This window comes from Streptomyces sp. NPDC088706, from assembly GCF_044752765.1.
Classification (GTDB): Bacteria; Actinomycetota; Actinomycetes; order Streptomycetales; family Streptomycetaceae; genus Streptomyces.
Genome location: NZ_JBIVLW010000007.1, coordinates 1 through 55,598 on the forward strand (window position 1 = coordinate 1; position 55,598 = coordinate 55,598).

The 55,598-nt window shown below is 72.2% G+C and carries 48 protein-coding genes and 3 pseudogenes; 26 read left to right on the top strand and 25 right to left on the bottom strand.

Going from position 1 to position 55,598, the window contains the following annotated elements; genetic code table 11:
- Both ACIQAK_RS18210 and ACIQAK_RS18215 read right to left on the bottom strand, forming a co-directional pair.
- A pseudogene (locus ACIQAK_RS18210) lies at positions 1-194 on the bottom strand (cardiolipin synthase B); the annotation flags it as partial.
- A 126-nt stretch (positions 195-320) separates the two neighbouring features.
- Positions 321-1,655 (bottom strand): APC family permease, encoded by a 1,335-nt coding sequence (locus tag ACIQAK_RS18215; RefSeq protein WP_366389254.1) that lies wholly within the window; start codon positions 1,653-1,655, stop codon positions 321-323.
- Positions 1,656-2,074: 419 nt separating this feature from the next.
- Here ACIQAK_RS18215 and ACIQAK_RS18220 point away from each other — a divergent pair, with 419 nt between their 5' ends.
- From ACIQAK_RS18220 to ACIQAK_RS18235, 4 genes are read left to right on the top strand one after another with little or no spacing between them, the layout of a single operon-like run.
- Positions 2,075-3,052 carry a glycosyltransferase family 1 protein gene (locus tag ACIQAK_RS18220; RefSeq protein WP_366389253.1) on the top strand — a complete coding sequence of 326 codons (978 nt, stop codon included), beginning with the start codon at positions 2,075-2,077 and terminating at the stop codon, positions 3,050-3,052.
- The gene (locus tag ACIQAK_RS18225; protein ID WP_366389252.1) at positions 3,049-4,143 is read left to right on the top strand and encodes a glycosyltransferase family 4 protein; all 1,095 of its coding nucleotides are present in this window, start codon (positions 3,049-3,051) and stop codon (positions 4,141-4,143) included. Before ACIQAK_RS18220 ends, ACIQAK_RS18225 begins: the two co-directional genes overlap by 4 nt.
- A complete protein-coding gene (locus ACIQAK_RS18230; protein ID WP_366389251.1) occupies positions 4,140-5,159 on the top strand; it encodes a glycosyltransferase in 1,020 nt (339 codons plus the stop codon). The genes ACIQAK_RS18225 and ACIQAK_RS18230 overlap by 4 nt, the downstream gene beginning before the upstream one ends.
- A complete protein-coding gene (locus ACIQAK_RS18235) occupies positions 5,159-6,001 on the top strand; it encodes a galactosyltransferase-related protein (RefSeq protein WP_366389250.1) in 843 nt (280 codons plus the stop codon). The genes ACIQAK_RS18230 and ACIQAK_RS18235 overlap by 1 nt, the downstream gene beginning before the upstream one ends.
- On the opposite strand, the gene ACIQAK_RS18240 is transcribed toward ACIQAK_RS18235, so the two are convergent.
- From ACIQAK_RS18240 to ACIQAK_RS18250, 3 genes are all read right to left on the bottom strand, one after another.
- Positions 5,998-6,465 (bottom strand): MSMEG_6728 family protein, encoded by a 468-nt coding sequence (locus ACIQAK_RS18240; protein WP_366389249.1) that lies wholly within the window; start codon positions 6,463-6,465, stop codon positions 5,998-6,000. The genes ACIQAK_RS18235 and ACIQAK_RS18240 overlap by 4 nt on opposite strands.
- A 196-nt stretch (positions 6,466-6,661) precedes the next feature.
- Positions 6,662-7,474, bottom strand: coding sequence for a dimethylargininase (gene ddaH, locus ACIQAK_RS18245; protein WP_366389248.1), 813 nt, complete (start codon positions 7,472-7,474; stop codon positions 6,662-6,664).
- 18 nt (positions 7,475-7,492) lie between these two features.
- Positions 7,493-8,437: a methionyl-tRNA formyltransferase gene (locus tag ACIQAK_RS18250; protein ID WP_366389247.1), complete on the bottom strand. Its 945-nt coding sequence runs from the start codon at positions 8,435-8,437 to the stop codon at positions 7,493-7,495.
- A 214-nt stretch (positions 8,438-8,651) separates the two neighbouring features.
- On the opposite strand from ACIQAK_RS18250, the gene ACIQAK_RS18255 reads away from it, so the two are divergent.
- Positions 8,652-10,232 carry an amidohydrolase gene (locus ACIQAK_RS18255; RefSeq protein ID WP_366389246.1) on the top strand — a complete coding sequence of 527 codons (1,581 nt, stop codon included), beginning with the start codon at positions 8,652-8,654 and terminating at the stop codon, positions 10,230-10,232.
- A gap of 236 nt (positions 10,233-10,468) precedes the next feature.
- Positions 10,469-11,722, top strand: coding sequence for an MraY family glycosyltransferase (locus tag ACIQAK_RS18260; protein WP_366389245.1), 1,254 nt, complete (start codon positions 10,469-10,471; stop codon positions 11,720-11,722).
- A gap of 39 nt (positions 11,723-11,761) precedes the next feature.
- Here the strand turns inward: ACIQAK_RS18260 and ACIQAK_RS18265 are convergent, their stop codons facing one another.
- On the bottom strand, positions 11,762-12,649 hold the full coding sequence (locus ACIQAK_RS18265; RefSeq protein WP_366389244.1) for a glycosyltransferase family 2 protein: 888 nt from the start codon (positions 12,647-12,649) through the stop codon (positions 11,762-11,764).
- 70 nt (positions 12,650-12,719) lie between these two features.
- On the opposite strand from ACIQAK_RS18265, the gene ACIQAK_RS18270 reads away from it, so the two are divergent.
- From ACIQAK_RS18270 to ACIQAK_RS18280, 3 genes are all read left to right on the top strand, one after another.
- Positions 12,720-14,936 (top strand): hypothetical protein, encoded by a 2,217-nt coding sequence (locus ACIQAK_RS18270; RefSeq protein ID WP_366389243.1) that lies wholly within the window; start codon positions 12,720-12,722, stop codon positions 14,934-14,936.
- 141 nt (positions 14,937-15,077) lie between these two features.
- Positions 15,078-16,037 carry a metallophosphoesterase gene (locus tag ACIQAK_RS18275; RefSeq protein WP_366389242.1) on the top strand — a complete coding sequence of 320 codons (960 nt, stop codon included), beginning with the start codon at positions 15,078-15,080 and terminating at the stop codon, positions 16,035-16,037.
- Positions 16,034-16,735 (top strand): 4'-phosphopantetheinyl transferase superfamily protein, encoded by a 702-nt coding sequence (locus tag ACIQAK_RS18280; protein WP_366389241.1) that lies wholly within the window; start codon positions 16,034-16,036, stop codon positions 16,733-16,735. The genes ACIQAK_RS18275 and ACIQAK_RS18280 overlap by 4 nt, the downstream gene beginning before the upstream one ends.
- Before the next feature lie 138 nt (positions 16,736-16,873).
- Here the strand turns inward: ACIQAK_RS18280 and ACIQAK_RS18285 are convergent, their stop codons facing one another.
- The gene (locus ACIQAK_RS18285) at positions 16,874-17,461 is read right to left on the bottom strand and encodes a histidine phosphatase family protein (RefSeq protein WP_366389240.1); all 588 of its coding nucleotides are present in this window, start codon (positions 17,459-17,461) and stop codon (positions 16,874-16,876) included.
- A gap of 265 nt (positions 17,462-17,726) precedes the next feature.
- On the opposite strand from ACIQAK_RS18285, the gene ACIQAK_RS18290 reads away from it, so the two are divergent.
- The 4 genes from ACIQAK_RS18290 (at position 17,727) to ACIQAK_RS18305 (ending at position 20,445) form a co-directional block, all read left to right on the top strand.
- Positions 17,727-17,942 carry a CbtB-domain containing protein gene (locus ACIQAK_RS18290; protein WP_030565757.1) on the top strand — a complete coding sequence of 72 codons (216 nt, stop codon included), beginning with the start codon at positions 17,727-17,729 and terminating at the stop codon, positions 17,940-17,942.
- Positions 17,943-17,996: 54 nt separating this feature from the next.
- The gene (locus tag ACIQAK_RS18295) at positions 17,997-18,752 is read left to right on the top strand and encodes a CbtA family protein (protein WP_366389239.1); all 756 of its coding nucleotides are present in this window, start codon (positions 17,997-17,999) and stop codon (positions 18,750-18,752) included.
- A 182-nt stretch (positions 18,753-18,934) separates the two neighbouring features.
- The gene (locus ACIQAK_RS18300) at positions 18,935-19,702 is read left to right on the top strand and encodes an SDR family oxidoreductase (protein ID WP_366389238.1); all 768 of its coding nucleotides are present in this window, start codon (positions 18,935-18,937) and stop codon (positions 19,700-19,702) included.
- Between the two features lie 32 nt (positions 19,703-19,734).
- Complete coding sequence (locus ACIQAK_RS18305; protein WP_366389237.1) at positions 19,735-20,445, top strand: TetR/AcrR family transcriptional regulator; 711 nt, start codon at positions 19,735-19,737, stop codon at positions 20,443-20,445.
- Between the two features lie 817 nt (positions 20,446-21,262).
- On the opposite strand, the gene ACIQAK_RS18310 is transcribed toward ACIQAK_RS18305, so the two are convergent.
- Positions 21,263-21,622, bottom strand: coding sequence for a tetratricopeptide repeat protein (locus tag ACIQAK_RS18310; protein WP_366389236.1), 360 nt, complete (start codon positions 21,620-21,622; stop codon positions 21,263-21,265).
- 165 nt (positions 21,623-21,787) lie between these two features.
- On the opposite strand from ACIQAK_RS18310, the gene ACIQAK_RS18315 reads away from it, so the two are divergent.
- Both ACIQAK_RS18315 and ACIQAK_RS18320 read left to right on the top strand, forming a co-directional pair.
- On the top strand, positions 21,788-22,753 hold the full coding sequence (locus ACIQAK_RS18315) for a pirin family protein (RefSeq protein ID WP_366389235.1): 966 nt from the start codon (positions 21,788-21,790) through the stop codon (positions 22,751-22,753).
- A 346-nt stretch (positions 22,754-23,099) separates the two neighbouring features.
- Complete coding sequence (locus ACIQAK_RS18320) at positions 23,100-23,600, top strand: metallophosphoesterase (protein ID WP_366389360.1); 501 nt, start codon at positions 23,100-23,102, stop codon at positions 23,598-23,600.
- Positions 23,601-23,710: 110 nt separating this feature from the next.
- Here the strand turns inward: ACIQAK_RS18320 and ACIQAK_RS18325 are convergent, their stop codons facing one another.
- A complete protein-coding gene (locus ACIQAK_RS18325; protein ID WP_366389234.1) occupies positions 23,711-24,235 on the bottom strand; it encodes a PadR family transcriptional regulator in 525 nt (174 codons plus the stop codon).
- Between the two features lie 164 nt (positions 24,236-24,399).
- Between ACIQAK_RS18325 and ACIQAK_RS18330 the strand changes: the two are divergent.
- Both ACIQAK_RS18330 and ACIQAK_RS18335 read left to right on the top strand, forming a co-directional pair.
- A pseudogene (locus ACIQAK_RS18330) lies at positions 24,400-24,759 on the top strand (MATE family efflux transporter); the annotation flags it as partial.
- A gap of 271 nt (positions 24,760-25,030) precedes the next feature.
- Positions 25,031-25,705 (top strand): MATE family efflux transporter, encoded by a 675-nt coding sequence (locus tag ACIQAK_RS18335; RefSeq protein WP_401848392.1) that lies wholly within the window; start codon positions 25,031-25,033, stop codon positions 25,703-25,705.
- Between the two features lie 147 nt (positions 25,706-25,852).
- On the opposite strand, the gene ACIQAK_RS18340 is transcribed toward ACIQAK_RS18335, so the two are convergent.
- Positions 25,853-27,793 (bottom strand): ABC transporter ATP-binding protein, encoded by a 1,941-nt coding sequence (locus ACIQAK_RS18340; RefSeq protein ID WP_366389233.1) that lies wholly within the window; start codon positions 27,791-27,793, stop codon positions 25,853-25,855.
- A gap of 407 nt (positions 27,794-28,200) precedes the next feature.
- Here ACIQAK_RS18340 and ACIQAK_RS18345 point away from each other — a divergent pair, with 407 nt between their 5' ends.
- The 3 genes from ACIQAK_RS18345 to ACIQAK_RS18355 all read left to right on the top strand — a co-directional run bounded on the left by ACIQAK_RS18345 (position 28,201) and on the right by ACIQAK_RS18355 (position 29,767).
- Positions 28,201-28,419 carry a hypothetical protein gene (locus tag ACIQAK_RS18345; RefSeq protein WP_366389232.1) on the top strand — a complete coding sequence of 73 codons (219 nt, stop codon included), beginning with the start codon at positions 28,201-28,203 and terminating at the stop codon, positions 28,417-28,419.
- Positions 28,420-29,174: 755 nt separating this feature from the next.
- Positions 29,175-29,420, top strand: coding sequence for a hypothetical protein (locus ACIQAK_RS18350; RefSeq protein ID WP_366389231.1), 246 nt, complete (start codon positions 29,175-29,177; stop codon positions 29,418-29,420).
- A 155-nt stretch (positions 29,421-29,575) separates the two neighbouring features.
- Complete coding sequence (locus tag ACIQAK_RS18355; RefSeq protein ID WP_366389230.1) at positions 29,576-29,767, top strand: DUF4236 domain-containing protein; 192 nt, start codon at positions 29,576-29,578, stop codon at positions 29,765-29,767.
- Between the two features lie 106 nt (positions 29,768-29,873).
- Here the strand turns inward: ACIQAK_RS18355 and ACIQAK_RS18360 are convergent, their stop codons facing one another.
- The 4 genes from ACIQAK_RS18360 to ACIQAK_RS18375 form a co-directional block, all read right to left on the bottom strand.
- Positions 29,874-30,644, bottom strand: coding sequence for a glycosyltransferase (locus tag ACIQAK_RS18360; RefSeq protein ID WP_366389229.1), 771 nt, complete (start codon positions 30,642-30,644; stop codon positions 29,874-29,876).
- Complete coding sequence (locus ACIQAK_RS18365; protein ID WP_366389359.1) at positions 30,641-31,228, bottom strand: SAM-dependent methyltransferase; 588 nt, start codon at positions 31,226-31,228, stop codon at positions 30,641-30,643. Before ACIQAK_RS18365 ends, ACIQAK_RS18360 begins: the two co-directional genes overlap by 4 nt.
- 65 nt (positions 31,229-31,293) lie before the next feature.
- Positions 31,294-32,058 (bottom strand): PIG-L family deacetylase, encoded by a 765-nt coding sequence (locus ACIQAK_RS18370; RefSeq protein WP_366389228.1) that lies wholly within the window; start codon positions 32,056-32,058, stop codon positions 31,294-31,296.
- A complete protein-coding gene (locus ACIQAK_RS18375) occupies positions 32,055-33,056 on the bottom strand; it encodes an acyl-CoA dehydrogenase family protein (protein WP_366389227.1) in 1,002 nt (333 codons plus the stop codon). The genes ACIQAK_RS18370 and ACIQAK_RS18375 overlap by 4 nt, the downstream gene beginning before the upstream one ends.
- A gap of 322 nt (positions 33,057-33,378) precedes the next feature.
- Between ACIQAK_RS18375 and ACIQAK_RS18380 the strand changes: the two genes are divergently transcribed.
- Positions 33,379-34,110, top strand: a complete 732-nt coding sequence (locus ACIQAK_RS18380; protein ID WP_366389358.1) for a carbonic anhydrase — start codon at positions 33,379-33,381, stop codon at positions 34,108-34,110.
- Positions 34,111-34,203: 93 nt separating this feature from the next.
- Here ACIQAK_RS18380 and ACIQAK_RS18385 read toward each other — a convergent pair whose 3' ends face one another.
- The gene (locus ACIQAK_RS18385; RefSeq protein WP_366389226.1) at positions 34,204-35,379 is read right to left on the bottom strand and encodes a Rossmann fold nucleotide-binding protein; all 1,176 of its coding nucleotides are present in this window, start codon (positions 35,377-35,379) and stop codon (positions 34,204-34,206) included.
- A 263-nt stretch (positions 35,380-35,642) separates the two neighbouring features.
- Here ACIQAK_RS18385 and ACIQAK_RS18390 point away from each other — a divergent pair, with 263 nt between their 5' ends.
- A complete protein-coding gene (locus ACIQAK_RS18390; protein ID WP_366389225.1) occupies positions 35,643-38,480 on the top strand; it encodes a PQQ-dependent sugar dehydrogenase in 2,838 nt (945 codons plus the stop codon).
- Positions 38,477-40,231 (top strand): ThuA domain-containing protein, encoded by a 1,755-nt coding sequence (locus ACIQAK_RS18395; protein WP_366389224.1) that lies wholly within the window; start codon positions 38,477-38,479, stop codon positions 40,229-40,231. Before ACIQAK_RS18390 ends, ACIQAK_RS18395 begins: the two co-directional genes overlap by 4 nt.
- Positions 40,232-40,380: 149 nt before the next feature.
- Here the strand turns inward: ACIQAK_RS18395 and ACIQAK_RS18400 are convergent, their stop codons facing one another.
- The 4 genes from ACIQAK_RS18400 to ACIQAK_RS18415 form a co-directional block, all read right to left on the bottom strand.
- A complete protein-coding gene (locus tag ACIQAK_RS18400) occupies positions 40,381-42,075 on the bottom strand; it encodes an alpha-amylase family protein (RefSeq protein WP_366389223.1) in 1,695 nt (564 codons plus the stop codon).
- On the bottom strand, positions 42,072-43,067 hold the full coding sequence (locus ACIQAK_RS18405; protein ID WP_366389222.1) for a TIGR03885 family FMN-dependent LLM class oxidoreductase: 996 nt from the start codon (positions 43,065-43,067) through the stop codon (positions 42,072-42,074). The genes ACIQAK_RS18400 and ACIQAK_RS18405 overlap by 4 nt, the downstream gene beginning before the upstream one ends.
- Before the next feature lie 42 nt (positions 43,068-43,109).
- Entirely contained in the window at positions 43,110-44,810 is a 1,701-nt protein-coding gene (locus ACIQAK_RS18410; RefSeq protein WP_366389221.1) for an alpha-glucosidase, read from the bottom strand.
- A gap of 137 nt (positions 44,811-44,947) precedes the next feature.
- Positions 44,948-45,676 carry a hypothetical protein gene (locus ACIQAK_RS18415; protein ID WP_366389220.1) on the bottom strand — a complete coding sequence of 243 codons (729 nt, stop codon included), beginning with the start codon at positions 45,674-45,676 and terminating at the stop codon, positions 44,948-44,950.
- 266 nt (positions 45,677-45,942) lie between these two features.
- Here ACIQAK_RS18415 and ACIQAK_RS18420 point away from each other — a divergent pair.
- Positions 45,943-46,287, top strand: a pseudogene (locus tag ACIQAK_RS18420) (nuclear transport factor 2 family protein); the annotation flags it as partial.
- On the top strand, positions 46,284-47,477 hold the full coding sequence (locus tag ACIQAK_RS18425) for an MFS transporter (RefSeq protein WP_366389219.1): 1,194 nt from the start codon (positions 46,284-46,286) through the stop codon (positions 47,475-47,477). The pseudogene ACIQAK_RS18420 and the gene ACIQAK_RS18425, both read left to right, overlap by 4 nt.
- Positions 47,478-47,597: 120 nt before the next feature.
- Here the strand turns inward: ACIQAK_RS18425 and ACIQAK_RS18430 are convergent, their stop codons facing one another.
- Genes ACIQAK_RS18430 through ACIQAK_RS18440 form a run of 3 tightly spaced genes read right to left on the bottom strand, consistent with a single transcriptional unit; the run spans position 47,598 to position 51,633 of the window.
- Positions 47,598-49,745, bottom strand: a complete 2,148-nt coding sequence (locus ACIQAK_RS18430) for an iron ABC transporter permease (RefSeq protein WP_366389218.1) — start codon at positions 49,743-49,745, stop codon at positions 47,598-47,600.
- 2 nt (positions 49,746-49,747) lie between these two features.
- The gene (locus ACIQAK_RS18435; RefSeq protein WP_366389357.1) at positions 49,748-50,722 is read right to left on the bottom strand and encodes an iron-siderophore ABC transporter substrate-binding protein; all 975 of its coding nucleotides are present in this window, start codon (positions 50,720-50,722) and stop codon (positions 49,748-49,750) included.
- The gene (locus ACIQAK_RS18440; RefSeq protein ID WP_366389217.1) at positions 50,722-51,633 is read right to left on the bottom strand and encodes an ABC transporter ATP-binding protein; all 912 of its coding nucleotides are present in this window, start codon (positions 51,631-51,633) and stop codon (positions 50,722-50,724) included. The genes ACIQAK_RS18435 and ACIQAK_RS18440 overlap by 1 nt, the downstream gene beginning before the upstream one ends.
- Positions 51,634-52,024: 391 nt before the next feature.
- Between ACIQAK_RS18440 and ACIQAK_RS18445 the strand changes: the two genes are divergently transcribed.
- A complete protein-coding gene (locus tag ACIQAK_RS18445) occupies positions 52,025-52,468 on the top strand; it encodes a subtilase-type protease inhibitor (RefSeq protein ID WP_366389216.1) in 444 nt (147 codons plus the stop codon).
- On the opposite strand, the gene ACIQAK_RS18450 is transcribed toward ACIQAK_RS18445, so the two are convergent.
- The 3 genes from ACIQAK_RS18450 to ACIQAK_RS18460 form a co-directional block, all read right to left on the bottom strand.
- Positions 52,456-54,093 (bottom strand): MFS transporter, encoded by a 1,638-nt coding sequence (locus ACIQAK_RS18450; RefSeq protein WP_366389215.1) that lies wholly within the window; start codon positions 54,091-54,093, stop codon positions 52,456-52,458. The two genes, ACIQAK_RS18445 and ACIQAK_RS18450, sit on opposite strands and share 13 nt — an antisense overlap.
- Before the next feature lie 78 nt (positions 54,094-54,171).
- Entirely contained in the window at positions 54,172-54,414 is a 243-nt protein-coding gene (gene rpsR / locus ACIQAK_RS18455) for a 30S ribosomal protein S18 (RefSeq protein WP_366389214.1), read from the bottom strand.
- A 47-nt stretch (positions 54,415-54,461) separates the two neighbouring features.
- Positions 54,462-55,595 carry a GTP-binding protein gene (locus tag ACIQAK_RS18460; RefSeq protein WP_366389213.1) on the bottom strand — a complete coding sequence of 378 codons (1,134 nt, stop codon included), beginning with the start codon at positions 55,593-55,595 and terminating at the stop codon, positions 54,462-54,464.
- Positions 55,596-55,598: the final 3 nt, after the last annotated feature.

Sequence of the window (55,598 nt, forward strand, 5' to 3'; positions counted from 1 at the left end):
AAGATCTCATCCCCGTTGCGCAGCGGGAGCAGCGAGTTGCCCTCGGTCGCCGCGATCCCGATCAGCCGCTCCAGCCTGCGTCTGAGCCGCTGGGACCGCCTGTCGCCGAGCCGCGCGTCCAGCTCGACACCGTCTTCCGGCACGGGGTTCTCGTCCGGTACCGCGTTGTCAGGGGCCAAGGTTGCTTCGGACATGCATCACCTGCAGGGTAGACGGGACGAACGCCCGGTGTTGCTCCACACCGGACTGGACGGCTAGTACCCCCGGGTTCCTCCGGCGAACGCCACAGAATCGGTCACGGCGGCGTGCCCGGCGTACGGTCACCCGCGCTCCGCGTCTTCCGGCCGACGGCCACGACGTGACCGTGCTGCCGCGACGGCGCCCAGCACCGCGCCGACAGCCAGGACGAGAAGCCCCCTCAGCCATACCTCACCCTCGATCTGGGTGGCGAGCACGACACAGGAGACGGCTCCCAGCACCGGAACGGGAGTCGGTGCCCGGAAATGCTCCTGGGGGACCGCATCGCGGCGCAGTACGAGCAGCGAGGTGTTGACGAGGAAGAAGACCACCAGGAGCAGCAGGACCAGCGTGGAGGCGAGCGTGGAGACATCGCCGGTCAGCGCGAGCAGGAGCGAGAGCGCCGTGGTGGTGGCGATGGCGGCCCAGGGGGTGCGCCGCCCGGGCAGGACCTTCGTCAGGAAGCCGGGCAGCAGGCCGTCCCGCGCCATGCCGTAGGCCAGGCGCGAGGACATGATGCCCGTCAGCAGGGCTCCGTTCGCCACAGCCACCAGGGCGATGGCACTGAAGAGTTCCGGGGGGACCCCTCCGGCGGCCCGGACGACTTCGAGGAGCGGCCCGCTCGATTCCGCCAGCTTCCCCGTCGGCACGGCTGCCGCAGCGACCAGTCCGATCAGGATGTACACCACGCCCGCGGTGACCAGGGCACCGAAGAGCGCTCGGGGGTACGAGCGCCGGGGGTCACGTGTCTCCTCGGCCACGTTGACGGACGTCTCGAACCCGACGAACGAGTAGTAGGCGAGCACCGCCCCGCTGAGCAGGGCCGCTACGGGCCCCTCATCCGTGGTGCCGAGGTCCGTGAGCCGTCGCATGTCTCCGTCACCGCGCAGCACGATCCAGGCACCGAGCCCGATCACCAGGAGCAGCCCGCTGACCTCGATCACCGTGGCGACGACGTTGACCCGGGTCGACTCGCTGATGCCTCGCGCGTTCAGCAGCGCCAACGCGGCGAGGAAGACGATGGTCACCAGCACCACGGGGAGGGTGACGAACTCGGACAGGTAGTCGCCGCCGAACCCACGGGTCAGAGCGGCCACCGATACGACGCCGGCCGCGAGCATGCAGAATCCGCCGAGGAACCCGAGAAACGGCCCGTAGGCCAGGGTAGCGTAGTGGGAAGCGCCACCCGCGCGCGGATACTTGGTGACCAGCTCCGCGTAGGAGGCCGCTGTCAGCAGGGCCAGGCACAGCGCCGCGAGCAGGGGAGCCCACACGGCGCCGCCTGATTCGGCGGCGATCTCACCCACCAGGACGTACACGCCCGCCCCGAGGACGTCTCCCAGGATGAAGAAGTAGAGCAGCGGAGTGGTCAGGGTCTTCTTGAGCGGGCTGGGAGCGTCCGCTGCCGGGGGCTTCATGGGGGGATGTTTCACGGGTCCCGTATACCCGGCCAGGTGCCTGGCAGACAGCTCATCCCTCGGATGCGTTCACTCCACCGGCCGGTTTCCGCCGGCCGCCCACCACTGAGTGGGGGAGCGCGGGTCGCCGCGGGTGCGGGGCTCACCGTACTGTGCGCTGTACGGCATCCTGCGGGGGACTCCACGGGCCAGAGCGGCTCAGGGCGTGGCCGAACAAGGAGATGACTGTGCCTGAGCAAGTGGCCCACCGCCATCCGGCGGAATCACCGCCCCCGACGCCCGACACCCGCGGCGACGCGCAGGCGCGAGCGCGCCGCGGGCCCGCGGCGGCGTCAGGGGCCACGGACACCATCCGGGTCGCCTCGGTTCCCGCGGGCCACGTCTACGTGCACCACCTGTCTCCGCCCGGAGGCGACCGCGTGACACGTCTCACCGACCCCCGCCCCTGCGGCGCCCCCAGTGGTTCCCAGCAGTGGTGGCCGCCGGTCATGCTCGAGCCGGACTGGGTCGAGGAGAACGCCGCCTCCTTCGACGTCTTCCACCTGCACTTCGGCTTCGACGCGCAGACCCCCCAGGCGCTGGGTGAGCTCGTCGCGGCGCTGCGCCGGAACGGAAAACCGCTCGTCTACACGGTCCACGACCTGGCCAACCCCCACCACCACGACGAGAGTGAGCACCGGGCACAACTGGACGTGCTCGTCCCCGCAGCGGACCGGCTCATCACCCTCACTCCGGGCGCCGCGCGGGAGATCTCCGCGCGATGGGGCCGTTCCCCGCTGGTCCTGCCGCACCCGCACGTGGTCGGACCCGCCGAGCTGGCCCGGCCACGGCCCGGACGCGAGGCGTTCACCGTCGGCGTGCACGCCAAGAGCATCCGCCCCAACATGGATCCGCTGCCCGTGATCCGGGTGCTCGCCGACGTGCTGCCGGAACTGCCCGAAGCGGTGCTGCGCGTCGACTGCCACCCGGACGTCGACGACCCGGCAAGTCACTGGTACGCGCCCGGAGTGCTCGACGAACTACGGGAGATGAGCCGAGCGGGGCGACTGGAGCTGAGCGTGCACGACTACTTCGACGACGACGCGTTGTGGGACTACCTGATCGACCTGGACGTCTCCGTGCTGCCCTACCGTTTCGGCACTCACTCCGGCTGGCTGGAGGCGTGCCACGACCTCGGAACCACCGTCCTCGCCCCGTCCTGCGGGTTCTACGCAGAGCAACGCCCGTGTCTCCTCTACGGACACGACCGGCAGGGCCTGGACGCGGCGTCCCTGCGGAAGGCGGTGCGTACCGCCTACGAGCAGCGTCCCGCCTGGCGCGCCGTCCCGGCGGAGCGCCAGGACGAAAGGCGCCGGATCGCCGAGGCACACGAAGCGGTCTACGCGGACCTGCTGTGACCACCGCTCCGCCGCCCGCGTCCGGGGCCGCACCGCTGCGCATCGCCCTGATCGCTTCCGCCCGGTACCCGATCGCCGACCCGTTCGCCGGCGGTCTGGAGGCGCACACCTGGACGCTGTCCACGGCCTTGCGGACCCGCGGTCACGAGGTCACCGTCTTCGCCGGGCCCGGGTCCGACCCGGCGCTGGGTGTGATCGAGATGCCCCTGCGTGCACCCCGGATCAGCGAGAGCGCTCGCCGGGATCCGAGCATGGTGGCCGCGTCGTGGCTGGAGGAGCATCACGCCTACCTCCAGCTGATGCTCGATCTCTCCCGCGGGCCTGAGCGGTACGACGTCGTGCACAACAACAGCCTGCACTACCTGCCGGTGGCGATGGCCGCCGCGCTCTCCGTCCCCGTCGTCACCACCCTGCACACCCCGCCCACGCCGTGGATCGAGTCGGCCATCCAGGTCGCACCGCACTGCCCGGTGCACTTCAGCGCGGTCAGTGACCACACCGCCGCGGCGTGGCGGCACGTGGTGCCCGCCGCCACCGTGGTGCGCAACGGCATCGACACCCGGCGCTGGAACCCCGGCCCCGGCGGGGAGGAACTGGTCTGGTCGGGGCGGATCGTGCCGGAGAAGGGCGCGCACCTGGCGATCGAGGCCGCGCAGCTGTCCGGCCGGGGGCTGCGGCTCGCGGGCCCGGTGGGGGACAGCGAGTACTTCGAGGCGTGCATCCGTCCCCGGTTGAACCGCACCACCACCTACGTGGGCCATCTCCAGCAGCCGGAGCTGTGCGAACTGGTCGGCTCTTCGGCGGCCGCCGTGGTCACCCCTTGCTGGGACGAACCGTACGGGCTGGTGATCGCGGAGGCGCTGGCCTGCGGGACACCGGTCTGCGGGTTCGCCCGGGGTGCGCTGCCGGAGATCGTCACGCGCGACTGCGGCCGCCTCGTACGCCCCGGTGACTGCGCGGCGCTCGCCAAGGCGGTCGAGCCCACGATCGCCCTGTCCAGGGCCGACGCCCGGCGGCACGCCGAAACCTTCTGCTCCATGGGCGTCATGACGCGCAGTTACGAGCGCCTCTACCGGTCGGTGTCGGCGTGATCGGCTACTACGTGCACCATCAGGGCAGTGGCCATCTGCACCGCGCCCGGTCCATCGCAGCACGCTGTCCCCTCACGGTGACCGGCCTCTCCTCCCTCCCCGCCCCCGACGACTGGCCCGGCCCGTGGGTCCGCCTGCCGAGGGACGACGACGGCGACCCGGGGGCGTTCGGTGATGTGACGGCGGGCGGGCGGCTGCACTGGGCGCCAACCCGGCACGCCGGACTGCGGGGGCGGATGGCACGGATCGCCCGGTGGATCGAGGAGACGTCGCCCCGGCTCGTGGTGTCCGACGTCTCCGTCGAAGTCGCCCTGCTGGCCAGAGTCCTGGGCACCCCGACCGCCGTCGTGGCCATGCGCGGCGACCGCACGGACCCACCGCACCGGATGGCCTACGACCTGGCCGAACTGCTCCTCGCCCCGTGGCCGGTGACTCTGGCGGAGCCCGGCTGGCCCCGGCACTGGCGGGCAAAGACGGTCCACACCGGCGCGTTCTCCCGTTTCGACGGCCGCCCGCCCGCGCCCGCCGAGGAGCGGCCGCACGGGGCGCCTCCTCGGCGGGTACTCCTGCTCATGGGTACGGGCGGGACCGACATCTCCGCCGCCGAGGTGGCTGCCGCGTCGGCGGCCAGCCCCGGTTGGCGATGGGTGACGCTGGGTGGCCCGGACGGCCGGTGGTCGGCGGACCCCTGGCCCTCCTTGTGCGCGGCGGACGTCGTGGTCACCCACGCGGGGCAGAACGCCCTCGCCGAGTGCGCCGCCGCGCGACGCCCCGCCGTGGTCGTGCCGCAGGAGCGCCCCTTCGGTGAACAGGCGGCGACCGGACGCGCCCTCACACGCGGCCGCCTGGCGGTCGTCACCCCTCGATGGCCGAAGGCGAAGGACTGGACCGCCCTCCTCGAACAGGCCCACGCGAACGGCGGGGAACGCTGGTCGCGGTGGGCTCCCGGGGACGGCGCCGCCCGGGCCGCCCGCGCCCTGGCCGACGCCGCACGCGACGACGGACGGGCCCCGTGATGCGTACCGCCGTGATCACTCTCGCCGCCGGCCGGCACAGGCACCTCGCACTGCAACAGGCCGGACTCGCGGCCGGCTCGCGTCCACCGGACCAGTACGTGGTGGTCGCCATGGGCGATCCGGGCCTGGGCGCGGTCCTGGCCGATCGCCGGCCCGCCGCGACGGTCATCGACTGTCCGGTGCCCGAGGGGAACCTGCCCCTGGCCCGCGCCCGGAACCTCGGAGCCGGTCACGCCCTGGAGCAGGGCGCCGAACTGCTGGTCTTCCTGGACGTCGACTGCGTCCCGGACGAACGGCTCCTGGAACGCTACCGGCAGGTGGCCCTCGACCCGGCACACGAGCGCTCCCTGCTCTGCGGCACCGTCTCCTACCTGCCGCCACCGGACCCGGCCGGATACCGACTGGCCGAGCTCTCCACGCTGGCCGAGCCCCACCCCGCCCGACCGGCGCCGGCGGCCGGGGAGATCCGCCGGGGCACGGACCACGCGCTGTTCTGGTCCCTGTCCTTCGCCGTGACCGCCAAAACCTGGCACACCGTCGGTGGATTCTGCGAGGACTACGAGGGGTACGGCGGCGAGGACACCGACTACGGCCAGCGGGCCCGCGCCGCCGGCGTCGGGCTGACCTGGGTGGGCGGTGCGCCGGCCTTCCACCAGTACCACCCGGTCGCCAGCCCGCCGGTGGCCCACCTCCACGACATCCTGCGCAACGCCGAGACCTTCCACCGCCGCTGGGGCTGGTGGCCGATGCGCGACTGGCTCAACGCGTTCGCCGACCGCGGACTCGTCCACTGGAACCGTTCCGCCGACCGATGGGAACCGGGTCGGGGCCCTGACGGCTAGCGGGTGCGGTCCGAGGCCGGCCAGACGTAGGGCAGGCCGTCGGGGTCGTCGGGGAACAGCGGGGCGTAGACGTCCGGCGCCTTGCTCCGCAGCGCCGACCGGTGGCTGCGGTGGAAGGCGGGATCGCCCAGCCACGGCGGCAGCTCACGGACCGCCGCGAGCTGTTCCTGCGTGCGCACCCCCGGAGCCGCCCGGTGGGAGGCGAACTCGGTCATGAGGGAGGCGGCGCACGTGTCCGGGCGCCCGGCCGCCGTCCATACCCGGCAGATCTCGAGTCCGTAGCGCACCAGCGCCTCCTCGTAGCCGGTCCACATGCGCACGGCCGGGTGGTGCCGCCACCCGTAGCCGGGGACGGTCAGTCCGCGCAGCACCTGGAGCGCCTCGACCCGCTGTTTGCCCAGGCGCCGGGGGTCGAGTGACGCGGCCGACGCGGCGAAGTCGGGATAGGGCAGGAACGTCTGCATGATCATCCCACCGCTGGGGGTGATGGAGGCGCAAGCGTGAGCCTCTCCGTGTGAGCTCCTAATCTCGCACGGGAAAGCGCACCCCGCAGGATCGGAGCGCGGGGGCTCTCCGGCGGCTGCCTGTGCTCACCCCCTCGATCACCACGGTGCCCCCCTCCGGGTCGACGACCCGGGGGGGGGAACCAGCGAGCGGAGGTCAGCGCGCGGGCCGGAGCTCCAGCGTGCAGCACTTCACGCTGCCGCCCGCCTTGAGGAGTTCGGACAGGTCCACGCCGACCGGGCGGAAGCCGCGGTCGCGGAGCTGCTCGGCGAGGGCGGTGGCGTTCTGCGGCAGGACCACGTTCAGCCCGTCCGATGTGGCGTTGAGCCCGAACACCGCCGCGTCCTGCGGCGACGCGAGCACGGCGTCCGGGAAGAGGCGTTGCAGGACCGCGAGGCTGCCGGGGGAGAAGGCCCCCGGGTAGTAGGCGATCGTCTTCTCGTCGAGCACGGTGAGGGCGGTGTCCAGGTGGTAGTAGTCGGGGTCCACCAGGGTCAGCCCGATCACCGGCCGGCCGAAGAACTCCTGGGCCTCGTCGTGGGAACGGGGGTCGCTGCGGAACCCCGTACCGGCGAGCAGGAGATCGCCCACGAGCAGGTAGTCGCCCTCCCCTTCGTTGACGACGCTCGCGGTGCGCAGGTCCGGGAAGCCGTTGTCGCGCAGCCAGTCGTGGTACGCCGGACCCTCGGCGATGCGCTCGGCGTCACGGAAACGCGCCACGAGGGCGCGCCCGTCGACGACCGTGGCGCCGTTGGCGGCGAAGACCATGTCGGGGAGGCCGCGGATGGGTTCGATGGTGTCGACGGTGTGCCTGAGGCTCAGGTAGACCTCGCGCAGTCGCTCCCACTGGGCGATGGCCAGCGGAGTGTCGACGGGCTTCTTCGGGTCCATCCACGGGTTGATGGAGTAGACCACGTCGAAGTAGGTGGGCCGGCACATGAGGTAGTGCCGGGCACGTGCGGTACGCATGGGCAGGAGTCCCGATCGTCAGGGGCGGCCGGTGAGATAGCCGCCCATCGAGGTGAAGTACTCGGTTGCGGGAAGTTCGCGGCCGTCCCCGGTCCGTACGCGGGTGATGGCCAGACCGTGGTTGCGGCCGGTTCGGGCGTCGGCTCCGGCGACGATCACGACGCCGTCGCCCTCGCGGTAGAAGATCCGGCCCGGGGTGCCGCCGTAGCGGCCCTCGGACACGACAGCGGAGACCACTTCGAGCCGCTGCCCCTTGTGGAAGGTGAAGGCGCTCGGATAGGGGGCGGACTGGGCGCGGATCAGACGCTCCAGGGCCTCGGCGGGCCAGGTCCAGTCGATACGGATGTCCTCCTCGGCCCGCTTGTGGAAGAAGCTGGCCTTCGACCGGTCCTGCCGGGTGAACTCGGTCCGCCCCGAGGCGATCAGGTCCAGCGCCTCGGTGGTGACCGGGGCGATGAGGTCGACCGTCCGGTGGAAGAGGTCGGTTGCCGTGTCGGCCGGCCCGACCGCGACCGACCGCTGGACGACGATGTCGCCCGCGTCCAGTTCCTCGTCCATCAGGTGGGCGGTGACGCCGACTTCCGGCTCGCCGTTGATCAGCGCCCAGATCAGCGGCGAGAAGCCCGCGTAGGCGGGCAGCAGGGAGTCGTGGATGTTCAGCGTGCCGTGGACCGGGAGGTTGTAGATCTCCGGCGGCATCCACGTCCGCCAGTTGTTGGCGACGATGATGTCCGGGGCCACCTCCTTGAGGCGCTCCACCAGTTCGTCGTCCGGCCGGTTGCGGATGATCACGGGGATCCCGTGCTTCTCCGCCAGGTCGGCCACCGAGTCGCTCCAGATCTTCTCGTAGGCGTGCTCGCTCCTCGGGTGCGTCACGACCGTCACCACGTCGTGCTCGGAGTCCAGCAGCGCTTGCAGGGTGCGGTGCCCCCAGGTCTGGTAACCGAACATGACGACCCGCATGGAGGTGCCTCCTTGGAAGAGTGATGGACCGGCGCTTTAGTAAAGCAAGCCTTACCTAAGAGCACAACGGCCCATGATGCACAGGCGGGTTGACGGGCCGACTCGGCCGGAAACGCACCATGCCGTCGACAGGGAAGGGCGTGCGGGTTAGCTTGTCCCGGCCCGCTCCGCGGCCGTGCGCCGTGGGTCCGACCGCGACGGGGAGGGACCTCCCATGCTCTGTACGAGGCTGACGAACGCCCGCTTCCTCACGATGGACCCGCAGCACCCCGTCGCCCGTGACCTGGGCATCTGGCGGGGCCGGATCGTCGGCCTGGACGAGGCGGTGACCTCCCTTCCGGCCCGCGAGGTGGTCGATCTCCAGGGTGCCACCGTCCTGCCCGGTTTCATCGACAGCCATGTCCACCTGGCCTGGGCCGGGTTGAAGGCCCGTACGCCCAGCGTCGCCCCGTGCCGACGGGCCGAGGACATCCTGGCCGTGGTGGACGAAGCCGCCCGGCGCCCCGCGCCCTCCGGTGCCTGGCTGGATGTCGCGGGGTACGACCAGCGGGCGCTGGGCCGCCATCTGACCGCCGCCGAACTGGACCGGGTCAGCCACGGCCGCAAGGTCCTCCTCATGCACGACTCCGGACACGCGTGTGTCGTCAACACCGCCGTGCTGGACCTGCTGCCGGCCGAGGTGCGGCACGAGGAGGGTTTCCTGGCCGAGAGCGCCATGACCGCCGCCCGCCGGATGCGACTGCCGTACTCCCAGGAGGAGCTCGCCGACGCGGTTCGGCACGCCGCCCGCGGCTGTCTCGCCGAGGGGATCACGGCGTGCGCCGAGGCGGGCGTCGGCGGCGGGCTGCTGGGCCACAGCCCCGTGGAGCTCGGCGCCTACCAACTCCTCCGCGACCAGGGCCGACTGCCCCTGCGCGTCCAGCTCATGGCGTCCGGCGACACCCTGCGTACGCGCGCGGCCCACCCCGACGACGGCTTCACCCAGGCCCTGGACCTCGGACTGCGCACCGGGTTCGGCGACGACTGGCTCTCCCTGGGCGCCCTGAAGATCTACACCGACGGCGGCATGATGGCGCGCACGGCCGCGCTCACCTCCCCGTACGAGGGAACGGACGACACCGGCCGGCTCCAGGACGACCCCGACCGGCTCACCCGCCTCATCGTCGACGGCCACCTCGCCGGCTGGCAGCTCGCCGTCCACGCGATCGGGGACCGCGCCGCCGACCTCGCGCTGGACGCCCTGGAACGGGCCCAGAAGCTGAAGCCCCGGCCGGACGCGCGCCACCGCATCGAGCACGCCGGGCTGATCCGCCCCGACCAGCTGCCGCGCTTCGCCGAGCTCGGGGTGAGCGCGGTCGTCCAGCCCAACTTCCTGCGCTACTTCGGCGACGACTACGCGACGGTGATGGGGGAGCGGCGGGCCGGCTGGATGTACCGGGGCCGGGGTTTCCTGGACCAAGGGGTCACCCTCGTCGGCAGTTCCGACCGGCCCGTCACGGACGGTTCCCCGCTGCGGGCGATTCAGTTCATGGTCGAACGGGCCTCCGTCTCCGGCCGGATCATCGGCGGGGACGAGGCGATCGACGTCGAGGAGGCCCTGCGTGCCTACACGGTCGCCGGTGCCCACGCCTGCCGCTGGGACGACGTGGCGGGCACCCTCGCCCCGGGCAGGCGTGCCGACTTGGTGGTCCTCGGCGACGACCCGCACCGGGTGGAGACCGCGCGGATCGGTGACATCGAGATCGTGACGACGTTCGTGGACGGCCGGGACACGCGGGAATCCTCACCGGCCTGAGGGTCCGGCGGAGGCTTCGCGCGCGCCTCCCGCGAAGAGATCAGGGAATCACCACCTTTTTCGTGTTATTCAGGACGAATGGGGACATCGGCCCCGTAGGTTGGGGAGAACCGCCACTCGACTGGCGTCCTACGTCACCCCGACACCGCAACCGGACGAGCGCCGGACCTCCGCTGTTCCACCGGTCGCCCGGCGCCCCGTGCGCCGCTGTTCACGAACGAGGAAAGGCAGGGCAGGTGAACGTGCTTGGGATCATCGCCTCCGGTGTGGCCGCGCTGTTCATCACGGTCGTACTCGCCAAGGGCGTCCGCCGCACGGCGCTCCGTTCGGGAGCCGGCCGCGAGCCCGGCGCGCGCCGGTCACGTACCGGGGTGGTGCGCAGACTGGGCGGCGCGCCGGTCGTGGTCGGCGTCGGTACGGCTGCCGCCGCCGGCTGGGGGCTCGGAGCGGCGGGCGGCTCCGGACGGGCCGTCACCGCAGTGCTGACCGGGGCCGCGATCGTCGCCGCCCTGGGGCTCGTCCACGATGTGCGGCCGCTCGGGGTTCCCCTGCGGATGGCGGTGCAGACGGCCGCCGCCACACTCGCCGTCTGTCTCGCCGGGCTGCCACCCGTGGCGGGCGTCCTGGCCGTGATCTGGATCGTCCTGGTCACCAATGCCGTCGCCCTCCTCGGCACCTGCGACGGGGTGCTGGCGACCGTCGGCGCCGTCACCGCCGCCGGGCTGCTCGCCTGCGCCGCCCTCGACGGCCGGTGGGGGCTCGCCCTGCTGCCCGCCGTACTGCTCGCGGGGCTCCTCGGCTTCCTGCTCCACAACTGGCACCCCGCGCGCATCCGTCCCGGGGCGTGCGGTTCCCTGTTCACCGGATTCGTCCTGGCGGCCTCCGGCGCGCTCATCCACGCGGCGGCACCGCCGGAACGCGCCGCGTGGGCCGCACTGCCCGTCCTGGCGACCGTGGCCCTCGCCGACACCGCCCTCGTCCTGGCGTCCCGGCTCCGCGCCTCGCGCCCGCTGCTCCGGGGCGCCGACGACCACATCACCCACCGCCTGCGCCGGGTCCGCGTGACCGTGCCCGGAACGGCCGTCGTCCTCGGCCTGTGGGCGGGCGTCCCGGTGGCGGTCGGCGCGCTGGTGTACGCGGGGGTTCTGCACCCCGTTCTCGCCCTCGTACCGCCGGTGGCCAGCGCGCCGGCCGTCCTGGCCCTGCTGAGGATCCCGGCGTACCTGCCCCCGCCGGGACCCGCCCCCCGCCGCCCGGCCAACGGCCCCGCTGTCCCGCCCGCGTCCCGAGGCGCCGCGTCCCGAGGCGCCGCGTCCCGAGGCGCCGCGTCCCGAAGCGCCGCGTCACGAAGCGCCGCGTCCCGAAGCGGCACGTCGGCAAGCACCGCACCGGCCGGCGCCGAGCCGGCCAGGACCGCCGCCGGCCGTCCCACCGTGCCTCCGCCGCCCACCGGCCGCCCCGCCGTCAAGGTCACGGCCGACCGGCGCTGACGCGAAGGCTCCGAGGACCCCCGGCCGGTAGCGGTGGCCTCACCCCCGCCACCGGCCGAGCGTGGCCCGGGCGGCCGTCCGCGCGTACGGAGAGACCATCAGGAACGGCGCCCACGGCCAGGTGTGGCGCAGGCAGTACACCCACCACTGGCGCGGCGGCAGCTCCCGTACGGAGGTGACCCGGCGCAGCGCCTCCCGCACGCCGATCCCCGGCTCCCGGGAGCTGGGGACGTCCGGCCCCTCCACGCACACCCCCACGGGCGACGGGGCGACGAAGGAGGGGACCCCGGCCCGCCGGGCGCGGAAGCCGTGGTCGTAGTCGCCCATCCGGTGGCGGAAGACCTTGTCGAGGTCCCCGACCAGGTCGTGCGCGGCCCGGGAGAGCAGCACCACCCGGCCGTCGTACGTGTCGCACGGCTCGGGGTGCTGCCCGCCGGGCTCCACCAGCGCGAGCGAGCGCCCGCGCCGCCCCGAGTACACCGTGGCCCCGTCCGCGCCACGGACCGCCCCTACGACGACCGCCCCGGCCCCCACCGCGTCCGCGGCGCGCAGGAGGACGGCGAGGGCGTCCGGGAACAGCTCGACCCCGTCGTCGAGCCAGAGCTGGTGCGTCCACCGGTGGCTCGGGCCGCCCGGCCTGCCGCGGTGCGAGCCGCCGCCGCCTCCGCCGCTGCGGCTGTTGCGGCTGGCGATGCGCATCGCCTGGTTGCGGGGGACGTCCGCGCCCACCGACATGACCTCCACGGCCGGATGGCGGAGGCGGACGGCCTCCGGAGTACCGTCGGTGCTGCCCGCGTCGACCAGGTGCACGCCCAGCGTGGCGTGGGCCGGAAGCCCCTGCTGGTACCCCAGGGCGTTCAGCGCCGACAGGGTTCTCGCGCGCCGGTTGTGACTCGTCATCAGCACGGCCAGGTGGACGGAGTGCACGGCGGAGCTCCTCAATGCTCGAATCTCATCATTCACGCATAAAAGCCGATAATCCGCATAGGCTGAGTGAGTGAGCGCCGCACCGATGCAGAACCCGTTCCCGCCCGAGCCCGGCCCACTCGCTCCGGGCCGGACCCGCCGGGCGGTGCGGCTGGTGGCGTTCCTCCTGGCCACGCTGGGCGTGGCGACGGTGGCACTGACCTCGACGGTCCGCGCCACCGTCCTGTCGCCGGACTACTACCGGTCCGTGCTGGACGAGGAGGCGGCCTACGACCGCCTCTACAGCGAGGTGCTCGTCGATCCGGCGATCGCCCCCCTCACCCGCGACCTCCTCGCCCACCTGCCCGTGCCCGAAGCGCTGGTGACCTCCAACATCAAGGTCGTCCTGCCGCCGGCGACCGTCCGCTCACTGACCGACCAGCAGATCCACGCGCTCACCGACTACCTGCGCGGCGACACCGATGAACTGCGGCTGACCGTGGACATCGACCCGGTGCTGGCGAACCTGGCCGAGCTCGCGCGCATCTACTTCGGTGACCTGGTCGCCAGTCTCCAGGACCGGGACGAACCGGACTTCGCACGGTTCACCGACGACCTCACCACCGCGCTCGAAGCCCTCAGGGAAGGCCGTGCGCCCTCCTTGCCCGCCCTGCCGCTCACCGACGACCAGGCGGCCCGCGCCACCGACGCCCTGCTCACCTTGGTGCCCGAGCGGGAACGGACGGCCCTGCGCCCCGATGTGGAGGCGGCCCTGGGGAGGGGCGACGTATCGACGGCGCTGGCGACGACCGCGGCCGCCGCCCTCGCCGACGGGTCACGTACGGCCGCCGCGGACCTGCGCGCCACGCTCCAGGGAGGTACGTGGGACCTCACCGCGACCCTGACCGCCGCGGGCAACGACCTCGAAGCCCTGGAGCAGGCCCGCGAGCGGGTGCGGCGCCTGACGCAGCTCCAGATCCTCGCCACCGCCCTGGCGCCGGCCTCCCTCGCGGTGCTCTGGGCCACCGGCCCCGGGGCTTTCGCCCGACGGGTGATGGTGCTGGGGCAGGCGGTCGCCTGCGGCGGAATGCTCGCGGCGGTGGCCGTGCTGCCGGTCCGGCCGGCCACCGGGGGCCGGTTCCTCACCACCCGGTCCTCCGGGCCGCCGAGCGTCACCGCCCTCGTCGAGGACCTCCAGCGCAACGCCGTGGACCAGGCGGTGGCCACCGGACTGACCGCCGCCCTCAGCGCCCTCGTGGGCGGGGCGCTCCTCACCGCGACCGGCTGGGCGTTCCTGGTGCGGCCGCGCACGCTGCCGGCCCCCACCGCCGTACGGGGGGTGGCCGCGGGCGTGACCTGCGCCGCGCTGGCGGGCGCCCTGCTCGTGCCGTCGGCCCTCGGCCCGTCCGCGCCCCGCCGCTGCCAGGGCAGCGGCGAACTCTGCGAACTGCGGTACGACGAGGTCGCGCACCTCACGGCCCACAACGCCATGTCCACCACCGCCGACCGGTTCATCGGGCCTCTCCAGGACCCCGACATCACCACCCAGCTCGACACCGGTGTCCGGGCGCTCCAACTGGACACGTACCGCTGGGAGAACCCGAGGGACGTCGCCGCCCGGCTGGACGACCCCGAGTTCACCCCTGAGCAGCGCCGGCTGATCTCCGCCGCGATCGACCGGGCCAACCCGCCGCGCGAGGGCCTCTGGCTCTGCCACAGCGTCTGCCGGGCTGGGGCGGTCGAACTGGTCCCGGCCCTGGCGGACATCGGCGCCTGGCTGCGCGCCCACCCCGACGAGATCGTGACGCTCATCGTCCAGGACGACATCGGCGCCCAGGAGACCGAGGAGGCATTCCGCCGGGCGGGGCTCGACGACCTGCTCCACACCCCGTCCGAGGACCCCGACGAGCCGTGGCCCACGCTGGAGGAGATGATCGACAGCGGCCGGCGGCTGGTGGTGTTCGCCGAGAAGGCGGGCGGCCCGGCACCCTGGTACCGAAACTTCTACCGGTACGCGATGGAGACGCCGTTCGCCTTCCGCAGCCCCGAGGTGATGAGCTGCGAACCGAACCGGGGCGGCACCGGCAAACGCCTCTTCCTGCTCAACCACTTCGTCACCGACGGGGGCGGCAGCCGGCTGGACGCGGGCCGGATCAACGCCCGTGACTGGCTGTTGGAGCGGGCCCGGACCTGCGAGGCCGAGCGCGGCAGCCCGGTGAACTTCGTCGCCGTCGACTACACGACCGTCGGCGACGCGCTCGGGGCGGTGGAGGAACTGAACACCCGCCGCGCACGGGACCGCCGGTGACCCGCCTCACCCTCCATGGCGCCGGCTCCCGGCCGAAGCCCGGGGCGGGTGTCACAGGCTCATGAGAGGCTACGTCTCCAGCGGCTCCGCACCCTGCGAGCGGCACCGCACGACGGCCGACAGAACGGGGAACCAGCGCACATGACCGCTCCGAGCGATCCCGCACCGCCCAGTACCCCAGCGGCCGTTCCGTCCGGCGGCGCCCGCGCCCCGCGCGGGACCGGACGCCTGCTGGCCGTGAGCGACCTTCACGCGGCGGTCAGCGACAACCGGCCCATCGTGGAGTCCCTCCAGCCCACCTCCGACGCGGACTGGCTCATCGTCGCGGGCGACGTGGCCGAACGCCCCGACGACATACGCTGGGCGCTGGCCCTCCTCGCGGAACGTTTCGCCAAGGTGATCTGGACGCCCGGCAACCACGAGCTGTGGACCCTGGACCAGGATCCGGTCCGCCTGCGCGGCCAGGCCCGGTACGACCACCTCGTCGAGCTCTGCCGCGAGCTCGACGTGATCACCCCGGAGGACCCCTTCCCGCTGTGGCCGGGCCCCGACGGGCCGGTGGCGATCGCGCCGCTGTTCCTCCTGTACGACTACACCTTCCGCGCCCCGGGGACGCACACGAAGGAGGAGTCGCTGGCCGTCGCCCACGAGTCCGGCATCGTCTGCAACGACGAGTACCTGCTCCACCCCGACCCGTACCCGTCCCGTGACGACTGGTGCCGGGCCCGGGTCGCGGAGACCGGGCGCAGACTCGCCGAGCACGACCCGGAGATCCCGCTCGTCCTCGCCGGGCACTGGCCGCTGGTGCGGGAACCCACGGCGGTCATGTGGTACCCGGAGTTCGCCCAGTGGTGCGGCACCGAACTGACCGCCGCCTGGCACCGCCGCTTCAACGTCACCGCCGTCGTCTACGGGCACCTCCACATCCCCCGGACCACCTGGTACGACGGCGTGCGCTTCGAGGAGGTCTCGATCGGCTATCCGAGGGAGTGGCGCCAGAGGGGCCACCCCCGCGGCCTGCTGCGCCAGATCCTCCCGTACGAGCCGGAGCCCGCGCCCCCGGCCCGTACCGGCACCGCCACCTCCGGAGGCTCCCTGTGATCGAGCGGCTGCTGCCCGCGGACGTGTCCTGCGCGGCGACCCGCCAGGAGAGCGTGCCGGACGGAACCCTGTTCCCCGAGGAGGAGGAGCTGGTCGCCAGGAGCGTGCCCAAACGCAGGAACGACTTCGCCACGGCACGGGCCTGCGCACGGCGGGCCATGCGCCAACTGGGTCTGGAACCCGTCGCCGTACTCCACGGCAAGCGCGGAATGCCCCTGTGGCCCGAAGGGGTCGTCGGCAGCCTCACGCACTGCGACGGGTACCGGGCGGCGGCTCTGGCGCGCTCGGCGGACGTGCTGTCTCTGGGCGTCGACGCCGAGCCGCACGCCCCGCTGCCCGACGGCGTGGGCGAGCTGGTGGTACGCCCCTCGGAACGCGCACGGTTCACCGGGCCGTCGGCCGGGGAGGAGGGCGTGATCCACTGGGACCGGCTGCTCTTCAGCGCCAAGGAGTGCGTCTTCAAGACCTGGTACCCGCTCACCCTGACCGAGCTCGACTTCGACGAGGCGGACCTGACCTTCCACCGGGAGGACGACCGGGCGATGAGCGGCACCTTCACCGCACGGCTGCTGCGCACCGACCCGGCCCTGCCGCCGGTGCTGGAGGGGCGCTGGCGGGTGGAGGACGGCATCGTCGCCTCGGCGCTGCTGCTGCGGCCGGACTGGCGGGAGACGGGCGGCGCGGTCGGCCGACAGTGAGTGGCCGCCGCGTGGCCGGGGACGGGGAGGAGCTCCGGCCGGTGGTGTTCAGGAGCTCCGGCGGTGGTGTTACGAAGTTCTGGCCGGTGGTGTTCAGGAGCTCCGGCGGTGGTGTTACGGAGCTCCGGCCGGTGGTGTTCAGGAGCTCTGAGGGGCGGTCAGCGGTCGCCCCAGCCGGACGTTCCACCGGTCCGACCGTCCGCTGAGCTCCGTCAGGGCCAGGGGCGCGACATCCAGTCGCCAGAACGCCACCGGCGGCAGCGCCAGAGCGTGCACGACCGCCGCCCGTACGACGGCGGGCTCGGCGACGCCGAGGACGCTCCCGCTCCCGCCCCCGCCGCCGGCCCCGGCCAGCCAGCCGCCCACCCGCTCCAGCAGGTTCCGCAGCGACTCACCTCCGTGCGGAGCCGCCGCGGGGTCGTCGATCCAGGCGGCCACCGCGGCGGGTTCGGCGGCACCCATCTCGTCCAGGCGGCGGCCGCTCCAGCGCCCGAGGTCCCAGCCGGCGAGCGCCGGTTCGAGGTCCGCGGTGAGGCCGAGCGCGGCGGCGGTCCCGCGACACCGCTCGGACGGGCCGCTGAGGACCAGCCCGGCCTCCGGCACGGCCGGGGCCGCTGCCCGCGCGTCCCGCTCCCCGGCCCGGTCCAGCGGGGTGTCGCCGTCGAAGCGGGCCCCCCGGAGCGCCGCGTTCATCGCCGGTGAGACCAACATCACCCGTACTGTCATGTTCCTGGCCCAAGTCCTTCCGTGGCGACCCCAACCCGCTTTGTCTGCGGGCGATTCGGGGCCTGAAGCTCTGCAGATTGCACCATGGCGGCGCCTGCGTACAGGCGGTATGGTCACGTCGACCATGACGACGGTGTGATGGAAGCCCGGTGAGAATCCGGCACGGTCGCGCCACTGTGTACCCGTACCTGTGCGGGAAGTCAGACCCAGCACCTTCGTCGGATGCACCACGACAGGGACGCGTGTTCCCACAGGAGGTTCCGCCATGGCGCAGTCCGCCGCCCCCGCAACCGGGGCACCTGCGATCACCCCGATCTCGGCGAAGGCCCTTGCCCCCTGGGCGGTCTTCGTCGGCATCCTGGCGCTCGTGCTGCTGTACTTCGTCGGCGCCGAACAGGGCGCCACCGCACTCATCTCGGGCGAAGGCGTCCACGAATGGGTCCACGACGGCCGTCACCTGCTCGGCTTCCCCTGCCACTGAGCCATCCGCGGAGTTCGGGCAAGCAAGGGAACAAAGGGAAACAGGGAACGTCTCGTGAACTCCATATCTGTCAGAGGTCTGCTCGTGCGCGGCATGCTCGCGGGCCTGGTTGCCGGCGCGCTGGCCTTCGCCGTCGCGTACTTCCTCGGCGAGTCCCAGGTGGATGCCGCCATCGCCATCGAGGAGGCGCACAGCCATGACCACGGCGGCGGCGAGGAACTCGTCAGCCGCCCCATGCAGGCCACCGGCGGGCTCGCCACCGCACTCCTGGTCTTCGGCGTCGCCGCGGGCGGGATCGCCGCCCTCGTGTTCTGTTACGCGCTCGGCCGCATCGGCGACTTCGGCCCCCGGGCCACGGCCGCACTGATCGCGGGCGCGGCGCTGCTCACCGTCTACGTCGTGCCGTTCCTGAAGTACCCGGCGAACCCGCCGGCCGTCGGCAACCCCGACACGATCGGCCAGCGCACCGCCCTGTTCTTCCTCATGGTCGCCCTCAGCGTGCTGCTCGCCGTGGCCGCCGTGATCGTCGGCAAGCGGCTCGCACCGGGCCTGGGCAACTGGAACGCGACCATCGCGGCGGTCGCCGGTTTCCTTCTGGTGATCGGGCTCGCCTATGCCTTCCTGCCCTCGTTCGACGAGGTCGGCAAGGACTTCCCGGCCAGCCTGCTGTGGAAGTTCCGACTTTCGACGCTCGCCGTCCAGACCGCGTTCTGGAGCGGTTTCGGCCTGATCTTCGGCTACCTCACCGAGCGGCTGCTGGTCTCCGTGAACGGCGCCGAGGCGCCCCGCGTGGCGACACCGGTGGGCTGACCGACCACGCTCCAGACAGAACCCGCCGGGGTGTATCCGGCGGGTTCTGCCGTTTCCGGGGGCAGTAGCGGCGTTACCCGTCCCCAAGGTCATAGTGGGTAGCGTCGCTACACTTTTGATGTTAGCGTTGATTACGCCGGGTCCCACGGAACCACCGCGGCCCCTGTCGCAGGAGGGATGTCATGACCGTTCAGTCCGAGTCCGTGCCCACCGCCGCCGACGCCCCCCGCCGGGTGGCCGTGGTCACCGGGGGATCCCGGGGCATCGGCCGGGAGAGCGCCGAGCGGCTCGCCGCCGACGGCCTCGCGGTGGTCGTCACCTACGCGGGCAGCCGGGCCGAGGCGGAGACGGCGGTCGCCGCCATCACCGCCGCGGGCGGCGAGGCGATCGCCCACCGTGCGGATGTGGCCGACGAGCAGGCCGTCGCAGGCCTCTTCGACGTGGCCGAGCAGACGTACGGCGGCGTCGACGTGGTCGTGCACGCCGCGGGCGTGATGGCTCTCGCCCCGCTGGCCGAGCTCGACCTCGACGAACTCGACCGGATGTACCGCACCAACATCCGCGGCACCTTCGTCGTCGACCAGCAGGCCGCGCGGCGGGTGCGCGGGGGCGGGGCCGTCATCAACTTCTCCAGTTCCGTGCTGTCGCTCGCCCTGCCCGGCTACACGGCCTACGCGGCGACCAAGGGGGCCGTCGAGGCGATGACCCTGATCCTCGCCCGCGAGCTGCGCGGCCGGGACATCACGGTCAACGCCGTCGCCCCCGGTCCGACCGCCACCGCCCTCTTCCTGGACGGCAAGGACGAGGAGACCGTCGCGCGGATGGCCGCCCAGCCGCCGCTGGAGCGGCTGGGCACCCCGCAGGACATCGCCGAGGTGGTCTCCTTCCTCGCCGGTCCCGCCCGCTGGGTCAACGGCCAGGTCCTGCGGGCCAACGGCGGCATCGTCTGAGCGCCCCCTCCCGCCTTGATAGCGTCCGTCCGATGAGTAGTACGAGCACACGGAACCGCATCCTCCACGTGGCCGCCGAGCTGGTCGGCAACTCGGCCGACGGCGACATCTCCACGCGCGCCGTGTGCGAGGCGGCCCAGGTCGGGGCACCGGCCCTCTATCGCCACTTCGGGGACAAGGAAGGCCTTCTGTCGGCCGTCGTCGACCACGGATTCGAGCGGTATCTGACGGCGAAGCGTGAGCGTGAGGCGAGCGCGGACCCCGTGGAGGACCTGCGCCGCGGCTGGGACAGCCACGTGGAATTCGCCGTCCGCAACCCGAACCTCTACCGCCTGATGAACTCCCCGGCGATGCGGACGCCCCCCGCCGCGGCACTGGAGTCGCACCGCATTCTCACCCGGGACCTGGAGCGCGCCGCCGCCCAGGGCCGGCTGCGGGTGGCGCCCGCACTCGCCGCCCAGATGGTGATGTCGGCCAACGTGGGGGTGGCGCTGATGCTGGTCGCCCGGCCCGCGACCTTCGACGACGCCGACATGTCCCGCCGGGTGCGCGACGCCGTGCACGCCTCGATCCTCACCCCCGACCCGGGACCGAGCGCGCCGGAGGAGGCCGAAGTGCCTTCGACGGCGGCCCGGTTGAGTGCCCTGCTGCGGCAGGCGCGGGGGTCGGGACTCAGCACCGCCGAGGCGGCGCTGATGGGGGAGTGGCTCGACCGGGTGGCGAACACCCGCCCGGGGGGCTGAGCACGCCCGCCCCGGAGGGGGGAGTGGACGGTCAGGACGGTACGGGGGAGGGGGCGTCGCCGTCGCGGAGCTCGTCCTCCACACGGCGCGCGGTGTTCTGGACGATGCTCCCCCAGGTCGTCGCGCACCTCGTGTTCCTCGCTCCCGTACGGGCCGTACGCCGTCACCGAGAGCAGGAGGTCGCCGTTCCACAGGACGAGGGTGCGGCCGGGACGGCCCCGGTCCTCGTCCGGTCGCCCGTACGCGGTCGCGTGCACCCGCTCCGGCCCACGCCCGTGTGCCCGGTCGAGGTCCTCCTTGACGCGGTACGCGCGGCGGGCGGGCCCGACGTCCTCGTACACGGCGGCGGTCGTGCTGAGTGTCCAGAACTCTCCGTCCGGGCCCGTGAGATCGGCCAGACAGCCCGTCTGCCGATACCGGGGCCGGGTGCCGTTGCTGCCGATGTCCTCCCTGCCCTCCGGGTGCGCGGCGTCGGTGGTGGAGCCGAGAGTGAACCCCTGGGCGAGCGGCGCGCCCGCGAGCAGGCCGCAGGGACTGCTGGTCCAGCTGTGCACCCCCGCCGCGCGGGCGCGGGGCTCGCCCGCGTCCACCCCGGCTCCGTCCTTGCCGTCCCCGGAGCAGCCGGACACGGCCACCGCCGCCGACGCGATCAGCGCGGCCACCCGCGCCCGGCGTAATTCCGCGTCCCTGGATCTGCGCATCCCCCGCCCCTTCGTCCCGGAAAGCTCATTATCGGGTGCTCGTACCGGTGGGTATAGGAGGACAGGGCGCACCGGGCCGGTGCGCCCCGCCCCTCCTCCGCGCGGGCCGACGCCGGTCAGAGCTTGCTCGCCCGCGTCCCGAAGTCACCGGAGAACGCGGCGGCCATCCGCAGCTGCGTGGCCGCCTCGGCCTGCCGTCCCTGGCGCTCCAGGGTCCGGCCCAGCATGAGGCGCGCATAACCCTCCACCGGGTCCAGCTCCAGGACCGCCCGCAGCTCCTCCTCCGCCCGGCCGAGCCGGGCGGAGTGGTAGTAGGCGCGGGCCAGCAGCAACCGCGGCGCGACCTGCTCCGGCGCCTCCTCGACGAGCCCGCGGAGGATCCGGGCGGCCGTGAGGTACTCCTTGGCGTCGAAGAACATCTGCGCCCGGTCCCACCGGTCGGCGGCCGTGCCGAACTCGTAGTAGGTCTCGTTCACGGGTCCTCCTCCTCATCGTGCGGGTCACCCTCCCGGTGCGTGCCACCGAGTTGCCGTCCCGCCGTGCGTCCAGCCATGCCAACACCACACAATGGTTGAACATTCCACTAAAACTTTGGCGTGGGGACCGACGCTCCACGGTCGTACGGGAATAGGTTGAACGCCATGAGCAATCTCGATCGCCAGGCCACTCCCTCCGTCTGCGGGGGGCGAGGCTTCGTCGTCGCCGAGCCGGTCCGCGAACTCCTCACCCCCCGCCGCGTCCCGCTCGGCGAGTCGACCGAGGTGCGCCGGCTGCTCCCCAACCTGGGCCGCCGCATGGTCGGGGCGTGGGCCTTCGTCGACCACTACGGTCCGGACGACATCGCGGACGAGCCCGGCATGCAGGTGCCGCCCCACCCGCACATGGGCCTGCAGACCGTCAGCTGGCTCCACGACGGCGAAGTCCTGCACCGTGACAGCCTGGGCAGTCTGCAGACGGTGCGCCCCCGCGAACTGGGCCTGATGACCTCGGGCCGCGCCATCAGTCACTCCGAGGAGAGCCCGGAGCCGCACGCCAGGTTTCTGCACGGCGCTCAGCTCTGGGTGGCCCTCCCCGACGCGCACCGCCAGGTGGAGCCGCACTTCCAGCACCACACGGACCTCCCCGCCGTGACCGCCCCCGGCCTCACCGCCACCGTGATCCTGGGCGAACTGGACGGAGCCGCCTCGCCCGGCACCGCCTACACCCCGATCGTCGGCGCCGACCTGACCCTGACCGAGGGTGCCGAGGCCCGCCTCCCGCTGGACGCGGACTTCGAGTACGCGGTCCTGTCGATGTCGGGAGAGGTCGAGGTCGACGGCGTACCCGTGCTGCCCGGCTCGATGCTCTACCTCGGCTGCGGCCGTACGGAACTGCCGCTGCGCGCCCTCTCCGACGCGAGCCTGATGCTCCTGGGCGGCGAGCCGTTCGAGGAGGAGATCGTGATGTTCTGGAACTTCGTCGGCCGATCCGGTGAGGAGATCGCCCAGGCCCGCGACGACTGGATGAACGGCCCGCGCTTCGGCGAGGTGAAGGGCTACGACGGCGCTCGGCTACCGGCACCGGAACTGCCCGCCACGCCGCTGAAGGCGCGGGGGAGGGTGCGCTGAGCTGAGGCAACCGCCCGAACTGACATCAGGCCGACTGGCGTGGTGAAGGCTCCGTCTCTCATCGAATCGGAGCTGCTCACCTGGTCCTTACGGTGTGCTGCGGGTCTTGGGCGGGACCCCGAGGTAAGGCAGGGTGCGGTGACGTTCGGTGGAACGAATGCTGACTTCACTGACCGGTAGTCAGTTCATCCGGTGGTGGTTCGCGCCATGTTGTCGCGCCAGCAGTGAGCCGGCCGAGGTTCCGCCCGCAAGGCGGTCCGAGGGCGACTGCGGCCGGTAGACCGGGCGTACTCGAGGAGAAGGCAGGCGAATGGACGACGACCTGACCGGCGCGGTGACAGACCCCCTGCGGTTGCTGCTCGTCTCGGATACCCATGTGCCCCTGCGCACAAGACAGCTTCCCGGTGAACTACTGCGCGAGACGGAACGGGCGGACGTGGTCGTCCATGCCGGGGACTGGGTCGACGTGGCCACACTGGACCTGTTGGAGAAGTGCGCACGCCGGCTTGTCGGCGTGTACGGCAACAACGACGGTCCAGAACTGCGGGGCCGGTTACCGGAGGTGGCCCGCGTCCAGTTGGGGGGCCTGCGATTCGGCGTCGTCCACGAGACGGGTGCCGCTCGTGGGCGGGAAGAGCGCTGCGCCGCCCTCTACCCTGACCTGGACGTCCTGGTCTTCGGCCACAGCCACATCCCCTGGGACACCGAGGCGCCAGGTGGGCTACGCCTGCTAAACCCCGGCTCGCCGACGGACCGCAGACGTCAGCCGTACTGCACGTACATGACGTGCACGGTGGCGGACGGAATGCTCGGCGAGGTCGTCCTGCACCGCCTGCCCAGGCGCTGACCCCTCTCCACCGGGGCCTGACCCGCCAGGGCGGGGTGACAAACCGCGGCGCCTGCTCGGCCGTGGTTGGTCCGGCGGAAAGCGGGCGCCGCCATCGGCCTGGTCCGTGCTCAAGCCTCCAGGCTGCCGATGGCCTCGGCCAGCCACTTCTTTTCCTCGGTGCCGGTGGCGCGAGCGATGCGCAGCATGCCCTGCTGGAAGAGGCTCGGTGCCTCCTCGGCTCGCAGGGGCTCGCCGTCGCGGTAGAAGAAGCTCGCCGGGATGTCAAGCAAGGTCTGCCGCCGGCGCAGCACCGCAGCCTGCTCGGCACGGTCCGGGAGATGGTGCAGGAACGCCAGCAGAGTGAAGAAGCGCTGCCCGTCAGTGATCTCGGCCTCCTTGGGCTGCCGCAGTCGGGCCAGCAGTTCGGTGCGGCCCGCCTCGGTGAGGGACAGGACCCGACGGGGTACGGCGCCGCTGCCAGGCTCGGTGTGCTGCTCGACCAGACCGGCTTTCACGAGCCGGGAGATGGCCGGATAGAGCGCCCCGTCGCTCACCGGGCGGATGTGGCCACTGAGGCCCTGGATTCGGGCCCTCATCTCGTATCCGTGCAGGGGATCCTCGAAGAGGAATCCCAGAATCGACAGCTCCAGCATGCGTCGAGCTCCTTCCTGTGCCTGGCAAAGCGCTTGCCCGTCCCGTTCGACCATGCGATAAGAGGGGTGTCGTCATGGGGGCAGAACACCGGCGCAGGCTGGTGTCACTCGCGTATCCGGTCTACTTCGAGCTTCTCGCCGGGGTCACCGCCGGAATCATCAACATGGTCTGGGTGGCGCGGCTCGGCGGGGGCGCTGTCGCCGGAGTGGCTGTCGCCACGAATGTCGAGAACCTGCTACTCGGCGTCATCCTCGTCGCAGGCTCGGGGACGACTGTGCTCGTCGCCCAGGCCACAGGAGCGGGGGATCCAACAGCGATGTGCTCCGCCGTGCGCGGCGGCTGGGTCCTGTGGGCGCTCGTCACACCCCCGGTCGCCATCGGTGGATACCTGTGCCGCGAACCGCTCGCCCACCTCGTACTCGGCGGCAGCGGCGGTGATTCGCTGCCGCTCGCCACCGGCTATTTCTCGATCGCCTTGCCAGGAATCGCGGTGTTCTACGCCACCAACGTCGTCGACGGCATCCTCAAGGGTGCGGGCGACACCCGCACCCCGATGAAGCTCGCTGTCCTCGCCAACGGGCTGATCTTGGGCTGGATCCCTTGTTCATCCTGGGATGTGACCTCGGAGTACGTGGGGCGGCGATCGCTACAGTACTGGGCCGGACGGTCGCGCTCATGTGCGGTTTCGTGGCGCTGCACCGCAACGCCGTACTGCGACAGGCCACCCGGACGGCCCTGCGGGTGGCCGGTTCGCTCAGCGCGATGCGCGCAGGACGGCTGCCATCGGGTTCCCTATGTCGGCCGACTTCGTCGTACGGATGGCGGGGGCGCTCGCCCTCGTCGCCATCGTCGCCCGGATCGGCGTCAGCGAGGTCGCCGCGTACGGAATTGCGACGAAAGCGATGTACGTCGCAACCATGGCCTTCTACGCGATACGCCAGGCCGCCTCCATCCGCACCACCCACCTGCTCGGCGCCGGACGCGACGAGCGGCGGGCCGTCGGGCGAGAGGTGCTGGTCCTTGCCGGCGCACTCGGGCTCACGGCCGCGTTGGTACTGCTCGCTGCCGCGCCGTGGATCATGCGAGCCTTCGGCGGTGAGGGAGAGGTGGCAGAGGCGGGGACACTCTATCTGCGCTGCCTGGGGCCGTACTTGACGCTTCTCGCGTGCTTCGTCGCGCTGGGCGGGGTGTTCGAGGGCGGCGGCGGCAGTCCGGCCCTCGCAACGATCACCGCGTGCGGCGTGGCACTCCAACTCGCGTTCGCATTCTGCCTGTCGGGGTTGGGCCTGCCGGGCATCTGCTTGGCCATGGTGCTGGCCATGGCACTCCAGTGCGCGGCCATCACCAGGATGTACCGGCGTACGGTATGGCCGACAGCCACCGACCGCGACAGCAGCGGGGTGAGGATCTCCGTCGCAGAATCCGACCGTCCCTCGCCCGACAATCGACGTGCCCAGCACCGGAGTTGAGAGTTCCCGCGGGTCGGTACGGGGGTGGGGGGGAGGTCGCGTCGGCAGGTGACGTGCGGATCTTCGCCGGCTTCGACGGCTTCTCCGGGCAGCAGCCACGGGTTGTCCTGGCGGTAGGTGGGGTGTATCCGGCGTGGACCGGGGTGATCAGGTGGTGCCGCCGCTCATCCGGCGCTGCAGCTCCCACAAGGACCGGAAGAGCCCTGGCTCCTGGGTGAGCTGGACGTAGGTGCCCTCCTGCACGATCCGGCCCTCGTCCAGGACGACGATCCGGTCGGCGACGGCCACGTTGGTGAGCCGGTGAGTGATCAGCAGGACGGCGCGGTCCTTGGCCAGTTCGCGCAGGCCGGAGAAGATCCGGTGCTCCGCACGGGCGTCGAGTGCGGCCGTGGGTTCGTCCATCACCAGCAGCGCTGCCTGCCGGTGGAAGGCGCGGGTGAGGACCAAGCGCTGCCACTGCCCGCCGGAGAGCTGCTGTCCGCCGAACCATTCGCTGGTCAGGAGGGTGTTCAGGCCGGAGCGGAGGTCCGGCAGTATCTCCGCGGCGCCGGACGACTCGCACGCGGCGAGCAGGGCTGCGTCGCTGGCGTCGCCCTGGCCGAACGTGATGTTGTCACGCATCGTCAGCGGCAGGTACGTGAATTTCTGCGGCACCAGGGCGACGTGCTCCCACGCCCCCCAAGGATCGAGGTCCACCGTGGAGGCGTGGTCCCAGGCCACGGTGCCCTCGGTGGGCAGCAGCAGCCCGCACAGCAGGCGGGAGAGGGTGGACTTGCCGGAGCCGTTCTCGCCGACCAGTGCCACGATCTCGCCGCGCCGTACGTGCAGGGAGACGTTGCTCAAACTGTCCTTCGGGGCGCCGTCGTAGCGGTAGGTGACGTCGCGGACCTCGAAGCGCTGCGGGGCGGCGGCCAGGGGATGGGTGCCGCGGGAGTCGGTCATGGCCTGGCCGTGGGCGTTGTCGAGGAAGTTCTGCCAGTCCTGCACGTACCAGCCGGTGCGCACCAGGCGGGCCCCGCCGCTGATGATGCCCCGCACCGAGCCGGTGGCGGTCTGGAGAGCGAAGACGGCGCCGCCGCCGGCCGCCAGGCCCATCCGCCCCGAGGCCAGGAGCCACAGCAGCGCCACCCACACCGCGATCGAGGCGATCCCACCGACCGTGGCCCCTGCCAGTCCCATCCAGGCACCGGTGTTCGCGGCCCGGCGTTCGGCCGCGTTGACGGAGGCGGCCAGCTTTCGGTACCGGCCGATGAGGAAAGGACCGGCCAGGCAGGCCCGCATCTCCTCACTGGACTCCATGTAGGCCATGTGCCAGCGCAGTTTGCCCAGCATCCGGCGCCGCCCGGAGGTCTCCAGGCCGGCCAGGTAGATCACGCGGGCGGAGCGGACGTAGGCGGCGGCCTGCGGCAGGCACGCGAGGAAGAGAAGGGGGAGGAGCAGCGGGTGCAGGACGGTCAGAACGGCTGCGCCGGCGGCGAGGGTGGCGGTGGCCGCGAGGACGTCCTGCGCTTCCTCGACGAGGTCGGGGGTGACCTGGGCACCGCGGTCGGCGATGTCGTAGGCGTCGTTGTAACCGGGCTTGTCGTTGGCGGCCAGTTCCGCGCCGAGCGCGGCCTCGATCATCGTCAGCTCCGCCGCCCGGCCGAGCACCGGGCGCAGACGGCCGGTGAGCCAGACGACGGTGATGCCCAGCAGTGCGCGCAGGCCGGTGGCGGCGGCGATGACGGCCAGTTGCGGGGCGGCATCCCACAGCCGCTCGGTGATGTCGCCCGAGGAGACCAGCGCGGTGATCGTGCCCGTGACGGCCAGGAGGCCGAGGGCCGCGAGGACACCGGTCCCGATCTGGCACAACAGCAGGCCGACGGTCGCGCCGCGGTCCACGCGCCAGGCCATCCGCACCGAGCGCCGTACGAGCGAGGGCAGGCGCCGCGCCATGGTGCGCGAGGTCAGCAGGGAGCCCGCCTGGAGCCGCGACTCGTCCCGGTAGAGATATTCCTCCTCACGAACACCGGACTCCCGCGGTTCGTCGTCCGGCGTGGCGCCCTTCGGTGGTTGCGGCGGCTGGTCCTGTGTCATGGCCGAGGTCATCGTTCCCCCTTGGACGGTGCTGCGGCAGAGTCATGAGGTCCAACGACATGGCCGCAATATCGAACACATGTCATTCGGTCGGACCGGGAGGCCCGCGATTCCCCGCGTGCGGGACCTCGCGGGCGCGGGACCCCTGGTCCGGCCCGGGACGAGTCCGGGCGGGAGATGGCCGAAACGCCGACACCGCCGCGCTGCGTGGACGATCCGCCAGGCCATCCCGGTGGTACCTGGACGAGCCGGTCCCGGAGCGCGTCGGCGAGGCCGCGGCGGGTCGGGTCGCCAGGGCCGTGGTGAACGCCTTGGCCGACGCCTGAAGGAGCCACGTCGATCCGCCCCGTCGGCGACCGAACCGCGGCTGCTGCCACGGCGGTTGATGGAAATCCTCTTTCGCGGGTATCCAGGCTCGTATGAACTTTCCGAGACCGGTCAGATTCCTGCTGCTGTTCCTTCTGGTGTTCGTGGGAGGGATGCTGTATCTACGATTCGGCAGGGACGAGAGCTGGGGCGGGTCCCTGCTCATCGCTCTGATCTCGGCCCCGTTCGTGCTCGGTTGGTGGAAGTTCCGGGACTGGTACATGGGCCGTGCCCGGGCGGCGGGGCGGAACTGGCGTGAGTCGCGTGAGTAGCGAGCAGTCCGCGACGTACGGCCCGAAGGCCGGTGGCCAGGGCGCCGAGAGCGCGGTCCCGCCGCGGCCGCGGAGCAGATGCGCTCGCGGGATCGTAGCTGGCGGTCATCCCCGGGGTGGCGGGGCTCGCTTCACGCGAGAGGCCGACGCCGCTTCGGGCGGGGCTACGACGGCAGAGCCCGTGCACGCACTTCGTCCCCGGCGTGTCCGAAGGCGGAGAACACACGCTCCTCCCGCTGGGCGGCAGCGGTTCGCGGACTGCTCCAGTCCAGCACCTGCCGTGCCCTGTCGTGTGTCCGCTGAGCGGCGGTGCGGCTCTCGGCCAAGGCGTTTCCACGCTCCTGGACAAGGAGGTCGTAGATCGGCGTAGTCGCTGATATCGCGGGAGTACTCACGAAAGGTCATCCTGCCCGCTCTTCACCGTTTCAATGACTGCTCATGCCGGTGTCTTCCGCGTGCGAAGGGCGGTCATACGGGAATCCGTCCTTCCGCCCGATGCGACGGCTACGGTCTTAGGCATGACAATCACGGGGAACTCACGGTCGAGACGAATGGTGGCGGCGCTGGTCGGTGCCACCGCTGTCGTGGTGTTCGGAGTCGGCGGCGCGCTGGCCGCGGATACGTCGGACGACGGGCCTGGCGGTTCGAGCGGTGGCGGCGAAGCGTCGGGCGGGTCGGACGGCGGCACTGTCAGCGGTTCCGGTGGGTCGGACGGCGGCAGTGTGAGTGGGTCTGGCGGGTCGGGCGGCGGCAGTGTGAGTGGTTCCGGTGAGGCGAGCGGGGGCGATCCCGGCACCAGCGGGGGTACCGAGCCCAGTACGAGCCCGACCGGTCCGCAGCCCACCAGCGGACCCACCTCCTCACCGTCGGGCCCGACGGATCTCGCGGAGGTCGCCAAGCGCATCGACGACCTGGAGAAGAAGGTGGACGAGCTGCCCACCAAGAAGGAACTGGCCGACGCGCTGCGCGCGTTCGCGGATTCCCTGGAGCAGCAGGGCTGAGGACGGGCTGCGGGCGGCCCGGCGCCGCCCGCGGCCCGACCCCGGGGCGCGAGGGAGCATGGAACGGGCGGCACGGGACACACGCAAGTCAACTGGCCCGCACGGACGAGCAGTCGGGCCTCCCGTTCCTCAGCGCCCCCCGAAAGTGAGACATCATGCCGCTGACATTCCGCAAGAGCTTCAGGATCCTGCCCGGCGTCCGCCTCAACATCAACAAGAAGTCGTGGTCGATCACCACCGGCGGGGGCAAGCACGGCCCCCGCCACACCCGCAGCAGCACCGGACGCCGGACCACCTCGATGAACCTGCCCGGCCCCTTCGGCTGGCGCAAGACCAGCCGCGGCTGAAACCATGCGCGCGCCCCGCGCCCGCCCGCCCGCGCCTCGCGCCCGCCCGCGCCCCGCGCGGGCGCGTACGCGAATCCATGCGACGGTTCGGCAGGCGCGGAGGCACTCAGCCCGCGGCCTCCTCCTCCGGTTCCACCGCCACCGCCGGCACGGTGAACCGGTCCAGGCCCGCCAGGTGGTCACCGAAGCCGCCTCGGGCGCGCGGACGCATGCGGGCCGATGTGGTGACGGGACAGGCGGAGGTCCGCAGGACGGGCGCTCCGGTCCGTTCGAGCGCGTCGACCAGCCCGCGGTCCTCGTCGAGCGGGACCGGTGGGAAGCCGCCGGCCGCCGCGTAGGCGCGGCTGCTGACACCGAGGTTGGCACCGTGTACGTGCGGGTGCCGCCACACATGGCCCGCCCGTGGCCGGGACACCTCGTAGAGGCGCTGGTAACGGGCAGCGAGTCCCGGCCTGTCCACCGGCCAGCGGTCGACGGACACGGTGCCGACGACGGCTTCCCAGCCCTCGGCCGCGCACGCCAGCTGGAAGGCGAGCCAGTCGGCCCGCACCGTGCTGTCGGCGTCGGTGGAGGCGATCCACACCCCGCCCGGAGCGTCGCCGAGCACGCTGAGCGCGGCCCGCACCCCCGCCGCCCGGGCCCGCCCCACGTTGCGGAACCGGACGGGTACGACGAGAGCGCCCGCGGCCCGGGCGAGGTCGGCGGTGGCGTCGGTGCAGCAGTCGGCCGCGACCACCGTGAGCACGTGCACCGAAGCGAGGTCCGGGTGTTCCGCCGCCGTCCGCACCGATGCCAACGCGGCGGGCAGCAGGTCCTGTTCGTCGCAGGCCGGAATGACGACGGCGACCGCTCCTCCGGCGCCGCGCGGTCCGGTCATACGAGCCCCTCGCGGGCAGCGGGGGAGGGGAGTGCCGCTCCGTCGGGGCCGGTGCGCGCGTACACCTGGAGCACGAAGTCCTCCTCGCGGTGGTCGGCGGTCAGCGCCAGCCCGGGAGACGAGCCGACGATCTCGGCCAGCGTGCTGCCGGTTCCGCGGTGGTCGGGCACCGGGTGGTTCCAGTGGACCGTGACCAGGGTGCCTCCCGGCTCCAGCGCACCGACCGTACGGCTCAGGACGTCCTGGAGGGTGCGGGCGTCGAAGTAGTAGAGCAGCTCGGACAGGACGATGAGATCGAAGCTGCCGGGCGGCCATTCGGCGGGGACGGTGAGTCGGCGCACGTCCACGTCGGGGAGCCCGAAGGTGCGCTCCCGTGCGGTGGCGACCGCAGACCCGACGCGGTCGCAGGCCACCACCTGGTCGCAGCGTTCGGCGAGCCGGACGGTCAACTCGCCCACCGAGCAAGCCGGTTCGAAGGCGCGGCGGTAGCGGGGGAGGGGCAGGCTCGCCACCGTGAGGTCGTACTTGCGGCGCTCGTACCAGCGCTCGGCGAGGTGCCAGGGGTCGGGAGCGTCACGGTACATGTCCTCGAAGTACGTGGCGGGGGTGCCCGTCGCGCCGGAGGCGTCCGGTGTTTCCCGTGCGCCGCTCACCGGAACACCACCTCCCGGTCGCGCAGATGGTGCGCCAGCTCCTCCGGGGGCAGGATCGGCGCGTCGCCCGGGCCCGGCCCGAGCGGGGCGATCTGGCTGACGAACCGGTCCACCGCCGCCCGCTTGCGCCGCCGGACCTCGGCGGGCAGCTCGATGCGGGCCGCGCGCTTCCACGGCACCCGGTCATCTCCGGGCGCGGCCCAGTGCCACATCCAGACCGGATAGAGCCAGCAGGCGACGTCCGCCGAAGCCGCCGCGCGTACGGCGGCCCGGCCCGCCGCCTCGTGGTCGCCGTGCACGTCACCGGTCCACGGCGCGACGACCAGGTCAGCGCCATCGGCGAGGAGCGCGATCCGGGCCGTGATGTGATCCTCGTGCGCCGCCACCTCGGTGTCGGGGACGCGCAGCCGTACGACGACGGAGTCCGCCGCCCCGAGCTCGGCCAGCGCCGCACGCGTCTCGGCGGTACGCACCCGTGCGAGTTCGTGCGCGGTGACCACGTCGCTGTCGGGATGGGAGCCCTCTCCATCGGTGACCGCCACCACCGTTATCCGCGCGACGGAGGCCGCGAGGAGGGCGATCGCGCCGCCGAAGCCGAGCACCTCGTCGTCGGGGTGCGCCGCGACCACCACCACGCGGCGGAACGGCTCGACGGTAGCCTCCGGCAACCGGGCCCAGCCCGGCCAGGCCCGCCAGGCCGCTTCGTCGGTGCCGGGCGCCTGGATGGGGTCCGCGAAGGCCCGGTCCCGGGTGCCGGTCACCGGCCGTCCTCCGGCCGGGCCAGGAGCGCGCCGAGCCCGGCGAGATCACGTTCGGCGTGGTGCTGGCGGATGTACACGGCCAGGTCGGCCACCGTGCGGGCGTGCGAGGCGTCGTGGCACAACGGTCCCGCGCCGGTCGCCCGGCCCACGTGATCCAGCACCTCGCGGCAGACCGACTCGACGAAGGCGCGCACCCGCATCGCCCGTAGCCGGGCCTCGCCCCGCTCGTCCTGAGGGTCCGCGTCGATCTCGTCGGCCGCCCGCCCCAGCAGCACCCCGGCCGCGTACAGCTGGACGTCCACCGCCCCCAGATGAGCATCCGTGTGCGGCTCGGCGCGGCTCGCCGCCGCGTCCTGCAGCACCCGGGCCGCCGCCACCGCACCGCCGTACCAGCACGCGGCGACCCCGATCCCGCCGTGCCAGAACCCGGGCCTGCGTACGTACGCCTCCGGTCCGCCGACCTCGCGCGCCGGTACGTCGGCGAACCGCACGTCCGGGGTGTCGCTGCCCGCCATGCCGAGGGCCCGCCAGGTGCCCTCCACCGGACGGCAGCCCGCTCCGTCCACCCGTACGGCGAAGAGCCGCCGCTCGTCCCCGGCCCGCGCGGTGACCAGCGCGTGGGTACAGCTGTGCGCACCCGAGCAGTACCGCTTCAGCCCGCTCAGGACCCAGCCCGCCCCGTCCCGGACGGCCGTGAGCCCCTCGCCCGGGGGCTCGGCCGCCCACACCCCCCACCGCTCCTGAGGGGACGGTGCCGGTGCTCCCAGCTCCGCGAGAACGGCCGTGGCGTCGACATGCCCCTCGACCAGGCGGGCCACGCACAGGTCGGCCTCGGCGACGGTGCGCAGCGCCGCGAACCGGTCGGCGGTGCTCCCGGAACCGGGCAGCGGGAACCGGAGTTCCCCGGCCCCGATGCGCCGGACCGTATCCGTGAACCCCGCCGCTGCGACGACCGAGGCGGCGGGCGGGTCGCCGAGCAGCGCGGAATCGGCGGGCATGAATGGGGCTCCTTCAGGACTGACGAGCAAGTGTGACAAAACGGGCCGTCCCTCCGCTGTGGTTCGACTCCCTGGGGCCGCGCCACCGCGTACCCAGGGCGATGGTCCTCCCCAGTGCCCCTCTCACCAGGAACGAAACACGCGGAAGGGGAAACGCCGACCGGTCCGTCGCGCGGCGGTGGCACGGTCACCGGGCGCCGCCGGACAGCGGTGGACGGTCACGCTCGGCTCACTTCCGGCCAAGAGCTCATCAAGGTGCGACCAAGATTTGTCCTGGGAGAAAATCCGCTCATCGCAGGGAAGTTAACGTCCAGGCGTGACCATGACGCCAAACGCTCAGACGTCGCCGGCGACCACCCGCCGCGCGCTTCTCCGCGCCTCCGCCGCCACCGCGGCGGGCGGCGTACTCGTAGCCGGAGCCTCGCCCGTGGGTGCCGTCACCCGGACCCCGGTAGCACGTCCCACGAGGCCCACCACTCCCGCCGCCGCGCTGGCCGCGCTCTTCGCGGGAAACCGGCGGTGGCGTACGTTCCACCAGCGGCATCCCCATGAGGCCTCTTCGGTCCGCCACTCGCTGGTGTCCGGCCAGTCCCCCTTCGCCCTGATCCTCGGCTGCATCGACTCCCGCGTTCCACCCGAACTGGTCTTCGATCAGGGGCTGGGTGACCTGATGACCGTCCGCTCGGCCGGCGAGGTGCTGGACGAGGCGGTGCTCGGCAGCATCGCCTACGGCGTCCTGGAGCTGGGCATCCCGCTGGTCCTGGTGCTGGGGCACCAGTCGTGCGGTGCGGTCGCCGCCGCCGTGCACGCGGAGGAGACCGGGGAGCACCTGCCCGCGCACATCCAGTACGTGGCCGACCAGATCGGACCGGCGATCGTCCACTCGCAGCACGGCGACGCCCGGGTGGACGCCACGGTCAGCGCGCAGGTCGCACGGGTCCGGTCCCGGCTCGCGGCCGAGGCCGACCTCGCGGCCAAGGTGGCTGCCGGACAGCTGCAGATCGTGGGCGCGCGCTACGAACTGGACACGCAGCTGGTCCACCGGATCAGCTGACCGCCACCGCCACCGCCACCGCCACCGCCACCGCCACCACCGTCACCGTCATCGCGCACGCGCCGAGCACCGCGGCCGAAACGTCCGCGCCGGTCAGCCCGAGAGCCGTGCCAGGGCCTCCGGGACCTCCGTCACCGAGTCGACCAGCGCGATGCGGGACGCCATCGGGCGATCCCGCGCCAGCGACGTGAGCAGCGGCCAGGCCGGCAGTCGCTCCGTCCAGTGCGCCCGGTCGACCAGGACCATGGGCGTCGGCTCGCCGCGTGACTCGTAGTAGTTGGGAGTCGCGTTGTCGAAGACTTCCTGGACGGTGCCCGCGGCGCCCGGCAGGAAGACGACCCCGGCGTTGCACCGGGCGAGCAGGCCGTCCTCGCGGGTCGCGTTGGCGAAGTACTTCGCGATGTGGCCGGCGAAGGCGTTCGGCGGCTCATGGCCGTAGAACCAGGTGGGGATCCCCACGGAACCGTCGCCTCCGGGCCACCGGTCCCGTACCTCGAAGGCGGCGCGCGCCCAGCCGGTGACCGACGGGCTGAACGACGGTGTCTTGCCGAGGAGGGCGAGGGCCTCGTCCAGCATCTCGTCCGGATGCGGCGCGGCGTAGGCGCCGAGGTTGGCGGCCTCCATGGCCCCCGGACCGCCGCCGGTGGCGACGGTCAGCCCCGTGCGGGCCAGTTCGCGGCCCAGGCGCGCCGCCCCGGCGTACGCGTCGCTGCCCCGGGCCAGGGCGTGGCCACCCATCACTCCGACGACCCGGGCGCCGACGAGGAGTTCGTCCAGAGCGTCCGAGATCGCGTCGTCGTGGACCGACCGGAGCATCGAGGCGAGTATGTCGCCGTCGGCCTTGGTCCGCTGGAACCACGCATAGGCCAGCGCGTCCGGCGTCGCCTCGTAACCGCCCGCGTCCAGCCCCGCGAAGAGCTGTTCGGGCGAGTAGAGCAGGCCCCGGTACGGGTCGAAGGGGAGGTGGGGGACGGGCGGAAAGACCAGGGCCCCGTCGGCCTGTATCTTCGTCGCCGCCTCCGGCGCCATCGGGCAGCCGAGGAAGACGGTCTTGGAGGTGTCGGTGGACAGCAGGGCGAGCCTACGTTCCGTCAGATCGACCGACTGGATACGGAAACCGCTCAGCGATCCGCCCAGGACCGCCTGGTCGAACGCGTCCCGGCTCTCGATCTCCCCGTAGAGGCCGTCCGCCCGCCGTTCCCAGTGCCCCTGGCCGTCCCGCGCCGCGGTCGCTCGTGCTTGCTGACCGTATCCCTCGCCATTCGCCATGCGGACACGATAGGCCGCTCCCGTCCCCCGGGGGGAACCGCGGTCCGGAAGCCCAACCAGTCGCTTTGTCTCCCCAGTAGAGAAAGTTGACGCCAGGTACGTCAAAGGGCTTTCTGGTCCGTGGAAAAGCCATTACCTTCCTGCTCTGTACCCGACGAACAGGACTGAGTGCCCCTCCCTCCCCTCGGGGGCACCCATGCCTCCGGCGCGACGGCGCGCGCCTGTGCTCCAGACCTCACCCCGTCACCACACGGAGGACGCGCGTGCACAGGAGACTCACCCGACCCATCGCGGCGCTCGCCTGCACCCTGCTCGCCGCGGCGGGCGCCCTCACCGTCCAGCAGAGACCGGCCGCAGCGGCCCCCGAGCCCGTTCCGGGTGTCGCGGCCGACGAGTTCCAGCAGGTCACCCTCGCCAAGGGCGTGGCCGAAACCGGCGAGCCCATGACCCTCGCCGTCCTGCCCGACCGGTCCGTCCTGCACACCTCACGGGACGGCACCCTGCGCCTCACCGACGCCGCCGGCTCCACCAAGGCCGCCGGGAGACTGGATGTCTACGCGCACGACGAGGAAGGCCTCCAAGGTGTGGGGGTGGATCCCGGCTTCACCACCAACCGGTTCGTCTACCTCTACTACGCCCCGAAGCTGACCACCCCCGCCGGTGACGCACCCGCCAACGGCTCCGCGGCGGACTTCGCCCCCTTCGACGGCGTCAACCGGCTCTCGCGGTTCGTCCTGAGGACCGACGGCACGCTCGACACCGCCAGCGAGAAGAAGGTCCTCGACGTCCCCGCCAGCCGTGGACTGTGCTGCCACGTCGGCGGCGACATCGACTTCGACGCCCAGGGCAACCTGTACCTCTCCACCGGCGACGACAGCAACCCCTTCGCGTCCGACGGCTACACCCCCATCGACGAGCGAACCGACCGCAACCCCGCGTACGACGCGCAGCGCTCCTCCGGAAACACCAACGACCTGCGTGGCAAGGTGCTGCGGATCAAGGTCGCCGCCGACGGGAGCTACACCATCCCGTCCGGCAACCTCTTCGCGCCCGGAACGGCGAGGACCAGGCCGGAGATCTACGCCATGGGCTTCCGCAACCCCTTCCGGATGAGCGTCGACAAGCCCACCGGCACGGTCTACCTCGGCGACTACGGCCCCGACGCGGGCACGGCGAACGCGGGCCGCGGACCCGCCGGGCAGGTCGAGTTCAACCGGATCACCAAGGCCGGGAACTACGGCTGGCCCTACTGCACCGGGAACAACAGCCCGTACGTGGACTACAACTTCGCCACCTCGGCGTCGGGCGCCGCCTTCTCCTGCGCCGCCCCCAAGAACACCTCGCCGAACAACACCGGCCTGACCGACCTCCCCCCGGCCCAGCCCGCCTGGATCCCGTACGACGGAGGTTCCGTCCCCGAGTTCGGCAGCGGCTCGGAGTCACCCATGGGCGGGCCCGTCTACCGGTACGACGCGGCCTCGGCCTCCACGGTCAAGTTCCCGCAGAGCTTCGACGGCGACTACTTCGCCGGCGAGTTCGGCCGCAAGTGGATCAAGCGCATCGAGCAGGGCTCCGACGGCGCCGTCCAGTCGATCAACGCGTTCCCCTGGCAGGGCACCCAGGTCATGGACATGGCCTTCGGCCCGGACGGCGCGCTGTACGTCCTCGACTACGGCACCGGCTACTTCAACGGGGACGCGAACAGTGCCGTCTACCGCATCGAGTACGTCACCGGGGGCCGCGCCCCGCTCGCCAAGGCCGCCGCGGACCGCACCTCGGGCAAGGCCCCCCTCGCGGTGACGTTCTCCTCGGCCGGGACCTCCGACCCCGACGGCGACCCGCTCACCTACGCCTGGAAGTTCGGTGACGCTGCCACCTCCACCGCCGCGAACCCCTCCCACACCTACGCCGCCAACGGCCGCTACACCGCCGAACTCACCGTCTCCGACGGCACCGGCAACACCGCCACCGCCTCCGTGACCCTCACCGTGGGCAACACCGCGCCCACGGTCACCCTCGACCTTCCCGCCGAGGGCTCCATCATCGACCCGGGGGCGGCGGTGCCCTTCAAGGTCACCGTCACCGACCCCGAGGACGGCACGATCGACTGCTCCAAGGTCAAAGTCACCTTCATCGTCGGCCACGACAGCCACGGCCACCCGCAGACCTCCGCCACCGGCTGCTCCGGCACCGTACAGACCATCGCCGACGGTGAGCACGATCCCAACGCCAACATCTTCGGCGTCTGGGACGCCGAGTACACCGACAAGGGGGCGAACGGACAGCCCGCCCTGACCACCCACGACCAGAACATCAGCCAGGGCAGCAAGCGGCAGGCCGAGCACTTCGGCGGCTCCAGCGGCGTCACCGTCGTCGACAAGGCGACGGCCAACGGCGGCAAGACGGTCGGTTACATCGACAACGGGGACTGGATCTCCTTCACCCCGTACCTCCTCGGCAGCGCCACCAGACTGACCGCCCGGGTCTCCTCCGGCGGGGCGGGGGGCACGCTGGAGGTGCGGGCCGGCTCACCCACCGGCACCCTGCTCGGCTCGACGGCGGTCCCCGTCACCGGAGGCTGGGAGACGTTCCGGGACGTGAGCGCCGACCTGACCGACCGGCCTGCCTCCACCACCACGCTGTACCTCGTCTTCAAGGGCGGCAGCGGCTCCCTCTTCGACCTCGACGACTTCACCTTCACCACCAGTGGGGCCACCGCGCCCGGCCGCGAACTGAAGGGGATCGGCGGCAAGTGCGCGGAGGCCGCCGGCGGGGCGAGCGCGGACGGGACCCAGATCCAGTTGTGGACGTGCAACCGGAGCGCCGCCCAGAAGTGGACGGCGGGCGCGGACGACACGCTGCGAGCGCTCGGCAAGTGTCTGGACATCAGCGGCGCCGGTACGGCCGACGGCACCAGGATCCAGCTCTACGGGTGCAACGGCACGGGCGCCCAGAAGTGGGTGGCACAGGCCGACGGAACGTTGAAGAACCCGGTGAGCGGCAAGTGCCTGGACGCCTCCGGAGCCTCCTCGGCGGACGGCACCAAGCTCCACCTGTGGACCTGCCACACCGGCGCCAACCAGAAGTGGACCCTGTCATGAGCCGACGACTCACCCGTCTCGCCTGCTGGACCGCGTGCGGCCTGCTCGGCGCCGCCACCCTGCCCGCGGCACTCTCCACGGCCTCCGAAGGGGTCCCAACCGCTTCCGTCCGCGCGTCGGCCACCGCCGACCCGGCGTACGACGTGCTGGTCTTCTCCAAGACCGCCGGCTTTCGCCACTCCTCCATCGACGAGGGCATCACCGCCTTGCGCCAACTGGGCACCGCCAACAACTTCACCGTCACCGCGACCGAGGACGCCGCCGCCTTCACCCCCGCCAACCTGGCGGGCTACGAGGCCGTCGTCTTCCTCTCCACCACCGGCGACGTCCTCGACGCTGCCCAGCAGATCGCCTTCGAGGGGTACATCGGGGCAGGCGGCGGCTACGTCGGCATCCACGCGGCGGCCGACACCGAGTACGACTGGAGCTGGTACGGCGGCCTGGCCGGCGCCCTGTTCAAGTCCCACCCGCACATCCAGCCGGCCACCGTCAAGGTGGAGGACCGCGCCCACGACGCCACCGCCCATCTCGGCCCCGCCTGGCAGCGCACCGACGAGTGGTACGACTACCGCAGCAACCCGCGGAGTTCGGCCCACGTCCTGGCCTCGCTCGACGAGTCCACCTACAGCGGCGGCACCATGGGCGGTGACCACCCCATCGCCTGGTGCAAGGACTACCAGGGCGGGCGCGCCTTCTACACCGGCGGCGGACACACCGAGGACTCCTACGCCGACCCCGCCTTCCGCCGCCACCTGCTCGGCGGCATCCGCTGGACCGCGGAGACGACGGAGGCCGACTGCCGCCCGGAGACCGGCTACACCACTCTGTTCGGCACCTCCGGGACCACCGGCTGGAAGCAGGCGGGGCCGGGATCCTTCGCCGACACCGACCACACCCTGACCTCCCGCGGCGGCCTCGGCCTGTTCTGGTACCAGGCGAAGGAGTACCGGTCCTACTCGCTGAAGCTCGACTGGCGGCAGGCCGGTGACGACAACTCCGGCGTCTTCATGGGCTTTCCCGCGTCCGACGACCCGTGGTCGGCCGTGAACAACGGATACGAGATCCAGATCGACGCCACGGACGCCCCCGACCGCACCACCGGCGCCGTCTACGGCTACAGGTCCGCCGACCTGGCCGCCCGCGACGCGGCCCTGAACCCGCCGGGGGAGTGGAACACCTACGAGATCCGGGTCGAGGGCGAGCGCCTCCAGCTCTTCCTCAACGGCCGCAAGATCAACGACTTCACCAACACCGACCCCGCCCGCAGCCTCCAGCAGGGGCACATCGGCCTGCAGAACCACGGCGACGGCGACGACGTGTCCTTCCGCAACGTCCGGATCAAGGAACTCGGGAGCACGCCCGGGCCCCGGGAAGGCGCTGTCACCGGCATCGGAGGCAAGTGCGTCGATGTCGCCGGAGGGGCGAGCGCGGACGGGACGCGGATCCAGGTGTGGAGCTGCAACCGGTCCGCCGGCCAGAAGTGGGCGGTCGGCGCGGACGACACGCTGCGGGCGCTCGGCAAGTGTCTGGACATCAGCGGCGCCGGTACGGCCGACGGCACCAGGATCCAGCTGTACGGCTGCAACGGCACGGGCGCCCAGAAGTGGCTGCCGCAGGCCGATGGAACCCTGAAGAATCCGGCGTCCGGCAAGTGCCTGGACGCCGCCGGGGTCTCCTCGGCGGACGGCACCGAGCTCCACCTGTGGAGCTGCCACTCCGGCGCCAACCAGAAGTGGGTGCTGCCCAGCTGAGCGGCCCTCCGGACTCCGGGGCCACCGCGGGAGGCGGTGACCCCGGGACCGGCCCCACCACGGGGCCGGTGACGGCGGTGGGGCACGACGCCGAAGCGCCCCACCGCCGCTCACCCCTCCTGCGGCGGCCTGGCGCCAGGCCGGCTTCCTCAGACGGCGGTCGTACGATCCGGGTCGTCCAGCGGGGTGTTCACCCGCAGCCAGCGATAGCCGTACGGCTCCAGCTCGGTGCTGACCAGACCGCCGGCCGTCGCCTTCACGGTGTCGCCGGTGAAGAGGTCGGTGAGCAGGCGGCCGCCCCTCAGCCCGGGGACCGCCGTGGTCGCCGTGACCGCCCGGTCGGCGAAGTTGTGCACCGCCAGCACCGCCCCTTCCGGCAGCGAACTGATGTGGGCCAGCACGCCGGGATCGCCGGCGTCGAGCACCTCGTACGTGCCCCAGGCCAGCTCGGGTGCCTCGCGGTACCGCTCGATGAGCGTCCGCATCCGTCCGAGCAGCGAATCCGGGTCGCGCGTCTGGTCGTGCACATTGACGCGCTTCGGTCCGAACGCGCCCTCCACGACCGGGTTGGGCAGAGCGCCGGACTCCGCGGTGGAGAAGCCACCGCCCTTGTCGGGGGTCCACTGCATCGGCGTACGTACGGCCTGGCGGCCCTCGGCGCTGAGGTTCTCCCCCATGCCGATCTCCTCGCCGTAGAAGAGCACGGGTGTGCCCGGCAGGGTGAAGAGCAGGCTGTAGGCCAGTTCGACCCGGCGCCGGTCGCCCGCCACCATCGGCGGCAGCCTGCGGCGCAGGCCACGGCCGTAGAGCTGCATGTCCTTCTCGGGGCCGAACGCCGCGAACACCTCGGCGCGCTCGTCGTCGTCGAGCTTGTCGAGCGTCAGCTCGTCGTGGTTGCGCACGAAGGTCGCCCAGTGCGCGTCGCGGGGGGCGAGGGGGCGCTCTCGCAAGGCGTCGGCCAGCGGCCCCGCCTCGCCCCGGGCCATCGACAGGTACATCCGCTGCATACCGATGAAGTCGAAGCACATGGTCAGCTCGTCGCCCCGGCCGGACTCCGGCTCCCCGAAGAACGTGGCGGTGTCGGCATAGGGCAGGTTGACCTCGCCCAGCAGCACCGCTTCACCGTTGCGACGCCCGAGGAAGGCCCGCAGGTCGGCGAGGTACTCGTGCGGGTCGGGCAGGTGGTCCGCATCCGCCTGGCCGTCGGTCTCCAGCAGGAACGGGACCGCGTCGACGCGGAAGCCGGACAGGCCCAGCTGCGTCCAGAAACCCATGATGCGGGCTATCTCGTCGCGTACCGCGGGGTTGGCGACGTTGAGGTCGGGCTGCTGCTTGAAGAAGCGGTGCAGGTAGTACTGGCCGGTGGTCTCCTCCAGCTCCCACACACTGCGCTCGGCGTCGGGGAAGACCACGCCCTCGGGGCCGTCCTCGGGCGGAGTGTCGCACCAGACGTACCAGTCGCGGTGGGCGGAGGTGCGGCTGGAACGGGCGTCCTGGAACCACGGGTGGTGGTCGGAGGTGTGGTTGACCACCAGGTCGGCGATGACCCGGATACCCCGGTCACGGGCGGTCCGCACGAACTCGGTGAAGTCGCCGAGCGTGCCCAGCCGCGGGTCGACGCCGTAGAAGTCGGTGATGTCGTAGCCGTCGTCGCGCTCCCGGGTCGGATAGAAGGGCATCAGCCACACACAGGTGACACCCAGGCGCACCAGATGGTCGATCCGCTGGGTCAGACCGGCGAAATCGCCGGTCCCGTCGCCGTCGCCGTCCTGATAGGTCTCGACGTCCAGGCAGTACACGACGGCGTTCTTCCACCACAGGTCGGAGGTGCGGGTCAGCCTCATCGGGCACTCTCCGCGCGGTAGGCCTCGGGACGGGTCACATCGAGGCGCGGCAGCACCTCGGCGCCGAACGCGTCGATGAAGGCGGCCTGTTCCCGGCCGACGTGGTGCAGCATGACCGCGTCGAACCCGAGGTCGGCATACTCCTGGAGCCAGGCCGCGTGCTGGCCGAGGTCCGCCGAGATGTTGACGGACTCGGCGACCCGCTCGGGCGTGACGTGTTCGCTGACGCTGTCGAACAGCTCCGCCGAGTCCAGATCCCAGCTCACCGGCGGACCGTGGACGTTGGTGCGCCACTGGTCGTGGGCGAGACCACGGGCGGTCTCCAGGTCACGGTCCCAGCTCAGGTGGACCTGGAGGTGCAGCCGGCCGACGCCACCGGCGGAGCGGTAGGCGTCCACGATCCGGCGCAGCTTCTCGTGCGGCGCGTTGACGGTGATCAGACCGTCGGCCCACTCCGCGCACCAGCGGGCGGTGGCCTCGCTGCACGCGGCGCCCACCAGCGGCGGAACGGTCTCGGGGCGGGTCCACAGCCGGGCCCGGTCCACCACCAGCCCGTCGTGGCTCACCTCCTCGCCCCGCAGCAGCGCCCGGATGATGTCGACGCATTCGCGCAGCCGTGCGTTGCGGACGTCCTTACGGGGCCAGCGCGCGCCGGTGATGTGCTCGTTGGAGGCCTCCCCACTGCCCAGCGCCGCCCAGAAGCGGCCCGGGTACATGGCGGCGAGGCTGCCGATGGCCTGAGCGATGATCGCCGGGTGGTAGCGCTGACCCGGTGCGTTGACGACTCCGAAGGGGACATGGTCGGTGGCCTGGAGCGCGGCGCCGAGCCAGGACCACGCGAAGCCGGACTCACCCTGCCGGACACTCCAGGGCGAGAAGTGGTCCGAGCACATCGCGGCGGTGAAGCCGGCGCTCTCCGCGTGGACGGCCGCGGCCAGCAGGTCGGCGGGAGGGACCTGTTCGTGCGAGGCGTGGAATCCGTAGACGGTCATGGGGTGCGCGTACCCGGTGCCACCGGGATCATCGACGCGGGGTCAGAGCATCTGCCGGTGCACCCTCGCCTCCCACGGCGCGAGCACCAGTCGGCCGGGCGCCGCGGGAGCGGACGGACCGTTGCCCAGGACGAGTTCGGCGCCCTCCCAGCCCTCGGGCATGTCCACGGAGACCGTCTCACCGGTGAAGTTTCCGGCGACGAGCAGCTGCGTGTGTCCGTAGCGGCGGGTGAAGGCGTAGATCCGTTCGTCGTCCGGGAGCAGCATGGTGAAGTCGCCGTGCACGACCGCCGGTTCACGGTGCCGCAGGGCGATCAGCCGCCGGTAGTGGTGGTAGACGGAGTCGGGATCGGCGCGTGCGGCGGTGGCGTTGACGTCGGTGTGGTCGGGGTTGACCGGCAGCCAGGGGGTGCCGGTGGTGAACCCGGCACCCGGCGAGGCGTCCCACTGCATGGGGGTACGGGCGTTGTCCCGGCCCATCGCCCGGAGGCCGGGCAGGATGTCCTCGGGCCGCGCTCCCGCGCGCAGCGCCTGCGCGTAGTGGTTCAGGGACTCGATGTCCCGGAAGTCCTCGATGGTGCGCAGCGGCGCGTTGGCCATGCCCAGTTCTTCGCCCTGGTAGATGTACGGCGTGCCCCGGTGCAGGTGGAGCACGGTGGCCAGCATCTTCGCCGACCGCGTCCGGTGGCGGGGCCCGTCGTCGCCGAACCGGGAGACCACACGGGGCTGGTCGTGGTTGTTCCAGTACAGACTGTTCCACCCGACGTCCGCGAGGCCGGTCTGCCAGCGGCCCAGGGACGCCTTGAGATCGGTCAGCCGCAGCGGTCGGAGATCGAACTTGTCCCTGCCGTGGTCGAGTCCGACGTGCTCGAACTGGAAGACCATGTCGAGTTCGGCGCGCTCCGGGTCGGTGAACAGCCGGGCCTGCTCGACGGTCACCCCGGGCATCTCTCCGACGGTGAGCAGGCGGCCGGGATACCGGGCCATCACCTCCCGGTGCATCTCCTGGAGGTAGTCGTGGATGCGCGGGCCGCAGATGTAGTGGGGGGAGCCGTCGCCGTACGGGCCGTCGCCGCGCAGTACGCCGTCGGGCAGCCTTGGATCCTTGGAGATGAGGTTGACGACGTCCATCCGGAACCCGTCCACGCCGCGCTCCAGCCACCAGCGCATCATGGCGTACACGGCCTCGCGCAGGTCGGGGTTCTCCCAGTTGAGATCCGGCTGTTTCGGCGAGAAGAGGTGGAGGTAGTACGCGTCGCTCGTCGCGTCGTGCGCCCAGGCCGAACCGGAGAAGAACGAGCCCCAGTTGTTGGGTTCGCCGCCCTCGCGCGGTGGGCGCCACCAGTACCAGTCACGTTTCGGGCTGTCCGGATCGCGCGACTCCTGGAACCAGGGATGCTCGTCGGACGTGTGATTGACGACCAGGTCCATCACCAGTCTCATCCCGCGCCGGTGCACGGCGGCCAGCAACCGGTCGAAGGCCGCCAGGTCACCGAAGACGGGGTCGATGTCCTGGTAGTCGCTGATGTCGTAGCCGTTGTCGTCCCCTGGCGACGGGTAGACGGGGGACAGCCACACCACGTCGACGCCCAGCTCCGCGAGGTGGTCCAGCCGGCCCGTGAGCCCCGCCAGGTCGCCGACGCCGTCACCGTCCGCGTCGGCGAAGCTGCGGGGGTAGACCTGGTAGACGACCGCGGACTTCCACCACGGGCCGCCGCCCTGCGTATCGGTGTCGGCCACCATAGGAGGTCGCTCCTTCGCCTCGGGAATCAGGGAACGTCGATTCCCTTCCCCGGACACGCCGGTTCACCGGACGACACTCGATGCCGCCGGCCCGCTCCGGCCCGGCCGGTCGTCAACGGCCCCCCCCGGGTACAGCCTCAGCCCACCCGATCGCGCGGACCCACCGCGTACGCCTCAAGACCCGGAGCCGCCAGCAGGTCGGCGAGCAGTTCCGGCGACCCGCCGACGTAGGTGCTCATCAGGTCCACGTCCCCGCCGACGCACCACGCGCGGTCCTCGGGCCACCACAGGTCGGGCAGCTCGGCGAACTCGTCCCGTTCCACCGGGGATACCGCGTCCTCCAGCGCCCCGGAGAGCAGCACCTCCTCGCGGCCGGGTGCGAGGAAGACGGGGAAGCGGTCGAAGTCCCACCGCCCGTAACCGTGCCACAGGCCGAACCAGCACCTCCCGGCGGTGGCCGTGTGCCGGGCCAGCACGGGGATCAGCGCGCGGGCGACGTCCGGCGGGGTCGGGCCCTCGGCCGCGTGCTCGTCCCAGACACCGGGCAGGCCCAGTTCCGTACCGTTCAGGTCGTCGGCGTCCGCGCCGATCAGCTCGTGCCAGCGGGTGCGCGGACCCGGTGCGCGCCCGTACGCCGCGCCCACGTCGGCCCAGCGCACGGGCCGGCCCTCCAGCTCCGCGGGGTGCAGCACGCGGGCGTAGGCGGCGAAACCCGGGGCGGCGACCCCCGCCACCCTGCCGAAACCGCCCTCCGCCTCGGTGCGTCCGGTCAGCCACTCGGCCGGGCCGAGCCCGTCCGCGTGTACGCGCAGGCGGCCGTAGCGGTCGGGGGCCGCGTCGCGGTCCACGCAGGGAGAGTTGTCCATGGATCAGGTCCGCCCGTCCGGTCGGGCCGCCCGCTCAGCTCCGGCGGCCCTGGTGTCGATCTTCATCGTAGCCGGACCGGTGCCGGCCCGGGCACGGCCGTGAACCCGGCGGAATACACCGACGAAGCGGCCGGCCACCCGCAGCAGCGGGTGTCGCCCGTGCCTTCCGCCCCGGCGCCACGTCCATGATCTGCGGCCGAGCGTAGCCGCGCGCGGCTACGCTCGGAAAATGGGAGACAGCGGAGACCGGGCCTGGCCGACCCCCGACCGCCGCGATCGTCACGAACGACGCCGCACGCGTCGCGGCCTTCATGGCGGACGAGTGGGTCATCGTCTCCGAGTCCGGCATCACGGACCGCGACGCGTTCCTGTCCCTCGTCGCCTCCGGCCGGCTGACCCACTCGGCGATGGAGGCCATCACCCCGCCCAGAATCCGCGTCCACGGGCACACCGCCGTGGTCACCGCCCGGATCACGAACACCGCGCACTACGGTGGCCGCCGCTTCGACGCCGACGAGTGGACCACGGACGTCTTCGTGGAGCGCGACGGCCACTGGCGGTGCGTGCTGAGCCACATCACCCCCGCCGCCGCCCCTCCCACGGATTCATGAGCCCCTCGCCGCGCGGCGGGAAGCGGCCGGGTTATCCGGCGGCCGCCGCCGTCTTCGCCATCGGCATGGCGGGCACCACGCTGCCGACCCCGCTGTACGGGCTCTACCGGGAAGAACTCGGGTTCTCCGAGCTGATGGTGACGGTCGTCTTCGCCGTCTACGCCCTGGGCGTCATCGCCACCCTGCTCCTCGCCGGGAACGTCTCCGACTCGACGGGCCGACGGCCCGTCCTGCTCGCCGCCCTGGGCCTCTCGGCGGTCAGCGCACTGTGCTTCCTCTTCGAGGGCGGGCTGCCGGCCCTGTTCGCGGGCCGCCTGCTGTCGGGGTTCGCCGCCGGGCTGCTCAGCGGCGCCGCGACCGTCACGGTGATGGAACTCGCACCACCGGAACGGACGGCGAGAGCCGGTCTGGCCGCGACCGCCGCGAACATGGGCGGCCTGGGGTGCGGTCCGCTCCTGGCGGGGCCGCTCGCCCAGTACGCCCCCTGGCCCCTGCGGCTCCCCTTCGTGGTGCACCTGGCGCTGATCGGCGCGGCCGCCGTGCTGACCTGGCGGCTGCCCGAGACGGTCGCCCCCCGCGTACGGCGCCCGAGGCCGCGCCCACAGGGGGTCGCGGTCCCACCGCAGGTGCGCGGCGTGTTCGCGCCCTCGGCGCTGGCCGCCTTCGCCGGGTTCTCCCTGCTGGGCCTCTTCACGGCGGTCGCCCCGGCGTTCGTGGCCGAGACGCTCGACGTGCACAACCTCGCCCTGGCCGGACTCGTCGTCTTCTCCGTCTTCCTCGCCTCGACGGCCGGTCAGGCGCTCATGGGGCGCGTGGGGCAGCGGCGGGCCCTGCCGGGCGGGTGCTTCGTCCTGGTCGCCGGACTCGTGCTGGTGGCGGCCTCGTTGCTGGTCGCCTCGCTGCCCCTGCTCGTCGTCGGTGCGCTGTGCGGCGGCCTGGGCCAGGGGCTCGCGTTCCGCGGTGCGGTGACGGCGATCAGCGGGGCGGCACCGGTCGAGCACCGGGCCGCGACGGTGTCCGCGTTCTTCGTCGTCGCCTACCTGGGCATCTCGCTGCCGGTGGTGGGCGTGGGCGCCCTGACCCTCTGGCTCGGGCTCAGGGACGCCGGGCTGACCTTCGCCGGCTGTGTGCTGGTCCTGGCCCTGGGCGTCGGCCCGCATCTGGCCCGCAGGCCTCCGGCCGGCGGTTGACGTACGCGGGAATCGGCACCGTACCGGCCGGTCACGAACCCGCCGCCCGGCACGAAGGGGCTGCCCGGCCCGGTGCGCTCCCTACCTCACCGGCCCCGGCAGCCCCTCGTCGGGCGCCCCTCATCCCTCGCCGCGGGACCTCCAGAGCAGCCAGATGAAGTACGGAGCGCCGATCACGGCGGTGAGCAGGCCCACCGGGATCTGCGCCGGGGCGATGATCGTCCGGCCGACCGTGTCGGAGACGACCACCAGCAGCGCGCCGAGCAGCGCGCTCACCGGGATGACCCGCACATGCCGTCGGCCCACCAGGGCCCGTGCCGCGTGCGGCGCGACCAGACCGACGAAACCGATCACGCCGACGGCCGCCACGGCACCGGCGGTCAGGACGACGGCGATGCTCAGCAGAGCCAGCCGGGTGGCACCCAGGCGGATGCCGAGCAGACGTGGCGTGTCGCCGTCCAGCCCGATCAGATCCAGGTCGCGGCGCATCACGGCCAGCGCCGGCAGCGCGGCGGCGAGCGCCACCATGACCGGGATCAGTTCCGGGAACGTGCGCCCGTACGTCGACCCGCCGAGCCAGGCCAGCGCCTTCGTCGCGTTGTACGGGTCGGTGAGCACGATCAGCAGGCTCACGCAGGCACCCGCACCCGCGTGGACCCCCATGCCGATCAGCACCAGACGGTTCTGCTCCAGCCCACGGCGTGCGGCCAGACCGAACACCAGCGCGGCCGTGGCCGCCGCACCGGCCAGCGCGGAGCCGCTGATCAGCCAGAAGCTCGCCAGCGGTACGACGGTGAGGATGGTGACCGCCCCGACCCCCGCTCCACTGACCACGCCGAGGACACCCGGCTCGGCGAGCGGATTACGCGACACCGCCTGGACGACGGCACCGGCCACCGCCAGCGCCGCACCGGCCAGCAGGGCGGCGGCGACCCGGGGGACGCGGGTGTCGAGGACGTACGTCGTGAACCGCCCCGACCGGCCGCCGATCCAGTTCACCACATCGCCCAGGAGCAGCGTGGCATCGCCGAGGAGCGTCGCCGCGACCACCGCGCCCAGCAGCCCCACGACCGCCGCCACCCCGGTGAGGACGAACGCGCGCCGGCCGCGCAGCCGGGCGAACGCCGTGGAGGGGCTGTCCGACCCCATGTCGCGCGACCGGTAGGCCAGGATGACCAGGACGAGTGCGCCGAAGCAGGTCGTGACGATCCCGGTGGGCACCTCGGCGCCCGCCTGCGCGCCGAACACCGCGCGCAGCAGCACGTCCGCGCCGAGCACCACGAGCACACCCGCGAGCGCCGACGCCGGGATGAACGCGCGGTGGCGCACCAGGCCGGGGACCCACGTGCTGAGCAGGCGGACCCCGGCCGGCGCGCACAGGCCGACGAAACCGACCGGCCCCGCCACCGTGACGGACACCGCCGCCAGCACCACGGCGAGGACCACCGCCACACTGCGCGTCAGCCGGGGGCTGACGCCCACGACCGCCGCACCGTCGTCACCGAGCGCGAGGATGTCCAGCCGCCGGCCCATCAGCATCAGCCCGGCGAACGCCAGGAGTGCGACGGGGGTCAGCCGGTCGATGGACTGCATACCGATCTGGGCGAGCGAACCTTCGCCCCAGGCGAACAGCCCGGTCGTCTGCTGGGAGCGCAGGAGCAGCAGCGTCCCGCTGAGACCGCTGAAGGCGAGGGTGAGCGCGGAGCCCGCCAGCACCAGCCGGATCGGACCGGCGCCCGCCCGCGACAGGCCGAGCACGACGCCCGCCGCCAGCAGCCCGCCGAGGAAGGCCGTGCCGCCCGCCGGGAGCGCGGGCAGCGTGATGCCGAACGCGGCGACCGCGACGACCGCGAGATACGCGCCCGCGTTCACGGCCAGCGTGTCGGGGGAGGCCAGCATGTTGCGCGACACCGACTGCAGGGCCGCGCCCGCCGCGCCGAGCGCGCAGCCGACGAGGAGCCCCGCCGCGAGCCGGGGCAGCCGGGAGTCCAGGACCACGGCGGCGCTCTGCTCGTCGGCGGTCCGGTCCGACGCCGCTCCCGTGAGCAGCTGCCAGAGCGTGTGCAGGTCGACGGCGGCGGTGCCCTGACCCAGGTGGACGACCGCGAGGGCGGCGAGGGCCAGGAGCGCGGCGAGTGCGAGGAGGATCATCCGGCCGCGGCGGGCCGGGCGGCCGGTCCCGGCCGGGGACGGCGCCCCGGCCGGACCGGACGCGCCCGCCCCCGTGTGCACGGGGGCGGGCGGAGCGGGTGTGGTGCGGGTGCTCATGGTCAGGCGGTCAGAGCGCCGACGAGCGCGTCGATGTAGTCGCGCATGGACGCGGTTCCGCCGAACATCCAGATGCCGTCCGGCAGCCGGTGGACCTGGTCGTTCTTCACGAACGGCAGCGACTTCCACACGGCGTTGCCCTTGAGGCCGTCGGCGAACGGGTCGCCGGCGTCGGCGTCGTTGGCGATGTACGCGAACCGCGCGTCGCCGATCTTCGTCAGGCCCTCGACGTCGGTGGCTGCGAGACCGTAGGCCTTGTCGCCCTTCAGCTTCCACGGGTCGACCAGGCCGAGTTCGGTGTTCACGTCCGAGAGCAGCGAGCCCTTGACGTACGGGCGCACCGAGACCTGGTTGCCCTCCTGCCAGCCGTCGGCGAAGGCGACTTCCTTGCCGTCGAGACCCGCGGCAGCGAGCTTCTTCCTGCCGTCGGCGACCGCCTTGCGGAACGAGGCGACCTCGGCCTTCGCCTTCTCCTCGGTGCCGGTGGCCTCGGCGATGAGGTTGACGTTGTCCACCATCTGGTCGATCTGCCGGCTCGCGTCGGCCGAGCGCACCACGACGACCGGCGCGGCCTTGGACAGCTGGGCGATCGCGGAGTCGGACAGGTCGCTGGTGGCCACGATGAGGTCGGGCTTGAGACCGGCCACGGTGGCGACGCTGGGCTCGCCCCGGGTGCCTATGTCCTTGACGCCCTTGGTGAGCGGCGCGGAGGTGTCGTACGCCGTGTAGCCCTTGACGTCGGCCACGCCGACCGGCTGCACGCCGAGCGTCACCAGCGTCTCGACGACGTTCCACTCGGTGCCGACGACGCGCTTGGCCGGGCCGTCGAGCGTGACCTTCTTGCCGCGGGAGTCGGTGACCGTCACCGAACTCTCCTTGGCGGACTCCTTCTTCGGAGCCTCGGTGGTGCCGCACCCCGCGAGGGCGAGAGCGGCCGTGGCGGCGAGGACGGGCCACTTCATGTACGGGTTCTTCATCACGGGGTTGCGGGCCTTTCGGTACGGAGGTGGTGGCGGCCCACCGCGCGGGTGCGCGGGATGCCGGTGGAGGGATCCGGTTCGACGTCGATCCGGATGCCGTAGGTCTGGGTCAGCCGCTCGGAGTCGTAGACCTCCGCGGGCGTGCCGGCGGCGGCTATCCGCCCCGACGAGAGGAGGACGACCTGGTCCGCCACGGCGGCGGCCTGGTCCAGGTCGTGCAGGACGACCCCGACGGTCACGCCGTGGGTGTCGGCGAGATCGCGTACGAGATCGAGGATCTCCACCTGGTAGCGCAGGTCGAGGTAGGTCGTCGGTTCGTCGAGCAGCAGCACGTCGGTGTCCTGTGCGAGGCAGCAGGCGAACCAGACACGCTGCAGCTGACCGCCGGAGAGGCTCTCGACGCCCCGGTCGGCGAAGTCGGTGAGGTTGGTGACGGCGAGCGCGTGGTCGATCAGCCGGACGCCGTCGGGGTCGTTCCCGCGCAGCCGCCCGCGGTAGGGGTGGCGGCCGAATGCCACCACGTCGCGCACGCTGAGTCCCGCCGGGGCGTTACGGCTCTGGGCGAGCAGGGTGATGCGGCGCGCGAAGTCGTTGCGCGACAGGGCGAAGGCGTCCACCGACTCGGTGCCGTCGGGGTCCGGCACGGTCACGGTGCCGGTACGGGCCTTGTGCAGCCGGGCGACCGCGCGCAGCAACGTGGACTTTCCGCTGCCGTTCGGCCCGATCAGGGCGGTGACACGACCGTGCGGCAGCCGGAGGTCGGCCCCGTGGACGACGTCGGTCCGGTCGTACGCGACGGTCACGTCGCGGGCGTCGAGGCCGAGCGGGCTGTCGGGTTCCGCGGCGGGGTCGGGCGCGGTGCGCCGGAGCGGCGGGCTGTCTTCACAGTCGTGGGCAGGAGCGATCACGAGGTGAGGCTAACCTAACCTCATTTCGGCTCGGTAGCCGCTATACGGAAGTGCCTGTTCCGAGATGCGGCGCTGCGGGCCGCCGGTGGTCTGCGGGGGCGGCCGAAGGGGCGCCGATACGCCCGAACGGCGTTGCTTTCCAGTCGAAGCGACCCGTGGAGGTTTCCCGTCGTTTCGAGATCGCCGCAGGTCAGGGGGTCGTTTCCCATTGAACCGACGAAGGGTGTCCATATGCTGGACGAGCCTCGCGGCCCGTGTGAGCTGCCCGAACGACCATCCGGTCGGTTCGAACGAACGTCTACGGCTGGAAGCGGGCTGTCGATGTGCGCCTACTTTCCGCATACGCAAGACTCCTGACCGCAATCACCACCCGATCGAGGAGTTTTCACTCATGCGACACAACTGTCACGCCATCTTCGCAACCATCGCCGCGAGCACCCTGGTCTTCGGCGGCCTCGCCGCCACCTCCGCCCACGCGGCCCCGGCGAAGGCGGAGAGCCTCTACGCGCCCTCCGCGCTCGTCCTCACGGTGGCGCAGGGCGAGGACCCGCTCACCGCGACGGTCCAGCGGGCGGTCACGCTCACCTGCGCTCCGACCGCCGAGGGCACCCACCCCGATCCGGAAGCCGCCTGCGAGGAACTGGAGTCGGTCGACGGCCGGTTCACCCAGCTGGCCCGGACCTCGCCCGACCGCATGTGTACCCGGCAGTGGAACCCCGTGGTGATCACCGCCCACGGCGTCTGGCACGGCAAGCGCGTCACGTTCTCCACCACCTACGGCAACGCCTGCGAGCTGGCGGGCAGCATGAACGGCAGCGCCGTCTACTCCTTCTGAGCCTGTTCCTCGCCGGCGGTGGCATCCTGCGTCACCCGGGTCCCCGGGTGACGCAGCGCGAACAGGAAGGCGATGGCCAGCACGATCGCCATCCCGTAGAACACCCACTGGTTGGCCTGGGCGAAGTCCATCCGGATCGCCTGCATCGAGTCCTTCACCGCATCGGCCACCGGACCGGACCCGGAAGGCCCTCGGGTGTCCGCCTGGCCGGTCACCGCCTGGGCGACCGACTCCGCGGCGTCGCTCGCCGCACCTTCGGGCACACCCTTGTCCCGCAGCGTGCCGTCCACGTTCGTGATCGTCCGGTGCGTCAACACCGTCCCGAACACGGCGAGTCCGATGCTGGCGGCGAAGTTGCGCACGGTCTGGGTGATCCCGGTGACCTCACCGTAGGAGGCGCCGATCGCCCGGTTCACGGCGTCGGTCGAGGCCGGCGCCAGCAGGAGGCCGATCCCGGCGCCGGCCATCGCCGCGTACAGCCACTGGTCGTGCATGGAGAGCGTCGTCAACTTCCCGGCCCACAGGAAGAATCCGACCGCGCCGAGGGCGGTGCCCAGCTTCAGCGCGGGACGGGCACCGCGCTTGTCCAGGATGCGGCCACCCCACTGGGAGGCGAGGCCGAAGCCGATGAAGAAGTACAGCAGGTACAGGGCCGCCTGGTTCGGCGAGGCGCTCAGCGAGACCTGCGCGTACACGGAGGCGAAGAAGAAGACCGGGACGAACGCCATCATCGAGAAGAACAGCACCGCGGTGTCGATCTGGAAGGCCCGGTCCCGGAAGACCCGGAGCTTGACGAGCGGGACCCGCGCGCGCAGTTCGAACCAGCAGAAGAACGCCAGCACCAGCAGCCCGACCACGATGCACGCCCAGGTGGCGACGGAGCTCCAGCCCCAGGTCGACGCCTGTTGCAGGCCCAGCACCGTCAGGCCCATCCCGACCGCCACGAGCACGGCACCGGGAACATCCAGCCGCTCGCGCCGGGATCGCTCCGGGACGCGCGCCAGCAGCGTCAGCACGATGGCGATGACGGCGATGGGCACGTTGACCCAGAAGATCGCGCGCCACGTCCAGGCGGTGAGCCAGCCACCGAGCAGCGGTCCCACCGCGGTGAGGGCCCCGGAGAGCCCGAAGAACAGCGCCAGCGCCCGCCCGCGCCGCTCCACCGGGAACACCGCGATGACCACGGCCAGCGCGGCCGGGAACATCAGCGCGGCGCCGATGCCCTGCACGGCACGGAATCCGATCAGCCACACCTGCGCGAAGTCCCCGGACGGCACGGCCCCGCACATCGCGGAGGCGATGACGAACACGAGCGTGCCGATCAGCATCACCCGGCGGTGCCCGAAGATGTCGGACAGCCGCCCGCCCAGCGCGAAGAACGCGGCCAGGGTCAGCAGGTAGGCGTTGACGACCCACTGCATCTGCGTGGAGGTGAGGCCCAGTTCGTCGATGATGTCAGGAGCGGCGATGGCGACGATCGTCTGGTCGATGAAGGTCATCGACACGGCGAACAGCATGGCCGCGAGAGCGAGGCTCTGATTCGGGGATCCGGCCCGGCGGCCTGAGGCCGCCGGGCCTGACGGCGCCGACTCCGAGCCGTCCCCTTTGGAGGTGTCTGTGTTCATACGTTCATGGTGCTCGGCCCGCCACGGTGCTGCATCCCGAGCGGCCCCCGCCCCTGTCCTGACAGGGGCGACGGCGGGCTACTTGCCGGAACCGGAGTACGGCAGCAGCGCCATCTCACGGGCGTTCTTGATGGCCGCGGCGAGCTGCCGCTGCTGCTGGGCGCTCACCCGGCTCACCCTGCGGCTGCGGATCTTGCCGCGGTCGGAGATGAACTTCCGCAGCAGATCGGTGTCCTTGTAGTCGATGTACGTGATCCTCGCCGCGTCCAGCGGGTTGGGGCGGGTCTTGAGGGGCCTACGGGGGTCCTGCTTGCGTGCCATCGGGGTTCCTTGTGCGGGTGGTTGGGGTACGGGGGTGGCTCGCCGGTTCACGCCGGGTCCAGGAGCGCGTCGAACGCGGCGGGCAGGCTCTTCCACGCCTCCCGACCCGCCCGGTACTCCTCGTCGCTGAGCAGGCACGACTCCAGCAGCCCGGTCAGCCCGTCGCGGTCCAGGCCGGGGGAGACGAAGACCAGGTGCTGGCAGCGGTCGCCGTGCTCGGGATGCCAGTCCAGCGCGGCCGCGGCCTGCCGGTAGGGCGGCACCAGGGCCCAGGCCGCGTCCGGGAGGGAGGCGAGGTAGGGGCCGGTGTTCTCCACGCAGAGGGCGCCGCCCGCCGCGTCCCAGGAGAGCAGGGTGTCGGGCCGGTCCGCGAGCCAGAACCGGCCCCGGCTGCGGGCCGCCGCACAGCACAGGTCCTCCAGCGCGTGGTAGAGGCGCTCGGGGTGGAAGGGACGGTGACGCCGCCAGACGAGCGTGGAGACCCCGGCCTCCTCCGCCTCCTGCGGCAGCAGCGCACAGGCAGGATGCTGACCTGCGGCAGCCGCCTCGACATCGAAACCGGCGACGGCGAGCCGTGCCAACTCCGATGCATCCGCAGCGACCTGACGTGCCATCGGGTTCATCTGACGGATCAGCGCACGGTCCTCGTCATCGGCCGCCGGGCTGTCGGCCACGGCCAGGACCGGGGCGTACTCCACCTGCCGGGCCCAGGTGTCCCCGATGGTCCGCTGGTCGGCGGGGGCCGCCGCGAGACCGGCCTCCGCCAGGTCGTCGCCGTTGGTGAGGCACGGCAGGACGAGGGTGGGGTCGACCGCGGTGATCACACTCGTGACCTCGAAGCTGTCACCCCCGTGCACCGCGATGACCTCGGCCATCGACTTCGGCTCCACGGAGTCCCAGAGCTCCAGGACGGCCAGCCGGGTCAGCCCGCTGTCCGCCAGCCGTCGCAGTTCGGGGACCAGGTCCTCCCGAAGCGCACAGCACGCGCAGTCGTTGACCAGGGGAGTCTCGCCCGCGGACAGCTCCCCGGTGGTGTCCCGCAGGGTTCGGCGTACGGTCCCGTCGGTCGCCGTGGACAGGTCGTGGTGGAGCGCGACGCTGTGCGGAACCGTCGAGAGCAGCGCCTCCACCACCTCGCGCCGCACCTCCGCGTGCAGCCCGCAGACGATGACGACGGGCATTTT

Excerpts from the sequence above, each read along its gene's own strand:
- ACIQAK_RS18275 (WP_366389242.1), top strand. The coding sequence starts at position 15,078 with ATGACCGCTCCGAGCGATCCCGCACCGCCCAGTACCCCAGCGGCCGTT.
- ACIQAK_RS18340 (WP_366389233.1), bottom strand. The coding sequence starts at position 27,793 with ATGACCTCGGCCATGACACAGGACCAGCCGCCGCAACCACCGAAGGGC.
- ACIQAK_RS18315 (WP_366389235.1), top strand. The coding sequence starts at position 21,788 with ATGAGCAATCTCGATCGCCAGGCCACTCCCTCCGTCTGCGGGGGGCGA.
- ACIQAK_RS18405 (WP_366389222.1), bottom strand. The coding sequence starts at position 43,067 with ATGACCGTCTACGGATTCCACGCCTCGCACGAACAGGTCCCTCCCGCC.
- ACIQAK_RS18395 (WP_366389224.1), top strand. The coding sequence starts at position 38,477 with ATGAGCCGACGACTCACCCGTCTCGCCTGCTGGACCGCGTGCGGCCTG.
- ACIQAK_RS18255 (WP_366389246.1), top strand. The coding sequence starts at position 8,652 with ATGCTCTGTACGAGGCTGACGAACGCCCGCTTCCTCACGATGGACCCG.
- ACIQAK_RS18375 (WP_366389227.1), bottom strand. The coding sequence starts at position 33,056 with ATGCCCGCCGATTCCGCGCTGCTCGGCGACCCGCCCGCCGCCTCGGTC.
- ACIQAK_RS18345 (WP_366389232.1), top strand. The coding sequence starts at position 28,201 with ATGAACTTTCCGAGACCGGTCAGATTCCTGCTGCTGTTCCTTCTGGTG.
- ACIQAK_RS18250 (WP_366389247.1), bottom strand. The coding sequence starts at position 8,437 with ATGCGGGTCGTCATGTTCGGTTACCAGACCTGGGGGCACCGCACCCTG.
- ddaH (WP_366389248.1), bottom strand. The coding sequence starts at position 7,474 with ATGCGTACCGCACGTGCCCGGCACTACCTCATGTGCCGGCCCACCTAC.
- rpsR (WP_366389214.1), bottom strand. The coding sequence starts at position 54,414 with ATGGCACGCAAGCAGGACCCCCGTAGGCCCCTCAAGACCCGCCCCAAC.
- ACIQAK_RS18380 (WP_366389358.1), top strand. The coding sequence starts at position 33,379 with ATGACGCCAAACGCTCAGACGTCGCCGGCGACCACCCGCCGCGCGCTT.
- ACIQAK_RS18445 (WP_366389216.1), top strand. The coding sequence starts at position 52,025 with ATGCGACACAACTGTCACGCCATCTTCGCAACCATCGCCGCGAGCACC.
- ACIQAK_RS18240 (WP_366389249.1), bottom strand. The coding sequence starts at position 6,465 with ATGCAGACGTTCCTGCCCTATCCCGACTTCGCCGCGTCGGCCGCGTCA.
- ACIQAK_RS18285 (WP_366389240.1), bottom strand. The coding sequence starts at position 17,461 with ATGACAGTACGGGTGATGTTGGTCTCACCGGCGATGAACGCGGCGCTC.
- ACIQAK_RS18300 (WP_366389238.1), top strand. The coding sequence starts at position 18,935 with ATGACCGTTCAGTCCGAGTCCGTGCCCACCGCCGCCGACGCCCCCCGC.
- ACIQAK_RS18430 (WP_366389218.1), bottom strand. The coding sequence starts at position 49,745 with ATGAGCACCCGCACCACACCCGCTCCGCCCGCCCCCGTGCACACGGGG.
- ACIQAK_RS18235 (WP_366389250.1), top strand. The coding sequence starts at position 5,159 with ATGCGTACCGCCGTGATCACTCTCGCCGCCGGCCGGCACAGGCACCTC.
- ACIQAK_RS18460 (WP_366389213.1), bottom strand. The coding sequence starts at position 55,595 with ATGCCCGTCGTCATCGTCTGCGGGCTGCACGCGGAGGTGCGGCGCGAG.
- ACIQAK_RS18410 (WP_366389221.1), bottom strand. The coding sequence starts at position 44,810 with ATGGTGGCCGACACCGATACGCAGGGCGGCGGCCCGTGGTGGAAGTCC.
- ACIQAK_RS18400 (WP_366389223.1), bottom strand. The coding sequence starts at position 42,075 with ATGAGGCTGACCCGCACCTCCGACCTGTGGTGGAAGAACGCCGTCGTG.
- ACIQAK_RS18335 (WP_401848392.1), top strand. The coding sequence starts at position 25,031 with ATGTCGGCCGACTTCGTCGTACGGATGGCGGGGGCGCTCGCCCTCGTC.
- ACIQAK_RS18435 (WP_366389357.1), bottom strand. The coding sequence starts at position 50,722 with ATGAAGAACCCGTACATGAAGTGGCCCGTCCTCGCCGCCACGGCCGCT.
- ACIQAK_RS18415 (WP_366389220.1), bottom strand. The coding sequence starts at position 45,676 with ATGGACAACTCTCCCTGCGTGGACCGCGACGCGGCCCCCGACCGCTAC.
- ACIQAK_RS18325 (WP_366389234.1), bottom strand. The coding sequence starts at position 24,235 with ATGCTGGAGCTGTCGATTCTGGGATTCCTCTTCGAGGATCCCCTGCAC.
- ACIQAK_RS18290 (WP_030565757.1), top strand. The coding sequence starts at position 17,727 with ATGGCGCAGTCCGCCGCCCCCGCAACCGGGGCACCTGCGATCACCCCG.
- ACIQAK_RS18355 (WP_366389230.1), top strand. The coding sequence starts at position 29,576 with ATGCCGCTGACATTCCGCAAGAGCTTCAGGATCCTGCCCGGCGTCCGC.
- ACIQAK_RS18425 (WP_366389219.1), top strand. The coding sequence starts at position 46,284 with ATGAGCCCCTCGCCGCGCGGCGGGAAGCGGCCGGGTTATCCGGCGGCC.
- ACIQAK_RS18360 (WP_366389229.1), bottom strand. The coding sequence starts at position 30,644 with ATGACCGGACCGCGCGGCGCCGGAGGAGCGGTCGCCGTCGTCATTCCG.
- ACIQAK_RS18365 (WP_366389359.1), bottom strand. The coding sequence starts at position 31,228 with ATGTACCGTGACGCTCCCGACCCCTGGCACCTCGCCGAGCGCTGGTAC.
- ACIQAK_RS18215 (WP_366389254.1), bottom strand. The coding sequence starts at position 1,655 with ATGAAGCCCCCGGCAGCGGACGCTCCCAGCCCGCTCAAGAAGACCCTG.
- ACIQAK_RS18450 (WP_366389215.1), bottom strand. The coding sequence starts at position 54,093 with ATGAACACAGACACCTCCAAAGGGGACGGCTCGGAGTCGGCGCCGTCA.
- ACIQAK_RS18305 (WP_366389237.1), top strand. The coding sequence starts at position 19,735 with ATGAGTAGTACGAGCACACGGAACCGCATCCTCCACGTGGCCGCCGAG.
- ACIQAK_RS18385 (WP_366389226.1), bottom strand. The coding sequence starts at position 35,379 with ATGGCGAATGGCGAGGGATACGGTCAGCAAGCACGAGCGACCGCGGCG.